The sequence below is a fragment of the Pseudomonas sp. PICF141 genome, assembly GCF_002286815.1.
GTDB lineage: Bacteria > Pseudomonadota > Gammaproteobacteria > Pseudomonadales > Pseudomonadaceae > Aquipseudomonas.
This window is the reverse complement of sequence record NZ_MUNM01000017.1, coordinates 1-56,561: the sequence shown is the minus strand read 5'-3', so window position 1 is coordinate 56,561 and position 56,561 is coordinate 1. Positions and strand designations below refer to the sequence as shown.

Sequence of the window (56,561 nt, the reverse complement as noted above, 5' to 3'; positions counted from 1 at the left end):
AATTCCATTCCCTTCGATTCAACCTGCGGCATCCCCTGCAAACCGATCCGCCAGAAACGGCGTGATGTCCAGCGGCAACGGCTCGTTGTTCACCAGTTTGTCCAGCAACACGCCGGTAATCGCCGACGTCAGAATACCGGTGCGGAAATGTCCGCAGGCATTCAGATAACCCTCTACCCCTCGCATCGGCCCAAGAATCGGCAGCTCGTCCGGCGAGCCCGGACGCAACCCGGCCCAGCAGCGTTTCAGGCTGATATCGGCCAGCGCCGGAATACACCGCAGCGCGCCTTGCACCAGGCCGCTGATTTCCGGGTAGGTGGTGGTCACGTCGAAACCCTTGTTTTCCGTGGTGCTGCCGATCAGGATTTCGCCGTTGTCTTTCTGCGCCACGTAACAGTCGCTGGTGGTCAGGCAACCGTGCAGGATCTTCGGCATGCGCTCGGTCAGCAGGATCTGGCCTTTCACCGGGTTTACCGGAATGCGAATACCGGTGGCCTGTTCGCTGAGGTCGGCGGCCCAGGCACCGGCGGCGTTGATCAGCGTATCGCAACGGAATACGCCGGCCTCATCAGTCAGCACGCCGTTGACCCGCGAGCCGTGCTTCAACACACCGGTGACATTGGTGTTGAAATACAGGTCCACACCGTTCTGCCGTGCGCCTTCGGTGTAGGCATCGGCCAGGCGGAACGGGTTGACCTGATGGTCGCAAAGAAACTCCAGCGCGCCCCTTGCCTCATGACTGACGCTCGGCTCGGCTTCGCGCAAGGCCGCTTGATCGAGCCATCGCAGTTGATCCGCCAGGTGCGGAATACAAGCGACAATGTGCTCGGCATAGAGCCGGTCTTCATCGTCATAGATCACGAATTTCAGTCCGGTTTTCTCGAACTTGAAATCCATCCCGTGATGTTCCTGCAACTCCCGGTGCAGGTCCGGGTACATCGCGTTGGACTGCAAGGCGAAATCGAAGAATGCCTGCGGCAGGATGTGCGGCGTGCTGGAGTCCACCGCCACGGCGGCGCCATGGGCTTGGCGCTTGCGATTGGCCGACATCATGCGAAAAAAGATCACCCCGCATCCCAGCCCCACCGATTCGCCGATCGCCCACAAGCCACCGGCCGAAGCGCGGGTCGCATTGCCAGGACGCTTGGCGTCGATCAACGCGACTTTCAGGTGTTTGCGCTTGGACAATTGATAGGCGCAGGACGCCCCGATCACACCCCCGCCGGCGATGACCACGTCGTAAAACTTACTCATGGCTTGCGGCCTCCGTGCCCACAGGCTGAAACGCTGAAAAAGGAATCGGGTCGACGGGGAAACGCGGTCGCAGCCAACCCACATCCTGCCGGCCGGTGGCTTCGCGCAAACGGTCGGTGCAATACCCCACGCACATGCGGCCCTGACAATCGCCCATGCTCACACGGGTGCGCATTTTCAGGCCGGCCAGGTCTTGCACGCCCTGCTCCAGCGCCCGATCAATGTCGGCGCGGGTCACGTGTTCACAGCGGCAGATCACCGTGTCGGCGGCGGGCAGTGCGGTCTGCCCGGCGCCGCGCTCGGTGTAGCGGTCGACGGCAGCGCGAAAGCGCACGATGGATTTGAGTTTCGACAGGCAACGGTCGCGCCGCACAAGCGCCAGTTCCAGGTCCAGCACATTGCGTTGCAGAAGGATCGATACCGCCGCGATCCGTCCCGCGAGCATGGCCGCTTCGCCACCGCGAATCCCGCCCATGTCACCGGCCAGGTGCACGTGAGGCTCGCTGCTTTGCTGCCAGACATTGGCGCTGGCCCGCAGATAGCCGTCGGCGCTGAAACAATGACTCAGGCCCATTTGCTGGCTGAGTTGCGTGCGTGGAATGAAGCCGTAGCCGACCGCCAGGGTTTGCGCGGCAACGTGCTCGGCACCACTGAGGTCTGGAACCCACGTGCTGGAGTACGGCGCGACGGTCACCGATTTCAATTCGCCCTCGCCCTGTGCCTCAACCACGCCCCAGCCATAATGCATGGGAATGCCGTGCAATTTCAGGTACGCAAGCATGCTCAAACCGTCGAGAAACAGCTGTGGCTTGTTCAACAGCGCGAGGCTTTCCCGAGCGATCTTGCCAAACGCGCACGCCTCAAAGACCCCGGCAACACTCACCCCGCAGGTATGCAGCTGGCAGGCCACCAGCGGCAACAACGGACCACTGCCCGCGATCACCACCGGGCCTTGCGGTTTTACGACGCCGCTCTTGATTTGCAGTTGCAGACCACCCAGCAGGATCACGCCAGGCAAGGTCCAGCCGGGAAATGGCACGCTGCGTTCATGGCAACCGGCAGCCAACAGCAACTGCGAATACTCGATTTCCTGCAGGCGCTCATCGGCGTCCAGCAGCACCAATGCGCGAGTGCCTTCAGCACCCACCACGCGATGGTTCAGGCGCACATCGATCAGGCCCGACTGCTCCCGGAAATCGCCATGCAGTTTGGCCAGCGCTTCTGAATAGCGCGGCCCCAGATAGTCCAGTTGAACGTTATCGCGCAACGGGCCTCGATAGACCACCCCACCCAGGCGCGAGGCTTCCTCCAGCAAAGTACACCGCACGCCATGCCGGGCCAGTTCAATGGCCGCCGCCATACCCGCCGGCCCGCCGCCGACGATCACCGGATGCAGGCTCATGGCGCTTGCCATCCGGTGATGCGGTTGGCCCGGGTTTCGACGTCCATGCCCTCTCGCACGATCGTCTGGCAGGCGCGACGTTTATGTCGGCCATTGATTCTCACCAGGCAGCATTGGCACACGCCCATGCCGCAATAGGCACCGCTGACTTGATCATGATCGTTGCGGGCCACTTGGCGTATACCCAGTGATTGAATGACCGTCAGGACGGTTTCGCCGATGGCGGCGTTAACGGTTTGACCATTGATGCGCACAGTCATGTCCGCCCGCACCAGCGGCTGGATATCGAAGGTTCTGTCTTGGCGTTGCATTGTGGCGTTCATCCTTGAAAGGTTCAGGTAAGGGTTGCCAGCTCCATGCTGCACTTACACTTGCGATGGCCCGATGAGATAAAAAAACGAGGGGCCTGCTCGGGTACTGGTCGATGCCGCAACAAGGGCCTGGATTGTTCACGGTAAGGCATGCCCTCGAACGAAACATTGATCCAGGCCAGTAAAAGCTGCCGCGCTTTTCACCGGGCATCCGAAAAGCAAAACGCCGCTTCTACCTGAAGCAGAAGCGGCGCTGGCAAGTGCCTCAAAGGGGTCACGTGAGCAAGGCAATCAGAATGATGATCGGGATCGGTACACCGAGAAAGAACAGCAATATAGAGCGCATGAAGGTTCTCCTGGGTTAGCGAACAGGTGGCAGCGTCGTGGTTGTGGTGGTGGTCACGTAGGCATCGATTTCCAGGTACTCCACGGCATCCCGACGACGACCGCCGAAGATCGCGGCGAGGCTGGCAAAAAATGCACCGGCCAGTAGCGCGACAAACATCCACAACGCGGTCAAGGCTGCGACTTTAGCTGCGGTGTCAGCCGCTTGTTGCGCCGTCAGTTTGGCGTCGGCGACGGCTTTTTGAGTACGGGCATAGACTTCATCGACACGGCGCTCGGCGTCCGCTTGAGTGAGGTTGGTCCGCTGGGCGACCAGTTGCGCCAGGTAGGCCCGATCCTCGGGCGCCAATTGACCCTCATTGCGCAAGCTGCGCGCAAAGATCCGGGTGACGGTGCCATTGACCGCGTCTTCGCTGACGGCGACGGGCCTATCATCGCGAAACAGGCTGTCGATGAAGTAACCGTAAGGGTCATTGTCGGTGTTAGCGACCGCGCTGCCGGCAGCCTGGGTCATGGCGCTGGCGGCACCGCCGGCGACCTTGGCCCCGGCCTGCACACCGCCGCTGACGATGTTGCTGACCGAGCCGACCACCAGGGTCGCGGTCACCAGCGTCGCGATACACCAGGCCAGGAAGCCATGGGCCGTATCACGGAAGTAAACTTCATCGCCATGCAAGTAGGCCCATCTCACCCGCAGGCGACCGGCGATGTAGCCACCGAGCCCGGACGCCACGATCTGGGTAAAGGCCAGCCACACAATCGTCGAGATACCCAGGCTTTTGGCGCTGAGGCCTTCATGGGCCCACGGCGAAACCGCCGAAAAACCCAGGCCAAACCCCAGCAGCACGAGGATCAGCGACAACGCCGCAGCCGCCGCGGCCCCGGCGAAGATAGCGGCCCAGGACACGCCCGAGTGCGTGCTGAACTCATCTGCGGCAGGATAAAAACCATCAGAGGATCTGTTCATTGTTGTAGTGCTCCAGGCAGGTATTACAACTCGTCAAACGAGCAATTGCAGTCACCGTGCCAGTCGCGCCACCTGGAAAAATATTTCTATTTCAATGAGTTGAAAACAATGAACTTCTCAGGACCATGCAGATTGCAAGAATACGGCCCTGACGGCGGGTTTTATGCATTGGTCAAAACGGGCCTGCATGAAGTTTTATTTAGAAAACCATCGATCATTTCTTGGCAAAATGCCGCGCAACGTCTTGAACATTCTAATCAGGCAAAGCCCTATGACCCGCATCTTGACCATCGAAGACGACGCTGTCACCGCCCGGGAAATCGTCGCCGAACTGAGCAGCCACGGCCTCGACGTGGATTGGGTGGACAATGGCCGTGAAGGCCTGGAACGCGCGGTCAGCGGTGACTACGATCTGATCACCCTCGACCGCATGCTGCCGGAGCTCGATGGCCTGGCGATTGTCACCACCCTGCGCACCTTGGGCGTGGCCACGCCGATCCTGATGATCAGCGCCCTCTCCGATGTCGATGAACGAGTGCGTGGCCTGCGCGCCGGCGGTGACGATTACCTGACCAAACCGTTCGCCACCGATGAAATGGCCGCCCGGGTCGAAGTCCTGTTGCGTCGACAGAACACCATGACCGCCCAGGCCACCACCTTGCGCGTGGCCGATCTGGAGTTGAACCTGATCAGCCACGAGGCCAGTCGCGACAGCCGGTTGCTGACGCTGTTGCCCACCGAATACAAGTTGCTGGAATTTCTGATGCGCAACACCGGGCAGATTCTGTCTCGGATGATGATTTTCGAAGAAGTCTGGGGTTATCACTTCGACCCCGGCACCAACCTGATTGACGTGCACATCGGCCGCTTGCGCAAAAAGATCGACCCGCCAGGCAAAGCCCCACTGATCCGGACGGTGCGAGGCTCGGGTTATGTCATTGCTGAACCCCTCTAAAGGCTGGCGCTCCTCCAGCAGCCGCTTGCTGGCCCTTTACAGTTCGCTGTTCGTGGCCTGGAGCGGGATTCTGATGGGCGTCATGTATTACGAGGTGTCCAATTACCTGGACACCCTGGCCAAGCATTCGTTGATGCAACGTCAGCATCTGTTTTCTCGCTTTCAGGGCGCACAACTGGAGGATGCCCTCGCCGCCAGCGTGACCTTCGATGTGCGTGGCATTGATGCCTATGGCTTGTTCGATGACCAGCGGCGTCACCTCAGCGGGCCCTTGCGCCAGATTCCCCAAGGCCTGCCGCTGGACGGCAAGATTCATATTCTCAGCGACTGCGTCGATGCCGATGACCCGACCCTGCCCGCCGACAGTTGCGATGCCTCGGCGACCCGGACCCTGGACGGGCGCTGGCTGGTACTGATGCGGGACAACGGTTCGTTGTTTGCGGTGACCCGGATCATTCTGCATGCGCTGCTGTGGGGCGTGTCGCTGACCATTCTGCCCGGCATCGCCGGCTGGCACTTATTGCGAAGGCGCCCGCTGCGGCGGATCCGGGCGATCCAGGCCAGCGCCGAAGCCATCGTCGCCGGCGATTTAACCCGACGCCTGCCGTTGTCCAACCGTCGTGACGAGCTGGATATGCTCGCCGCCATCGTCAATGCGATGCTCGAACGCATCGAGCGCTTGATGAACGAGGTCAAGGGCGTATGCGACAACATCGCCCATGACCTGCGCACACCGCTGACGCGCCTGCGGGCGCAGCTGTACCGGATTCAGCAACAGGCCGATGAGGGTTCGACGCTGGCCGTGCAACTGGATTGCGTGCTCGGCGAGGCCGATACGTTGATGGCACGTTTTCGCGGCTTGTTGCGGATTTCCGAGCTGGAAGATCGCCAGCGCCGTTCGGGTTTCGTGCAACTGGACCCGGTGCCGTTGCTGCAAGAGTTGCATGACTTTTATCTGCCGCTGGCCGAAGAAGGCCAATTGACTTTTGAACTGCAACTGCCCGAGCCCTTGCCCTGGCTCAACGGCGACCGGGCGCTGCTGTTCGAAGCCCTGGCGAATTTGCTGAGCAACTCGATCAAGTTCACGCCGCCCGGTGGCGAGGTGATTTTGCGTGGGGTAAATGCTGCAGGCCATACGCGGATCGAAGTACTCGATTCCGGTCCCGGCATTGCGCTGGCCGAGCGTGAGGCGGTGTTTCAGCGCTTCTATCGCGCCGAAGGTGGTACCCCGCAAAGCGGATTCGGTCTGGGGCTGTCGATCGTCGCGGCGATTGTCAGCCTGCATGGGTTTACGCTGGAAGTGGGCAGCAACGAACCGGGAGGCGCGTTGTTGGTACTCGATTGCCGGCAGAGCCTGATTGCTCAGGCCTGATCCAAATCTCCTGAACTGACACGTAACCTGTGGGAGCGGGCTTGCCCGCGATGGCGGCCTGACAGAGAAAGCTATGTCGCCTGACACTCCGCTATCGCGGGCAAGCCCGCTCCCACAGGAGATTCGTTTGGGTCGGGAACTGCAGGGTTTGACTCAATACCCCGGAACCTCGCGCAGAAACACCGGCAGGTCGGTGATTGGCGGCATGGCCGGTATCTCGCAGTACATCTGGACCACCCAGCCTCGGTGAAAGCTGGCGTTGTTGACCACGTGCAACAGTATCGCGCCGGCACTCATGACCCCGTTTTCGCCCGAAACCGAGGTGAATTCGATGGGTTTGTCCAGCGAGTCTTCGGTCTGGGCCGAGCTCCATCCACAAAACCATTGATCGATCTCCTGTTGCACCAGTCGCAGCTCGGTGAGTTCAGGATGAAGCAGCCCATGGGAGGTTTTGAAGCCGTGACCGCGCCCTTCCAGATGCGCCTGCCAGATGCAGTCGACCACGTAGACATGGTTCAAGGTGCCGATAATGTTGTTGAACACCGACACCCGTTTGCGGTTGAGCTCTTCCGGTGGCAGGGCCATAAGGCTGTCGAAGAGTCGCTGATCGGCCCAGCGCCTGTAATCGGCGAGCATGCGGGCAGTGCGTACGTTGATCATCAGAGGTCTCCCATATCGATGGGCGCATTGCCAAGAATAGCCCGCTCGGTGGATGCCATTACAGACACTGATAACCGGCAGCGTTCGCGGCAACCTGTGTAGCAGCTGGCGAAGCCTGCGTGCGGCTGCGCAGCAGTCGTAAAACCTGCCCATGCGGTTTACCTGATAGACCGCAGGGCGTGAATTCACGACTGCTGCGCAGGCGCACGCAGGCTTCGCCAGCTCCACAGGAATGCACTATCGAATCGGTAGGGAACTACTGGGCACTGTCAGGCATCCTAAATTATGTGTTACTTCCTTTCCGCTTCGGAGGACGCCCTCATGCGCCGTCTATTGCTCATATCTTCACTAGTGCTTTGTTTGCCAGCTGGTTCGGCCATGGCCGATGTAGAGGCAAAAGATGTCGCCACCTCGGCCGGTATCTCCGCATCGCTGTACTCGACATTCAAAGATGACAAAATCGTGATTCCCGCCCGGGATGACGCCTCAAGCTTCGTGGCAAGTGGCGGTACGATTCGCGGCGCTTATCTGGAGTCAGTGTTGAAGCAGATTCGACAAGATCACCCTGACCTCCAGGCCAGCGATGAAGACTTGGCCAAAGCGATCCTCGCTCAATAAGATCCGCTCTCTGAAACCTCTAAACAGTCAGCCGTGGGCTCGTGACACCGGGAGAGTGCTCGGGCCCTAGGTTGCTTGCGCTCCAGCGGACAGCCGCGCCCAGTTGGCGACCAATTGCGCGCTGATGCTGACGCCCCCGCACACCACAATCACCACATCATGAGCCTCGGCGATCGCCGGATGGTCCAGGTACGCCACCGCCAATGAAACGCCGCACGCCGGCTCGACCAACTGACGCAAATCGTTGGCGTAACGAACCACGCCCATGATCGCCTCCTCATCGCTGAGCACCACGCATTCATGCGCAAAATCGAGAATGTGCTGCACCGGCCAGGCCGCCACTTGCGCCGCGCCAAGTGAGGTGGCGACGGTATCGATGCGCGGCAATCTGACCGGGTGGCCGGCACGGATAGCGGCCGCGAAAGACGCCGCGCCCCAGGTTTCGCAAGCAACGATTCGACAATCCATGCGCTGATGACGAATCAGTCCGGTGAGCAGGCCCGCCAGCAACCCTCCACCGCCCACCGACGTCACCAACACATCGACCTGAGGACAGTCCTCGAGAATTTCATCGACCATGGTGCTATGCCCTTCCCACAGCACCGGATGATCGAAGGCTGGTACGTATTCGGTGTCCGCGCCCTTTGCGAGTTCTTTCGCCCGTTGATTGGCTTCATCCCAGACTTTGCACGATCACCTCGGCACCGGTTTTCGTGATTCTGGCGCGGGTGGTTTGCGGGGTGGTGTTCGGCACCACGATGCAGGCTTTCAGCCCAAGGCTGGCGGCGGCCACAGCGGTGGCCAACCCGGCATTTCCCCCGGAAGGACAGACCACTTTGCGCTTGCCCTGCTGCGCGGCCTGACTGCACAGCAGGCCCATGCCGCGCAGTTTGAATGAGCCGCTGGGTTGCAGGTTTTCCAGCTTGAGCCAGATTCGCCGGGTGGAGGTCGACAGGCCTGGGTGCAGAATCAGGGGCGTTCTGATGTGAAGCATCGCGTGCTCCTTTTGACGCTCCCGGCCCAGCGGGATGTTCAACGCGCCGGGAGTGAATAGATGGAACCATCCTTATCCAAGCTTAGTTCACCCAGCTCCGCAGCTGTCGTTGTGGCGATAACGCGCTGCCCCGCGCAGGCGCTGCCGAAGGCTGCGATCTTTTGATTTTTTGAGCGATATTGATAGGGTTAAAGTCAGAAGATCGCAGCCTGCGGCAGCGCCTACATGTCCTTTGCGAAATCAGTCATGAACATCTCGGCCAAACTCGCCTTTTTCACCCTCGTCAGCACCCTGGCCTACCTCGCTCTGGCGGTATTCGGGCTGGGTGGGTTGGCAGCTTTTTTCTCGCACCTGCCGTTGGTGGTCATTGCGCTTGCAACCCTGGTGATGGCGATCGTGTCTTTGTTCAGCGAGGGTAACCTGAGCTCCGGCGAGCGCGAAGACCGCGCCAATCGCTGGGTGCTGCCGGTTTTCGGGGTACTCGGGTTATTGAGTGGGTATTTGCCAGCCTATACCGACCGGATCGACTTCTGGACCTTCGGTGGCGAGGGCGTGCGTTGGCTGGGCGCGCTACTGTTCATCGGCGGCGGCGCGCTGCGAATGTGGCCGGTGTTTGTGCTGGGCAAGCGCTTCAGCGGCCTGGTGGCGATTCAGCCGGGGCACCGCCTGGTCACCGACGGGATTTATCGGACCTTGCGCAACCCCAGCTATTTGGGGCTGCTGATTAATGGCGTGGGCTGGGCGCTGGCCTTTCGATCGGGGGTCGGGTTGCTGCTGGTGGCGCTGATGTTGATCCCGCTGATCGCCCGCATTCGCTCCGAAGAAGCGCTGTTACGCACGCAATTCGGCAGTGAATATGAGGCTTACTGCGCCCGTAGCTGGCGATTGATTCCGGGGATTTACTAACACATAACGCCAACCCCACCGTCGCCTTCGCGGGCAAGCCTGGGGGGTAGCGGTGATTCCTGTGGGAGCGAGGCTTGCCCGCGAAGGCGGTGGCACATTCAGCATTGATGTGACTGAAAGCCCTCACACATCAGAGTGCGTACAGGCTGATCTGGCTGTTGAGATCCACTCGCGCCGCGACCGAGTCGTAACCCGCCAGGGTGGCGTGCGAGGTCTGGAGCGGATGAACATGGGTCGCGGTGATGACCATGACATGGCCGCCCGCCGCTTCACCTGCGCGAATCCCCACGGCGGCGTCTTCGAAGATCAGGCACTCGGTGGGTTCGACCCCTAACCGACTGGCGGCCAACCGATAACCCGCTGGGTCGGGCTTGCCGGCGCTGACGTCTTCGGCAGTGACCATCACCAAAGGCTCGGGAATGCCTGCCGCCACCATTCGGCGCAAGGCCAGCGCCCGTGGCGCCGAGGTGACGATGGCCCATTGATTGGCGGGCAGCGATCTGAGGAAACTCGCCGCGCCGGCTACCTCGACAATCCCTTCCACATCGCCGATTTCCGCCTCGGTGATCCACGCGGCTTCAGCTTCAGCATCTACACCGGGCAAGGCCAGACGGCTGATGGTGTCTATGGCGCGAGCACCGTGGATGGTCGGCAGGAAGGTGTCGACATCGACACCGTGACGCCGGGCCCAGGTGGTCCAGATCCGCTCGGCGGCGGCGATGGAATTGAGGACAGTTCCGTCCATATCGAACAGAAAGGCGCGGTACGAGGTGTTGAACACAGAGGCTTGAATGGACAAAGGGCGAGTTCCAGAACCGGCGAAAGTTGTCAGGCAATGTACATCACCCACGCAGGAGCTGGTGCAGGCGGCGATCTTTTGATTTTGCTTTTAGAACGAAGATCAAAAGATCGCAGCCTTCGGCAGCTCCTACGCGGTCCGGTTCGAATGCAGGGCGTTTTGTACACAATCGAGCAACTGTCCCACCGCCCAGGGTTTCTTGATGAACGCAACCGGATGCTTGACCCCGGAGCTTTTCGGGGTTTCGAAGCCGGACATGATCATGATCGGTTTGTCTGGCCAACGGTCGCCGAACTGATTGGCCAGGTCCGCGCCATTGAGTTTGCCCGGCATGGTGATGTCCGTCAGCAACAGTCCGACCTCCGGCGCATGCTGCTCCAGAAACTGCGACGCGGCGTCCGCGCTGATCTTTGCTTCAACCGCAAAGCCTTCCTCCTGAAGAATTTCGCAAAGAAACTCCAGAATCAACGGGTCGTCTTCCACCACAAGAATCAATCCGTCAGACAAGTGCGCGCCCGCCGTTGATACTGGACCCATGACTGTGCCACTCCCTGATTACATAAATGATTTGCGCGAGCTCAAATCCGCCACTTACAGGTATGAGCAGCGGACTTCGTGGAAATTCATTTTTGATACAACCGGACGACGAAATCAGGTGAAGCGCATTCTTGTAGCAGCTGGCGAAGCCTGCGTTCGGCTGCAAAGCAGTCGTCAGACCGGCTGATGCGGTCCTCTGGTTTGACGACTGCTGCGCAGCCGAACGCAGCCTTCGCCAGACAGAATGAGCGCTTTTGATGCCGGTTTCATCGCGTCTGGCTCATGTTCTCGCATCAGACTTGAACGTCGCGCAGCAACATGACAGCATTCGCAATTGCAACAATTTCCCATTTGCGAATTATCTTCGTTCGAGGTTTCGTCGTGCCGGGTCAGTCCGCTTCGTCCCTTTCCGAGCTTTACCGTGGCCATCACGGCTGGTTGTTCGGCTGGCTGCGCAAAAAGCTCGGCTGCCCCGACAATGCCGCTGATCTGGCCCATGACACCTTCGTCAAATTGCTGGGCCTGGACACTTTGCCGACATTGCAGGAACCACGGGCTTATCTGCTGGTGGCAGCCAATCGTCTGTTGATCAATCAGTATCATCGTCGCCGGGTCGAGGAAGAAACCCTGCGCAGCATGGTCGTTCTTCTCGATCAGCAGACCCAACAGGGCCCGGAACAGATCATTGCCGTGCGCCAATTGCTCGGCAAAGTGCTGTTGCTATTGCTCGAAGAGCTGGACGAGAAACCGCGCAAGGCTTTTTTGATGGCGCGTGTCGATGGCTGTTCCTATGCCGAGATTGCCAGGCACCTTCAAGTTTCCGAAAGCAGCGTCAAGCAGTACCTGGCCAAGTCGCTCGCACACTGCCATGCCCGTTTGTTCGACACGCTGCCCGAGGGGTTGAGCGATGACTGAAAGCCTCACCCAGAATCAGATCCGCGAGCAGGCGGCCGATTGGCTGGTGCGTCTGGACGAGGCGCCCTCACCTGAAGTTCTGGCCGAATTCAACGCCTGGCACGCTGCCGATGTGCGCCATGCGCAACTGTTCGAACAACTTCAGCAGCTGTGGCAATCCTTCTCGCCGCCAGCCAAAACCCGGCCTCGTCGCGCCCGCCTGATAGGCGCAGCCTTGGTGTTGCCGGCGGCGATCGCCGTCGGCCAATGGCTGCCCGTGCAGAGCTGGATGGCGCCCGCCACGCAGGCAACCGCTTCGCTCCCCGTCCGACTGGTTTTCCACGACAGGCCGTTGCCCGAAGTACTGGCCGAAATTGATCGGCATCGTCGGGGGGTTATCTGGGCGTCGGGTGCGCAATTGCAAACTCTGCGCTTCACCGGCGTGCTGCCCGCACAAGACAGCGATGCCGCACTGGCGTTGTTGCAGGCGGCCTTGCCGATTCGTATCGAGACCTACAGCAAATACCTGGTGCAGGTGCGGCAGCGCTAAGCCCTGAGCCCGATCGGCTTTTGTAGGGGCGCGGGGGGGGCGCCCGATCAAACGGCGCTCAAAAAAATCTTCAAGACAACTGCCCGATTTCATTTCAGCCCGGTCATTGGAGGTAATACAGTCGATTTCACGAGCAACAACAATGACCCATCAGACTTTTTCCTTCTTTCGCCTGAGCGCTCTGGCACTTGCCTTGGGCTGCGCCGTTCCGGCCTTCGCCGACTCCGCGACAGACACTTATCATTTCGAACTGGCCAGCCAGCCGCTGGACTCGGCACTGACGACACTGGCCTCGCAGACCGGGCTGTCGATCGGCGTCGATGCGGCGCTGTTGCGTGGCAAGATGGCGCCGTCGCTCAAGGGCGATTACAGCACCGAACAGGCACTCAATAGCCTGTTGCGCGACAGTGGCCTGCAATGGCGCTTGAGCGGAAAAAACAGCGTCACGCTACAACCGGCTCCGGTGCCGCTGGAACTGGGCAGCGGCTCGCTGTCATTGGCCGACACCGTAGTGTCCGCCACACGCAGCGAGGCCAGCATCGCCTCGATTCCCGGCACCGTGCAGTTGATTCAGGCAAAGGAGATCGCGCAACAATCCGCTGCCGGGCGCAAGGTGGCCGATATTCTCGGCACGCTGGTGCCCGGTCTGGCGCCCTCCTCCGGCACCATGAGCAACTACGGCCAGACCATCCGCGGACGTAACGTGCTGGTGTTGATCGACGGTGTTTCGCAGAACGCCAGTCGCGACGTTTCACGCCAGCTCAACAGCATCGCGCCGTCGAGTATCGAACGCATCGAGGTGGTCTCCGGTGCCAGCAGCCTCTACGGCGCGGGCGCCTCGGGCGGCATCATCAACGTCATCACCAAGCGTAACGAGGGGCAATCCCTGGCGATGAACAGCCGCGTAGGCCTCAGCACCGCCGACAACCTCAACCGCAAAGGTTTTGCCTACGAAGTGTTCCAGAGCGTGACCGGGCGCCAGAACGCCTTCGACTGGTACGTGTCCGCCGACCTGTTGCAACGCAACGACCAGTTCGACGGCAACGGCAACCGCATCGCCCAGGAAGCGTTTCAGGGCAGCAATATGGACACCGAGAGCCATGACCTGCACGCCAAATTCGGCTTCGATCTGGATGACGATCGGCGCCTGAGCCTGTCCCTGCAGGAGTACGAGGACAAACAAGACACCGGCTATGTGGCCGGCTCTCGCAATGGCGAGTCGGTGGCGATCAAAGGCTTGCAGTTGAGCGACCAGCCGTTCACCCATAACCAGGCCGTGAATTTCAATTACAGCGATCGCGATCTGTTCGGCCAGCACTTGATGGTGGAAAGCTACTGGCGCAAACAGCAGGCGCGGTTCTTCCCCTACAACTGGGGTGCCAACGCCGGGGTCGTAGCCTCCGAGAGCGAAGCCGAGGTCTATGGCCTGCGCACCGCCGTGGAAAGCACCCTGCCCTCGATTGGCAGCGCTACCGGCAACCTGGTCTGGGGCGCCGATTTCGAGAACGAGCAAATCAGCCAGCAGGGCGACCGTTATCGCGTCGACGGCTTGGCCTACACGCCGACAGGCGAGCGCTACGCCTTCGGCCCGGACATTGAGACCAACACCACGGCACTTTTTGCTCAATCGAGTTGGGACATCGGCGACTGGACCCTGCGCGGCGGTGCGCGGCATGAATGGATTCACAGCGATGTGGCCGACAGCATCGCCTTTGGCGGCATTTGGCAAGCGGGCGTGTCCGAAGTGCTGCCCGGCGGCACGCTGAAGTACGAAGACACTCTTTACAACCTCGGTGCGGTTTACCACATCAGCAGCGAGCAGGATGTATTCGTCAACTTCAGCCAGGGCTTCTCGCTGCCCGATGTGCAGCGCTTCCTGCGTGATGTGCGCGGCAGTTACAACATCCAGGACCTCAACGCTCAGGCGATCAAGGTCGACAGTTACGAACTCGGCTGGCGCGGTGACTGGGAGTCGTTGCAGGCCAACGTCACGCTGTTCGAGAACCGCTCGGACGTGACGCAGTACTACGATTCCGTCACCCGTGCGCAACGGCTGATCGATCAGAAAGAACGCGTGCGCGGTGTCGAGACCAGCCTGACTTATCACCTCGATCAAGCCTGGTCGCTGGGCGGAACCTACGCGTGGACCAAAGGCGAAACCCGCCAGAACGGCGAATGGCTCGATTTGCCGGCCACGCGCATCTCTCCAGCCAAGACCACCGCCTTCGTCGCCTATGAACAGGACGACTACAACCTGCGGTTGCAGGCAATGCGCCTGGACAGCTACGACGCCGGTTTCAAGGATGGCAACGGGCGTAAAATCGAAGGCTATACCACGGTCGATCTGCTGGCCGGCGTGGAGTTGCCGGTCGGCAAACTGGACATGGGCGTCTATAACTTGAGCGATCGCAACTATGAAACGCTCTACATGCAGGCCAATGCGGCCGCGCCTTACCCTCATGCCGAAGGGCGTCGATTGGCGGTCAGCTATTCGGTGGATTGGTAAACGCGCGCTGGTCGTTCGTGGGGGCGAATTGTGGTTAAAATGCCGCCCCCTTTGCATGGCCGACCTTGCCCGATGAACCCAGATGCCCTCTCCGTCCTCCACGACCATTTGCTGACTGCGCTTGCGGCTGCACCCGCCGAAACCCGTCGGCTGTTCCACGGCCGTGGCCGCTGCTGGCCAGGGCTGGAGCAATTGACCGTCGACTGGCTGCAAGGCGTGGTGCTGGTCTGCGTGTTCAAGGAACCGCAAGCGTCGCAACTGGAGGATTTGAAGCAGCGGCTGATGGCGATCACACGGTCGCCTGCCTGGGCGACCTCCGGCGCGCATACCTTGCTGCTGCAGCATCGATACCTGCCGGAAAGCACCACCGAGTGGCTGCTCGGGGAGCCGATCGACGAGATGACGATCACCGAGGGCGGTCTGCATTATCGTGTGGACCTGGGCCGCAAACAGAACACCGGCCTGTTCCTCGACATGCGCTACGGCCGCGACTGGGTGCGGGCCAATGCTGATGGCAAGCGGGTGTTGAACCTGTTCGCGTATACCTGCGGGTTTTCCGTGGCCGCGATTGCGGGTGGCGCCACGCATGTGGTCAATCTGGACATGGCTCGCTCGGCCCTGAGCCGTGGCCGCGACAATCATCGGCTCAACGGGCATGACTTGAGCAAGGTGAGTTTTCTCGGCCATGACCTGTTCAAGTCCTGGGGCAAGGTCATCAGCAAGGGTCCTTACGATCTGGTGATCATTGACCCGCCGTCCTTTCAGAAAGGCAGTTTTCTGCTGACCAAGGATTACCAGCGCGTGCTGCGTCGCCTGCCGGAACTGCTCAGCCCTCAAGGCACGGTACTGGCCTGCATGAACGATCCGGCTTTCGGTGCGGACTTCCTCATCGATGGCGTTACCCGCGAAGCGCCGAGCCTGCGGTTTGAGCAGCGGCTGGAAAATCCGCCGGAGTTTCCGGATGCCGATGTTGAATGCGGGTTGAAGGCGTTGGTGTTCACGCTGAAAAACTGAGTCACCGCCCGCTCCCACAAGGTATCAACGCGGCTGCAACACCAGCGCAAACAGCTCGCCATGCCCACCGACATTGAGCTTGTGATAGAGATTGCGCCGATGCACCTTCACCGTTTCCGGGGAAATACCCAGTTGCTGGGCGATGGCTTTGCTGGAGAAGCCCTGGAGGATCAGCCGCGCCGTTTCGATTTCGCGCATCGACAAACGCGCATCGAAGCGATCCAGCAGGGTCGCCAAGTCGCCAGCCACGGCCTCGGCGGTAGGCCCTTCCGGGGGCATCAGTTGCAGGTGATGGCGCATGGCCGCCAGCACCCAGTCGCGCACGCACAGCAGACGGCCCTGCTCTTCAAGAGTGAACGCCGTCGAGCGGCCCAACGATAAACCGAGCACCGCGCCGTCGACGTTGACCATGAACTGCAACTCGTCGCTACCCACCACCGAGTGGAAATAGCTCAGGTAATACTCGCTCTGCTGAAACTGGTCGGGAGCCACGGCGGCCAGGCTGTGCAAGCCATCGGCAATACCGGCACAAGCGGCCTGGTAGAACGGATCGAGCAGATACATGCCGGCGCAGTAGTCCGCCAGTTCTTCATGCTCGTCGGCGCCGCTCTTAGCGTCGAAATCAATCAGCAGCCGTGGCACTCGCCCCGATCGCATTACCGCGACCAGCGCGTTATCCATCGGCACCAATAGCCGTAGCGTGTCCACCAGCGCACGCCAGAATCCGTCCTGACCCAACGCCGCAAAGACCCGCGCCAACCCTTGGTGCACCGGCAATTCCTTGAGCAACGCGTCCACGCCCTACCCCTTTCGAGTAACCCATGATGGGAATGGGTGAGTCCCCCGCCTGCCGATACGCTGCAAGCACCTGATCATCACCGGCCTGCAGCAGGCCAGGAGTGCCGCATCATGAGTGGTCATCGCTCGCATATCAACCTGGGACTGGGCGCCTGTTTGTGCGCTTCGCTTTCGGCGATCGCCGCCGACGCCCCCACCGTGAACGTCTACAACTGGTACGACTACATCGGCCCCAACACCTTGCAGGATTTCAAGCGCGACACAGGGATCCAGCCGGTTTACGACACCTTCGACAGCGCCGAAGTCCTGGAAGGCAAACTGCTGACCAGCCGCAGCGGCTACGACGTGGTGGTGGCCAGCAATTTCAGCCTGCCGACGCTGATCAAGGCCGGGGCGCTTGCACCACTGCCTCGGGCGCAAATGCCTGACTACAAAAACATGGATACCGCGCTGCTGGCGAAACTGGCCAACAACGATCCGGGTAACCAGTACGCTGTGCCGTATCTGTGGGGCACCAACGGCATCGGCTACAACGTCGACAGGGTCCGGGCCGCACTGGGCGACAAGGCGCCGGTGGATTCCTGGGAGCTGGTGTTCAACGAAGCGAACCTGGCCAAGCTCGGCGAGTGCGGCGTGGCGATGCTCGACTCGCCTTCGGAGATGCTGCCGGTCGCGCTGCATTACCTGGGCCTGCCGCCCAACAGCACCAACCCCGAGGACTACAAGAAAGTCCAGGCGCTTTTGCTCAAGCTGCGCCCGCATATTACCTACTTCAACTCTTCAAAATTCATCAGCGACCTGGCCAACGGCAACATCTGCGTGGCGGTGGGTTGGTCCGGCGCGATGCTGGAAGCCAAGACCAACGCCGAACAAGCGGGCAATGGTGTGAAGATCGCCTACAGCCTGCCGAAGGAAGGGGCGCCGGTGTGGTTCGACACCTTGGTGCTGCTCAAGGACGCGCCACATCCGCAGCAAGGCCTGGCGTTCATCGACTATTTGATGCGCCCCGAAGTCATCGCCCCGGTCACGGACCATCTGTCCTACCCCAACGGCAACCGCAACGCGACCAGCCTGGTGGCCGAGGCGACTCGCAACAACCCTGCCATTTACCCGCCGGCCGAGGCCTTGGCCAAGCTGTTTACCCTTGAACCTCTGCCCAAGGCGACCGAGCGCGTGCGCACTCGCGTCTGGAGCGCCGTGAAAAACGGTCAGTGATTCCCGATGCCTCTCAGCCAAACGCAATCCCATGTAGGAGCGAGCCTGCTCGCGATGACGGTGGGTCAGTCGATATCCGTGTTGAATGATAAACCGCTATCGCGAGCAGGCTCGCTCCCACAGGTTCCGCACCTGACTGGCATTTGTCAGTAAGTCCCCCCTTTTCTGCCACGAACTGAAGATGAGAGAAACGATGAAACCACGAGCCCGCGATCTGAACATTCAGTTCGGCCAACTGCAACCCGGCCCCCTCAACGCGATCACCGATGTGCCCGGCGTACGGGTCGGCCACAGCAATGTGCGAGGACGAACCGCCAGCGACCGCGACATCCATACCGGCGTCACGCTGATCGAGCCACGCGCCGGTTCCGCCAATCAACAGCCATGCTTCGCCGGCGTCCATGTGCTCAACGGTAATGGCGACGCCACGGGGCTTGAGTGGATTCGCGAGGCCGGTCTGCTGACCAGCCCGATTGCCTTCACCAATACCCACAGCCTGGGCATCGTGCGCGATGCACTGATCGATTTGGATCGTCAGGAGCAACCCGACGATGGGCGCCTTTACTGGAACATGCCGGTAGTGCTGGAAACGTTCGACGGCTTGCTCAACGACATCAATGGTTTTCATGTACGTCCTGAACATGTGGCCGAAGCGCTGCGCACAGCCGTCGGCGGCCCGGTCATCGAAGGCGCGGTGGGCGGGGGCAGCGGGATGATCTGTCATGAATTCAAGGGCGGGATCGGCACCGCATCGCGCCGGTTGAATAGCGCTCAAGGAGGCTGGACCGTCGGCGCAATCGTCCAGGCCAACCACGGCATTCGTCACGAATTGCGCGTCGACGGTTACCCGGTGGGGCGTTACATGGAGCAGGTCGACTCGCCCTTCCTCAAAGCCTCCCTGCCCCATCCGGGCATGGGCTCCATCGTCGTCTGCCTGGCCACCGACGCGCCTCTTTTGCCACACCAATGCACCCGCCTCGCGCAACGTGCCAGCCTCGGCCTGGCCCGCACCGGTGGCGGCAATGAAGACCACAGCGGCGACATTTTCGTGGCCTTCGCCACCGGCAATCAGCACGTACCGCCGGCCGCCTATGAAGGCAAAGGCGCGCCTACTTGCGATCACCTGAGGATGGTCAACAACGACCACATCAGCGAACTGTTCCTGGCCGCCACCGAAGCTGTGGAGGAAGCCATCATCAACGCCCTGTTGGCCTCGAATACCGCCGAAGGTAACGGCCATACGGTGCCGGGCCTGGATGCCAACACCTTGCTCAAAGCGTTGCGCCAGGCCGGTTGGCCGGGGGGATTAGACTAATGGTACTTGAGTGCCAGCCCCCACCTTCTTACGATGTTGATACGTAGCGGTTGGAGGTTTAAAGCCGTTGCGTAGGTGGTGAGTGAACTGAACCCCAATAAGCTCACCACTTGTTTCATGCGCATCTTGAGCCTCTGGCTCTACTTCCTCCCCATCAAAGAGCTTCGAGGCTCTTTTTTTGTCTGTCGAAAAGCATTGGCGCTGGCCGGTTGGCAAAGATGAACATCCTGGGCCGCGTCGCTGCGTCTGGATGCACCGAAAAGATCACGACCGATCACCCACGCAGCCTCCAGATGAACCGTCGGCTCCTGGATTTCCGATTCGAATAGCAGCTCGGACGTCACAACGCTGGCACCGCAATAATCGAAGATCCCATGGTCGATCTGCGTTTTCATGGCATCGGCATAACCATGGCGCGCATAGGTTCCCGCGTCGGCGCCACCAACGCCCACAAGGTGAACCCGCAGATGGCGAAGCTTCTTCTCCAACTTGGCATCGGCACTGAAATCGAATGCCCAGCCATTGGCGAACACCCGATCGATCCAGCCTTTGAGCAGCGCCGGCATCGACCACCAATAAACCGGATACACCAGCACCAGCGCATCGGCGCCATCGATTCGCGCCTGCTCGGCGGCCACATCGGCAGGGGGTGGGGCTTCCCGGTGATGGACGGCGAGATCGGCCGCGCCGAACCTCGGATCGAATCCTTGCGCCCAAAGGTCCGCGATCTCGAAAGAGTGGTCGGAATCAGCTGCGCATACACCTTCGCCGATCTGCCTGGCGAGGCTATGGGTGAGCGATTGTAGATCATGGTGAGCGACAACAATGAGTGCGTGCATGTCGAAAACTCCTGCTACGGAATGAGTGATTGAGGGCTGGAGACGAGCCTTATATACTCTTGGTAAGTTACGATCAGTAAGCTACTTTTGGTACATAAGCATGTCAAGCACCGAAACACCTGAGCAGGATTCCCCCCAACCACGTCGCCGAATGTCGCGCGAAGAGCGCCAGCGCCAGTTGCTGGATGTCGCCTGGCAGCTGGTTCGAGAGGAAGGGACGGAAGCGTTGACCCTTGGTCGGCTCGCCGAACAGGCGGGGGTGACCAAGCCGGTGGTGTATGACCATTTCACCACCCGCCCCGGATTGCTGGCGGCGCTTTATCAGGAGTTCGACGCACGTCAGACCTCGCTCATGGACGCCGCGCTTCAAACCAGTGAACCGACGCTGGCCAGCAAGGCAACGGTCATCGCGTCTTCATATGTTGATTGCGTCCTTCTCCAGGGCCGCGAGATACCCGGCGTGATCGCGGCGCTGACCAGCTCGCCCGAGCTGGAAAAGATCAAGCGTGAGTACGAAGCGATCTTCATGGACAAGTGCCGCAGCGCCCTCCTTCCCTTCACCGGCACGGGTGAAATTGCGCCAGCGAGCCTTCGGGCGATGCTCGGTGCAGCCGAGGCGCTGTCCCATGCCGCCGCGATTGGCGAGATCACGCCAGTGCAGGCACAAGACGAACTTTTCGCAACGATCGTAGGGATGGTCGAAAGAAGCGCATGCATTGGCGTCGGCCTCGAAACCTGAGCGGCCCTTTCTAACCCGATGCTATCAACCCTCATGGCGGCAGTGCCGGTGTGCTCCCTGGACCGCCGCTCACATCCGGCCGAAACTTGCGCATAGCAACAGTAGGCTAAGCTTTGAGCAGCTCATTGCTCACGATGCTCGATTCTGCAGGGTTTGGTTTTTTCTGGAGAGCGTCTGCAACAGCTATCTCAGACAGGCCCAAACCTTTCACGCAGGATTGACGTGATGACCGAGCCCCTCCTCAGCTTTGATGCACTCAAGCGCGCCGCGGCGTCTGGCGAAATCGATACCGTGTTGGTCTGCATGGTCGACATGCAAGGACGACTGGTCGGCAAGCGATTCCAGGTCGAGTTTTTCATCGACAGCGGCCATGAAGAAACCCATTGCTGCAATTACCTGCTGGCTGACGACATCGACATGGAACCGGTGCCGGGTTACGCCGCGGCCAGCTGGAGCAAAGGTTATGGCGACTTTGTCCTGAAACCCGACATGGCCACCTTGCGTCGCGTGCCTTGGCTGGAATGCACGGCGCTGGTGCTCTGTGATGTGCTCGATCATCACCACCGGCGCGACCTGCCGCACAGCCCGCGGGCGATCCTTAAAAAGCAGATCGAGCGCCTGCGCGAACGCGGCTATACCGGCATGTTTGCCTCGGAGCTGGAGTTCTATCTGTTCGACGAGAGTTATGAGGCGATCCACAAACGCAACTATCACAAGCCCAAAACCGCCGGCCATTACATTGAGGATTACAACATCCTGCAGACCACCCGCGAGGAGCCGGTATTGCGGGCGATTCGCAAGCATCTGCAGGCATCCGGCATTCCCGTGGAAAACTCCAAGGGTGAATGGGGGCCGGGACAGGAAGAAATCAACATCCGGTATGCCGATGCCCTGACCATGGCCGACCATCACGTGATCATCAAACACGCCTGCAAAGAGATCGCCCAACTGCAGGGCAAGGCAATCACGTTCATGGCCAAGTGGCGCTATGACGCCGCCGGTTCCAGCAGCCACGTGCACAACTCGTTGTGGGACAAGAACGGCAAAAAACCGCTGTTCTTCGACCCCAAGGCCGAATTCGGCATGTCGAAGCTGATGCGTTCCTGGGTGGCCGGTCAGCTCAAATACGCTAACGACATCACCTGTTTTCTTGCGCCCTATATCAATTCGTACAAGCGCTTTCAGGCCGGCACTTTCGCGCCGACGCGGGCCGTATGGAGCCGGGACAATCGCACCGCAGGTTTTCGTTTATGCGCCGAAGGCAGCAAGGCCATCCGCATCGAATGCCGCATCGGTGGCGCCGACCTCAACCCTTATCTGGCCTTCGCGGCGTTGATCGCCGCGGGGCTGGCCGGTATCGACGAGAAACTCAACCTGGCGCCGCCCTTCGAAGGCGATGCCTACGTCGACGAGCACTTGCCTGAAGTGTCGAAAACCCTGCGCGAGGCCTGCGCCGCGCTCAAGGCCTCGAGCATGTTGCGCGAGGCGTTCGGCGATGAAGTGATCGACCACTACGTGCACACCGCCGAGTGGGAACAGAAAGAGTACGACCGGCGCATCACCGACTGGGAACTGCAGCGCGGCTTCGAGCGCTATTGAGCACACACCATGACTGAGATCGTTCAACTCATCTCTCCGGTCGATGGCCGGGTCTACGCCGAACGCCGCCGTGCCGATGCGGCGCAGCTCGAGCAGGCTCTGGCGGAGGCCACAGTGGCCCAGGCGCAATGGCAACGCCGGCCACTGAGCGAGCGCGCAGCCTTATGCAGCGCCGCCGTGGACGCGATGCTGGCGATGAAGGCCGAGATCGTGCCGGAACTGGCCTGGCAAATGGGCCGCCCGATCCGCTTCGGCGCTGGCGAGCTGCGTGGTTTCGAGGAGCGTGCGCGACACATGATCGCCATTGCGCCTGAAGCGTTGGCGGCGATTGAACCTGTCCCTGTCGCCGGTTTTCGGCGTTGGATCAAACGCGAGCCGTTGGGTACGGTGCTGGTTATCGCGCCGTGGAATTACCCGTATCTGACGGCAGTCAATACGATCATCCCGGCGCTGATGGCGGGCAACAGCGTGATCCTCAAACACGCTTCGCAAACCTTGCTGGTGGGCGAGCGTTTCGCCGAGGCGTTTCGCCGTGCTCATCTGCCCGAAGGCCTGTTCCACAACGTGCTGCTCGATCATCAGCAGACCGCCACGATCATCGCTTCAGGACGTGTGCAGCAGGTGAACTTCACCGGCTCGGTGGGGGCCGGCAAAGCCATGGAAGCCGCTGCCATGGGCCGCTTCCTCGGCATGGGTCTGGAGCTCGGCGGCAAAGACCCCGCCTACGTCAGGGCAGACGCCAACCTTGAGCATGCGGTGGAAAACCTGGTGGATGGCAGTTTCTTCAACTCCGGGCAAAGCTGCTGCGCCGTCGAACGTATCTATGTCGATGAGAATATCTACCCGGCCTTTGTCGAGCGCTTCGTCGACTTGACCCGCCAATACGTACTGGGCAACCCGCTTTACGAAGCCACCACCCTCGGCCCGCTGGTGGCGCCGAGCGCCGCTGAATTCGTTCGCAGGCAGATCGCCGATGCACTGACACAAGGGGCCAGGGCGTTGATCGATCCACAGGATTTTCCCGCCGATGCACCCGGCAGCGCCTATCTAGCGCCGCAGGTACTGGTGGACGTCACCCATCAAATGTCGGTGATGCGCGAGGAAAGCTTTGGCCCGGTGGTCGGCATCATGCCGGTGGCCAGCGACGACGAAGCCATCGCGTTGATGAACGACAGTGAGTTCGGGCTCAGCGCGTCCATCTGGACCCAGGATCTCGCTTCCGCCGAACGCATCGGCGACGAGATCGCCACCGGCACCGTATTCATGAACCGCTGCGATTATCTGGACCCCGCCCTGGCCTGGACCGGGATGAAAAACAGCGGGCGCGGCGTCACGCTGTCACGCCTGGGCTATGAACACCTGACCCGCGCGAAATCCTTCCATCTGCGCCACGAGATCTGAGCCATGAGCCTGACCGCGAACTGGAACTACCCCACGAGCATCCGCTTTGGCATCGGCCGCATCGCCGAATTGGCCGAGGTCTGCCGCAGCCAAGGGATCCAGCGACCGTTGCTGGTCACCGACAGCGGCCTGGCGCGTGCCCCGATCACCACGGCGGCGGTGGAATCCTTGCGCGCTGCCGGCCTCGGTGTAGCGCTGTTTTGCGACCTCAAGCCGAATCCGATTGAAGCCAATCTGGCGGGAGGGCTCGATGCCTGGCGCGCCGGCAACCACGATGGCGTGGTCGCCTTCGGCGGTGGCAGTGGCCTGGACATGGGCAAGCTCATCGCGTTCATGAGCGGCCAGACCCGACCGGTCTGGGATTTCGAAGACATCGGCGATTACTGGACACGCGCCGACGAAAGCAGCATCGCCCCGGTCATTGCGGTGCCGACCACAGCGGGGACCGGCTCCGAAGTCGGCCGTGCGGCGGTGATCATCGACGAGCGTACGCACACCAAACGCATCATCTTTCACCCGAAAATGATGCCGCGGGTAGTCATCAGCGACCCGGCCCTCACCGTCGGCATGCCGGCAAAAGTCACTGCCGGCACCGGCATGGATGCGTTTGCCCATTGCCTGGAATCGTACTGCGCTCCCGGTTTTCATCCGATGGCCGAAGGCATTGCGGTGGAAGGCATGCGCCTGGTGGCCAATGCGCTGGTACGCGCCGTACACACCCCCTCCGACCTCGATGCGCGCGCGCAGATGCTGGCGGCTGCGGCAATGGGCGCCACCGCTTTCCAGAAAGGCCTGGGTGGCATGCACGCACTCGCCCATCCGGTGGGCGCCCTGTACGACACCCACCACGGCATGACCAATGCCACGTTCATGCCCTATGTGCTGAAGTTCAACCGCCCGGCTATCGAGGAACGCATCACTCGCCTGGCGGCTTATTTGCGTCTGCCCTCCCCAGGCTTCGACAGCTTTCTGGCCTTCGTCCTCAAGCTGCGCAAAGACATCGGCGTGCCCCATACGCTGTTTGAACTGGGGGTGGATGACAAGCAGGCCGATCTGATCGCCGACATGGCGATTGTCGACCCCTGCGCCGGCGGCAACCCGCTGCCGTTGACACGAACTGGCGCGGCAGAAATTTTCGACGCGGCGTTTCACGGCCGTCTCTAGAGCAATCGTCTGTTCATGACTTGGGGGCTTCTGTGGCTAGAGAATTTCTGTGGCTGGATTCCTGTGGCTAGAGGCTTCTGTGGCGAGGGGGCTTGCCCCCGTTCGGCTGCGCAGCAGTCGCAAAGCTGATGCATGCGGTGTGTCTGTCAGAACGAGTAGTGTTTTTGGGACTGCTTCGCAGTCCAACGGGGGCAAGCCCCCTCGCCACAGAAGCGCCCTAGCCCCAGGAGCCCCCTATCCACAGAAGCCCCTAGCCGCAGGGTCTAGTGTCTGACACTGACCTTATCAACCAACAGGAAGCACGCAAATGGACCGTCTCACGGCGAAAGATTTTCCCCCGGAACTGCTCGAACTCTACGACTGCTACGCCCACGGTAAAATCAGCCGTCGAGCGTTTCTTGATCGTGCGGCGCTGTTCACCTTTGGCGGATTGACGGCAACGGCCCTCCTCGCCACTTTGAGCCCGAATTATGCGCTGGCCGAACAGGTGCAATTTACCGACCCGGATATCATTGCCGAATACATCACCTACCCCTCGCCCAAGGGTCACGGGAAGGTTCGTGGCTATTGGGTGCGCCCTGCCAAAGCCACCGGCAAGGTACCGGCGGTGGTGGTCGTGCATGAAAACCGTGGGCTTAATCCTTACATCGAGGATGTCGCCCGGCGCCTCGCCAAAGCGGGGTTCATCGCACTCGCCCCTGACGGCCTGACGTCGGTGGGCGGCTATCCCGGCAACGATGATAAAGGCCGGGAACTGCAGCAGACCGTCGACCCGGAAAAGCTCATGAATGATTTTTTCGCCGCCATCGAGTGGCTGATGAAGCATGACGCCACCGGCGGTAAAGTCGGCATCACCGGCTTCTGTTATGGCGGTGGAGTCGCCAATGCCGCAGCCGTGGCCTATCCGGAGCTAGGGGCCGCCGTACCCTTTTATGGCCGTCAGCCAAAGGCTGAAGATGTCCCCAGAATCAAAGCCCCACTGTTGCTTCACTATGGCGAACTGGATACACGGATCAATGAAGGGTGGCCCGCCTACGAACAGGCGTTGAAAGCGGCCGGCAAGACCTATGAAGCCTATATCTATCCGGGCGTGAACCATGGCTTTCACAACGACTCCACCCCTCGATACGATGATGCCGCCGCCAGGCTTGCCTGGGACCGGACACTGGCCTGGTTTCGGCGTTACTTGGCTTGATTAAGCAAATATACATAATGGCGATACGGAATAACACTTATGAAGAAGTCACTGAACCTATCGTTCTTCATCGCCATTCTTAATATTGAACCTACCGCCTGCTAACCCACCGCGATTATAAAATAATATTAAAAATTACGTTCCTCTTATCCATTGCATATTTATCCGCGCCTGCTTAACTGCAAAAACTGCTGATGACAGCAGTGCCCGTAAACACCACGGAAGGAACCGTTATGAGCAATTCAACTCGCCATAGCATGCCCCCCTATGGGGTGGCCATCCAAAGCGCGATCAAGGCAGGCGACCTGCCGCAAATGAAGACGCTGTTGAAACAACGCGATGCATCCACACCAGAAAACAAAGAGCTAACTACCGCTTACGAGCAATTGGCAAAGGAAGTCGCACGCCTGGAAAAGCACTAACAGCTATTTCCGCTCCCCTTATTGCAATGGAGGCAATAACCATGTCTGGTTTTACTCAACAATCTGTCGGTTTGTTTCCACTCGCCTACCGAATTGGTACTTCGGCAGCGGGTGCACAAAGTCTGGCACTTAATCTTTTGGTCTTTACCCCTGACGAGACTGTAAACGGCACCGCTGCAATCACTCAGGCGACCAACCCGCCGCTGGATGTGCACGCCGATGTCTGGGGCGAGTACACCTACCTGACAGTCATGTCACCCGGCGTCAGCAAAATCCTGATCACCGCCCAGGGCAATCATGGCGGCCCTGGCTCCAATTCCATCGTGAATTTCAAGTTGCAACTGGTGGTGGGCACCGACTGGAAAGAAGGCGTCGCCAACTATTCGTACTTGAATGGTCAGCAGCAGTGGGTCGAGGTCAACAATGCGCCCGCCCACCTCATTGAGGCGGTGCCGTCCCGCGTCTCCCCGCTGCCGTTGGAACCCGGTCCGGTCATTCCGCCGGAATCATCGTATCCGCCCATCATGCCGCTGTACGCCGCGCCGATTCAAAGTGCAATGGCCAGTGGTGACCTGGCCCAGATGAAAAACCTGTCGCGCCTGGCCCAGCAGCAACTGGATCAGCAACCCCAACTGCAGAGTGCGCTTGAAACGGCCAAGGACGAAATCAGCCGCCAGGAACGCCGCTGACTCGACCACGAAAGATGCCCGACTTGTTTTCAATACAAATAAGGGAGTAGCACCATGTCAATCGGACTTTTTCATACCCGCCTCAACGTCAGCAATCACCTGCTGGGCGCACCGGTTTTAACCCTGGATCTGCTGGTGGATACCGCAAAGAAAAAGGTCAGCGGGATTGCCAGTATTTTCCAAAGCACCTACCCGACCCTCAACTTCCGTGCCCGCGTATGGGGTGAGTACTCCGAGGCCAAGCTGACGCCGACGGCGGAGAATCACATCATCCTCACCTTGGCCGGCAGCCCGAGCGGCCCTCTCAGCCAGATCGCCCAGACCTTCGGTTTGAAGGGCATCCTGGGCGGCGATTGGGCCAGCGGTTATGTCGACTACAAATATCAGGAACAGGGTCACTGGCATTACGTGAAACACGCAGCGGTCAGCCAGGCTCCCGCAATTGTGCGCCCAGAGCATCCGCACCATGCGGTGCCGCTCTACGCCGTCGCGGTACAGCAAGCACAAGCCAGCGGTGACCTGGCGCAACTGAAGGCCGTGGTCAGCCAGGGTGAACAGCAACTGGCCCACAGCGGTGCGCTGCGCAATGCACTGGACCAGTTGAACGTTGAAATCGCCCGGCTGGAGGCTCGCTAACCACGTCCCCCGTAGCAGCTGCCGAGCCTGCGAGGCTGCGTTCGGCTGCGCAGCAGTCGTAAAACCTGCCCATGCGGTTTACCTGATAGACCGCAGTGCCTGAATTCACGACTGCTTCGCCGCCGAACGCAGCCTTCGGCAGCTGCTACAGATTGCATTACGGCTTATCTGACGGGGATTGGCCAATGCTCGGGCTCAACAATAAAAGGTAAATCCGGTCGCGCCACTGACCCAAGGAAGGCGCGAACACTTCGATGGATTCGTGCCGCGCACGCGTTGTGCGCAAGGATTTTCCATGTCAGACACTCGACCTGCCCGCTACCTCAGTGAAACCGACCTCAAACGCTACGTGCCGGTGCATGTGGTCTGGGAGATCACCCTGGCCTGCGACCTCAAATGCCTGCATTGCGGCTCACGCGCCGGCCACAGACGCCCCGATGAATTGAACACCCGGGAATGCCTGGACGTCATCGATTCCCTGGCCGCCCTCGGCACCCGCGAGATCACCCTGATCGGTGGTGAAGCTTATTTGCGCAAGGACTGGACGCAACTGATCCAGGCCATCCACGATCACGGCATGTACTGCGCCATACAAACCGGCGGACGCAACCTGACGCCCGCGAAAATGCAGGCAGCGGTAGATGCCGGGCTCAATGGCGTCGGTGTTTCACTGGATGGATTGGCCCCGCTGCATGACGCGGTGCGCAATGTGCCGGGTTCATTCGACAAGGCGGTTGATACCCTGCGACGGGCCAAACAGTCCGGCCTTGCGGTGAGCGTCAACACGCAAATCGGCGCAGCCACGTTGCCCGACTTGCCCGAGTTGATGGACCTGATCATCGGCCTGGGCGCCACTCACTGGCAGATCCAGCTGACGGTCGCGATGGGCAATGCCGTCGATCACCCGGAGCTGTTGTTGCAGCCTTATCAACTGCTGGAAGTGATGCCGTTGCTGGCGCGTCTGTATCGCGAAGGGGTCGACCGCGGCCTGCTGATGAACGTGGGCAACAACATTGGTTACTACGGCCCTTACGAACACATGTGGCGTGGTTTCGGCGACGAGCGCGTGCACTGGAGCGGCTGCGCCGCTGGCCAGACTGTGCTGGCGCTGGAAGCCGACGGCACGGTAAAGGGATGTCCGTCATTGGCAACCGTGGGATTTTCCGGCGGCAACGTGCGCAACATGAGCCTGCACGATATCTGGCACTACAGCGAAGGCATGCACTTTGGCCGCTTGCGCGGCGTCGAAGACCTGTGGGGTTACTGCCGAAGCTGTTACTACAACGACGTCTGCCGTGGCGGCTGCACCTGGACGTCGCATTCCCTGCTCGGCAAACCCGGCAACAACCCCTACTGCCATTACCGCGCGCTGGACCTGCAAAAACGCGGGCTGCGCGAGCGCATCGTCAAACTCGAAGACGCGGCGAAGACCTCCTTCGCCGTCGGACGTTTTGACCTGATCACCGAACGCATCGACACCGGCGAAACGGTCAGCAGCGTCAGCGACAGCGGCCAGGTGATCAAACTGGCCTGGGCAAACCAGGGCCAGAAATCGCCGGACGAAGGACGTATTCCACCGCAACTGGCGCTGTGTCGGGGTTGCTTGCAGTACATCCATGCGCACGAAGTGACCTGCCCTCACTGTGACGCCGATGTGGCCGCTGCAGAAGCGGTGCACCAGACAGACCGTGCGCGGCAACAAGCGATTATCAACACCCTGACCGGCCTGCTGGGGATGCCGCGAAATACCTTGATGTGACTTCGTCATGCCCATAAAAACGCCCATGTAGGAGCCAGGCTTGCCGACGAAGGCGTCCTAAAGAGCGCCTTCGCCGGCAAGCCTGGCGCCTACGAAAAGCCAAGGCGGCCCTTGCGCAAAACTTGCCTCCAGCCACTCCTTGAATGCCATGAGCGTTGCCGGCGTGAACGCCGCTGACGCTCGCACCAGATAAATCCCGCCCTGGGCATCCAGGTCCCACTCCGGCAGAACGCGAACCATCTGGCCGCTGGCGATCTCCCGGCTCATCAGCCACTCGCCGGCGCCCAAAATACCGACGCCGGCCTTGGCCGCGGCGAGCAACGCCTCGCCGTCGTTCGAGGTCAAGGTGCCCCTGGTGATGACCCTCTCCTGCCGATCACCCTTCGACAAGCGCCATTCAGGGAATGCCGCCAGACCGGTGAAGCCAAGGCAATTATGATCAGTGAGTTCCTTCGGACTGGTCGGTAAGCCGTGCTGTTCTATGTAACCCGGTGAAGCGCAGAGAATGCGCCGATGATCGCTGAGCTTCTTAGCGACCAGGCGGTTGTCGTTCAATTCGCCAATACGAATCGCCGCATCGAATCCCTCACCAATGATGTCGACCACGCGATCGCTGTAATCCACCTCGACGGAGACCAGCGGATGAGCCGCCAGAAATTCCGGCAACATCGACGCCAGCCACAAACGCCCCATCGCCGCAGGAAAAGCCAGGCGCAAGACGCCACGAACCTGCGCCGCGCCCAGTGACGCTTCCTGCTCGGCTTCGATGATCAATCCCGTGGCGGAGCGCAGACGTTCGACGAGACGGTTGCCGGCATCGGTCAACCGCACTTGACGCGTCGTGCGCTCCATCAGCCGCACGCCCAAGCGCTTTTCCATGGCCGCCAGGCGCTTTGAAATCACCGTCGGATGGCGTTGCAGCAACCGTCCGGCAGCCACGAACGAATGCGCCGAGGCGACCGCAAGAAGCGCTGCAATTTCATCGATGTGGCGGCTGTCCAGTGGGTTCACAAAACACTCTTTTGTTCAGGTAAAAACAATCACGGCTTGAGGACGATCGCTCCGCGAGATTGGCCGCCTTCCAGATCGGCATGGGCCTTGGCCACGTCGGCCAATGCATAGCGGCCCCAAATGCCGGGCTTGATTATGCCCGCCTCGACCGCGGCCAGTACATCATCGGCCCGTTGCCGGTATTCGGCGATGTCCGTGGTGTGCGCGGCGAGTGAAGGACGGGTCAGGAACAGCGAGCCTTTGGCATTGAGCGTGGCCACTTCGACCGCCGTCGGCGCTCCGGAGGATGCCCCGAAAGACACCATCAACCCGCGCGGTCGCAAGCAGTCGAGCGACGCTTCGAACGACACCCGCCCGATGGGATCGTAGACCACATCGGCTTTCTTGCCGTGGGTGATCTGCGCCACATCCGTGGCCAGTGTCTGGGCATTGAACACCAGCACCGCATCGCAACCCAGCGCCTTGGCTGTCTCGACACTCTCGGTCCGAGACACAATGCCGATGACAAAAGCCCCCAGGTGTTTAGCCCATGTCGCCATGATTTGCCCGAGGCCGCCCGCTACGCCATACAGAACCAAGGTGGTGCCGGGGCCGACCGGATACGTCGTCTTCAGCAGGTATTGCGCGGTAATGCCTTTGAACAACACTGCGGCGGCCTCTTCAGCCGTCAATGCGTCTGGAATCGGCACCAGCCGCTCGGCCGGAAACAGCCGCGCACTGGCGTAGGCGCCAACAGGCCCGGTTGCGTACGCCACCCGATCACCCACCTTGACGTTGTTCACCCCCGCGCCGATGGCGGCAACCCGGCCCGCCCCTTCAAGGCCCAGACCCGACGGTAATGGCAGCGGTACGGCGCCCTTGCGCTGACTCACATCAAGGAAGTTGACGCCAATCGCCTCCTGCTCCAGCCAGACTTCACCCGGCCCCGGCTCACGCGCCGTCACCTGCTCGATGGTCATCACCTCAGGTGCGCCGGTGTGTGCGATACGAACGACAGAAACCATTGCCTGACTCCTTCACTTCAGCGCAGCCCATCTGCGCTGTGTGGGGGAAGTATCGGCATTCGATTTCATGCGAACAATACAGCCTCACTGCAGTTCATTACTGCATGCAGTGCAGCAGTGTGAAACTCGCAGCGTCAAAGCGACAGCGAGGGCCAGGACGATCAATAGCATGGCGACGGCAAACGTTACCTGCATACCACTGGCGATGGCGACGGGAGATGCCGTGGTGATGTCTGCCGTCGCCGAGGCAAAGGCAAACACCGCGCCCATGACCGAGGCGCCGGTGATCAGCCCGAGATTGCGCGACAGGCTGAGCAGGCCGGAAATTACGCCGCGCTGATCCGGTCGGACGTCGGCCATGATCGCGGTGTTGTTGGCCGCCTGAAATAACGCATAACTGGCCGTGATCACCGCGATAGGCGCGAGATAACCGAGGATGCCGAAATCCGCCGGCATCGTCGATAAAGCACCCGTGCCGAGTGCCATTGCGACAAGCCCGGCGACGGTCATGCGCCGAGTGCCAAAACGATCCACCAGGCGACCGGCCGGTATACCGGTCAGCGCCGCCACCAACGGCCCTGCCGACAAGGCGAAACCGACAAGTGCCGTGCCGAGCCCAAGCGCCCCCGTAAGATAAAACGGCCCGACCACCAACGTCGCCATCATCACCGTCGAAACCAGCGTGTTCATGGCCAGGCTCGCGCTCAATCCTGGCTCGCGGAACAGCGCCAATTTGATCAATGGCGAGGCAACCCTGGCCTCAACGAATATGAAAATCCCGGCGCCGACAACAGCCGTCAGCAGCAGCGCGATATTGAGCGGCCCAAAATCACCGTGCCCGATTGTCATGGCGAGCGCATACGCCGCTAGCGTCAACCCCAGCAGCAACGTGCCAGCCTTGTCGAATCCTGCCCGCCGCGTTTTCGTCTGCGGCTCATCCGTCGGCAAATAGCGATACGCGAGCCAGATATTCAGAACACCCAGCGGTATGTTGAGCAGAAAAATCGCCTGCCAACCTGCGCCTGCGATCAGCATCCCACCAAGCGACGGCCCCAGCGTGGTGCCGACCGCCGACATCGTGCCAAGCAATCCCATAACGCTGCCGGTCTGTGCTTTCGGCACCGTCTCACCCACAAATGCCACGGTCAGCGCCAGCATGATCGCCGCCCCGCCCCCCTGCACCGCCCGGGCGCCGACCAGCCACCCAAGCGACGGCGCGACCCCACACGCCAGGGACGACAAGGTAAAAATACCGATGCCCGCCAGTAGCAAACGTCGACGGCCGACCAGGTCACCGATTCGTCCGACGCTGACAATCAGCGTGGTGATCGCCAACAGATACGCCAGAACGATCCACTGCACTTGCGCAAAGGAAGCCTCGAACGCCTCGGCCAGTGTCGGCAATCCCGCGTTGGCAATGCTGGTGTCGAGCGAAGGCATCAACATCGACAGCGAAAGGCTGGCGAGCGCCCAGCGAACCGAGCCCGATTGGGTGATGAGTTTCATGGTTTGGCCACATCTGAAAGGTAGATCAGCAGCGTATTCCCGAGCGTGATAGGGCGGAAGACGCACCACTTGCACTTAATAGTTGCGTTTGACGCCATGTCATCTCCACGTCGTGCTAACGTTGCGGGCATGACGACTCCCGACCTGAATTTGCTGATTACCCTGGATGCGCTGCTCGCCGAAGGCAGCGTCGCACGCGCCGCGCAACGACTGCGCCTGAGCCCGTCGGCCATGAGCCGGGCACTGGCGCGATTGCGCGAAACGACGGGCGACCCGCTGCTGGTCCGGGCCGGACGCGGGCTGGTGCCAACGCCTCGGGCGCTCGAATTGCGCGAACAGGTCAGTCGACTGGTGCAAGACGCCGAAGCTGTTTTACGCCCCGCCGAACAGCTCGACCTCAAGCAATTGAGCCGTGTATTCACGCTTCGCACCAGCGACGGTTTCGTCGAAAACTTCGGTCCGGCGCTGATTGCCCGTGTCAGTGAACAAGCACCTGGCGTGCGCTTGCACTTCGTGCAAAAGCTGAACAAGGACAGCGCCGCCCTCCGCGACGGTTCCGTCGACCTGGAAACCGGTGTGGTCGGCGGCACGACGAGCCCGGAAGTGCGTACCCGTGCGTTGTTCGAAGATCGCTTCATCGGCGTCGTGCGCACGGGGCATCCGCTGAGCAAAGGCGAAGTCACCGCCTCCCGTTATGCCGCTGGCAGGCACATCCTGGTCTCGCGACGCGGGCTCGATAAGGGGCCGATGGATGAAGCCCTTGAAGCGCTGGGGCTGGGGCGGGAAATCGTCACCCTCGTCAGCGGTTTCTCCGCCGCGCTGGCGCTGGCTCGCGCCTCGGACCTGATCGCCACCGTGCCTGCACAACACACCGCAAACCTGCGTGCCGGCCTGCACAGTTTTGATCTTCCGCTTAACCTGCCGCCGATCACCCTTTCGATGCTCTGGCACCCACGCATGGATGCCGACTCAGCGCATCGGTGGCTGCGTGAATGTGTGCGCAAAGTTTGTGCGCAGCCCGGTTAAGCGACACGCTTTTGTAGCAGCTGCCTGAGGCTGCGTTCGGCGGCGCAGCAGTCGTGAGTCCTGTTAACGCGTTCTACCAGACGTGGCGCACTCTCTGATTTTACGACTGCTACGCAGCCGAACGCAGGCTGCGCCAGCTGCTACGGATCGCATTGCGGCCTGGTATAAACCTCAGCCCTTCCTTTTCTGAAGCCCCTTTAACCGCACATTCGCGCGCTGCACCGCCGCCATTTTTTCCGGACGCTTCATGCGTTTCCATTTTCTGATGTCGTCTTTGGTGCGGCCACAACTGACACACAGTTCACCGCTCAGCTGGCAAACGGACACACACGGGTTTTCGATATCCTTGGCCACGTTTCAACCCCGCGTCGAACGCTTGTGTGCCAGGCGCTGCTGCCAGTTGCCGGCATGGGTGCGCTGACATTGTTCTTCAGAATCGAACTGCACGTGGGCCGCTACCGGACTGACGAGAACATCCGCTTCACTTAACGCCACGGCCGTCAGTTCGACCATGCGCGCACCCTGCCCGCTCGCCAGCGCTTGATCCTTGTTGGCCTGTGTATCGAAGACCCAGATCACCTGCAGGCTGGAAGGAAAGACCGCGTAATCGACTTCATGGGTCAGCCAACAGAACCCGATTATTTCCGCTTTGGCGGTTTCACACGCCTCGGTCAGGGTGGCGACCAGGCGACGTTCGATATGGGCCTGATCGCGTTTGCTTAAAGACATCGATGGGTCCTTGGATGATCGTCAACGTAAAAGGCCCATCATACCTTCGGTCACTCGTTTCCTCTCTGCGTCATTGCCCGCCCACAGTGACCAATAGCGTGGCAGACCTTGAAGCTTATGCTCATGAAGAGGACCGAACAGACAGCACAAAACCCATTCAGAGAAGCCCGTGGCTCCCGGTCTTTCTCATTTGTATGAGCGCTACACGGCGCCCATCCGGCGACGCTCGCTCCTCAACCCCAAATGGCACAAATCCAAGCTGCGGATACAGCAGCAGCCCCGCCGTATTCTCGTTGAAGCACGAAATCTGCACCTCGCTTGCCCGATGACGCTCAAACGCCAGCTTCACCATCGTCTCCACCAGAAACTTGGCGACACCTTTCCCCCGCGCCCCGGGTGACACGATCACATTGCCGATTGCGCAAACGCCATCGCGCTCAAACGCATAAAAGTTCGCAAAGCCAACAACCGAACCGTCCCCTTCAACCACCGTCGAGTCGGAACGTAGAGCAATCGATGTACGCAGTTGATCTTCCGTCAGCGGGTAGTGCGCCTTGGGAAACATGTAAAACAGTTCTTGGGCGTTTTGCGGAAAATCGCAAACAGTCAACACATCATCAGCATCGACGGGACGGTGGGTCAGCAGCATTGATTGGGTTCCATCCAAAGGGCGGTGCGATAGATTACGTGAAAAGAGATCCGTAATAGCGGTTCCATCTCGACAGATCAGGTAAGAGATTCTGCCTATCAAGCGTGAATACCCCACCTATTAGCTGACTGCATTATAGGCGTCTAACCTTAATGCAGCGTCGGCGTGACGCCGGCCGGTTGAGACTTGATAAAGATACGAATGAATCAGAAGCGTACTAGGCTTGCCGTGGGCCACCGTATAGGCAACTCGATTTGCCGCTATTCAGATTCCCCTGTGACCACGATGAACGGTTGATCGAACGGCTGCAGCCTATGTCATTGATTTCGCTCGTCGCTATTGCGTGCCCACCCCGGGCCCGATAGCCGGATGATTACGACCAAAGGTAACGCACACATGGCAAATGAATCGAAATGCCCGTTCAATCACGCCGCCGCGGGCGGTGGCACGACGAACCGCGATTGGTGGCCGAACCAACTGAATCTGAAGATCCTGCACCAGCACTCGCCCCTGTCCAACCCCATGGACAAGGATTTCAACTATACCGAAGCCTTCAAGAGCCTCGACTTTCAGGCGCTCAAGCAAGACCTGAACGCCCTGATGACCGATTCGCAAGACTGGTGGCCGGCAGACTTCGGTCATTATGGGCCGTTGTTTATTCGCATGGCCTGGCACAGCGCCGGCACCTATCGCGTTGGTGATGGTCGTGGCGGTGCCGGCTCCGGTCAGCAGCGTTTTGCACCGCTCAACAGCTGGCCAGACAACGTCAGCCTCGACAAGGCGCGGCGGCTGCTCTGGCCGATCAAACAAAAATACGGTCGCAACATCTCCTGGGCCGACCTGATCGTCCTCACCGGCAACGTCGCGCTCGAATCCATGGGCTTCAAGACCTTCGGTTTTTCCGGTGGCCGGCCAGACGTCTGGGAACCGGATGAAGCTGTCTACTGGGGCTCGGAAAGCAAGTGGCTGGCAGGTGACACTCGCTACGAGAAAGACAAAAAGGAACCCATGCAAGAACCCGGCGAAGGCCCCCTCGTTGCAGAGCCTGGGGAAAATGAGGACAGCCGTACCGACAAAGGACGTAACCTGGAAAATCCGCTCGCCGCGGTACAAATGGGCCTGATTTACGTCAACCCGGAAGGCCCGGAAGGCAATCCCGATCCTCTCGCTGCGGCAAAGGACATCCGCGAGACCTTCGGCCGCATGGCAATGAATGACGAAGAAACCGTCGCGCTGATCGCTGGCGGCCACGCCTTCGGCAAGACCCACGGCGCCGGACCAGCCGATAACGTTGGTGCCGAGCCCGAAGCTGCAGGCCTCGAACAACAGGGCCTGGGCTGGAAAAGCACCTTCGGCAGCGGCAAGGGTGGCGATACCATCACCAGCGGCCTGGAAGTGACCTGGACCACCACACCCACAAAATGGAGCAACAACTACCTGGAAAACCTGTTCGGCTTCGAGTGGGAACTGACCAAGAGCCCCGCCGGTGCAAGCCAGTGGACAGCCAAAGATGGCGCCGGCGCCGGCATCATCCCGGACGCTCACGACCCCTCGAAGCGGCGTAATCCGACCATGCTGACCACGGACCTGGCCCTGCGATTCGACCCGATCTATGAGCCGATTTCGCGGCGCTTCCTTGAGAACCCCGATCAGTTGACCGACGCCTTCGCCCGCGCCTGGTTCAAGCTGATCCACCGCGACATGGGGCCGCTTTCGCGCTACCTCGGCCCGGAAATGCCCGACGAAGAACTGCTGTGGCAAGACCCGATCCCGGCGGTCGACCATGCCTTGGTCACCGACAGTGACGTGGCCGCACTCAAGGGCAAACTCCAGTCGTGCGGCCTGTCGGTCTCGCAACTGGTATCGACCGCGTGGGCAGCGGCCTCCACCTTCCGCGGCTCCGACAAACGCGGCGGCGCCAACGGTGGACGCCTGCGCCTGGCTCCGCAGAAATTCTGGCAAGCCAACCAGCCTGAGCAACTGGCGAGTGTATTGGCGAAACTCGAGAGCATCCAGAACGAGTTCAACAGCGGCGGCAAGAAGATCTCGCTGGCCGACCTGATCGTGCTGGCTGGCTGCGCCGGTGTCGAACAAGCGGCAAAAAATGCCGGCCACACCGTCACGGTGCCTTTCACGCCGGGACGAATGGACGCCTCGCAAGAACAAACGGATGTTGAATCCTTTGGATACCTGGAACCTGCCGCCGATGGATTCCGCAATTTCCTCAAGAGCAGATACCGCGTTCCGGCCGAGGCCTTACTGATCGACAAGGCGCAACTGCTGACACTCACCGCGCCGGAAATGACCGTGCTCCTTGGTGGGATGCGCGTGCTCAATACCAACGTCGGGCAAACCCAGCATGGCGTCTTCACGAAACAACCGGAAGCGTTGACCAACGACTTCTTCACAAACCTGCTGGACATGAGCGTGGAATGGAAACCGGTCTCGGACGACAACGAGGAGTTCGAAGGGCGCGACCGGAAAACCGGCGACCTTAAATGGACGGGTACCCGGGTCGATCTGGTGTTTGGTTCGAATGCGCAGTTGCGGGCCTTGGCTGAGGTCTATGCCAGCGACGATGCGAAGGAGAAGTTTGTGAATGACTTCGTTGCCGCCTGGGACAAGGTGATGAATCTGGACCGGTTTGATCTGAGATGATCTGAGCAATATTGCTGAAACCCGCAACGCCTCCCTGTGTGGAGGCGTTGTGGTTTTTGCTGATCTATCGGCCAGGATAGATTGCCAATGTTCGTAACGACCCCTTGGATAAATGACTGCCGAAAGTTTCCGACGACAGCATTGTTACAGGGGGCAAGCGCGCTCTTCCCGGCCTTGAGCAGCAGTCCGAATCCAAACCACATCAGATAGGCTGCCCCCAGAACTTTTACGATCAGCGCCGCCCAAGGGAACGCAGCAAATACAACACCCGATACCTGCGATTGCACAGGTGGCCCAGAATAAATTGACCAATACGATGCCTGCTACCAAGGCCAAAGCTTCTGACCGCGTAGCCGCCACCGCTTTGTGAACTACTGCAACGAAATTTGGCTCTGGAATAACGCCACCGGCCAGTCTTTTGATCTTCAGCATCCGCGGCTTTACATGCCGGTAGAGAACTCTGACCGATATTCGATTGCAGGTCGTAGGGTGCGAAAAGCTGCATCGTATTGACAAAGTATCTGCAGAGCCCAGTCGGCACGTGCCCGAATGCGAATATCACTTTCATCTGAAGGTTCTGCGCTGTTTAACATCGACTCTACGTTTCTGATGATGAGTTGTTCAGGCAAATACATGATCCGGCTATTTTTGTAGCTCGATGCACGTAACTCTGCAATTGGATATGCCCCGCCAAGTCCTGCCGAAACGCCCACCAACAGCGCAGGCTTATGTCCAAGTTCGCCGAAACCTGCGTACAAAAAGAAGTTTTTCAGGGCTGGGCAAGCCATGCCATTCCACTCTGGGCTGATCACGACCAGTGCCGTTGCTCTTTTGAGGATGGATTGCTGGGCATTCCAGACTTTGTCGGTGTCTTCTTCTGGCCAAAGCGGTAGCCGACTGGAAGCCAGGTCTATCAGTTCGCTTGAGTCACACAGCTGAAGTTTCTCTAATCGATCGCGCAGATACCTGGCGACTTTGACTGATTGACTGTTTGATCTGTTCGATCCGGACAGCAGAACGATATGACGACTCATCGCACCACCTTCTGGTTAGCATTTACCTTGGGTGCGGTACGACGTGAACGCACGATTGGCCAGAACAATTCTTCTTTCCAGCTTATCGGTGACAAGTGTTCGATTCCGTAGGCTGGCGGGCGCCGACGGGTAATTTTTGCGGTTCCGAACAGTACGTCCCAAAAAAACAACAGGTTGCCAAAATTGCCTTTGTAATGGGTAACGCCATCCTCGGCAGTCAACCCGTGATGCGCAGAGTGAGTGGAGGGTGTGGAGAAGGTTCGCTCCAAAATCCAGACAACCGGGCGTAATGCGCGAATGCGATAAAGTTTATCGTCCCACGCCACGCTGCTGTGTGCAGCGAAAATCACGGTCATTTTCAGAATCAGATAACCATAATAAACGGGTGCAAGCCCAAGGTAGATCAGCACCCCGGATAACCAGATGCCGGGCATCAGAAGATAGTAGAAACTGTTGTTGCGATAGACGATGCGCACACTCATATAGGGTGCGGAATGATGCGCACGGTGCAATGCATAAAGTGCGGGAACCCGGTGAGTCAGGCGATGCCACCAATATTGGGTCATGTCATCGAACAATAAAAACAAGACAAATCCTGCAATCCATGGGATTCCAGCCAATGCATCCTTCATCTCCGGTACAACATGACTTGCTATCTTGCCGCTTAGCCACATGACTAAAGGGAACGTGATCGCCACCAGGATGCCGGAACCGACGACTTCAATGAGTACGTCACGTTTACCGCCTGATGACTGACGAAACGAGGAACAGGCAAGTTCCAGCAAAATGAAGGCAAGGAAAATCCCGGCCACTATTACAGCAGGGTTATTGGCGAGCATAGTTATATTCATGGCACTCTCGATTCAGGCCCTTGCGGGCAATGCCATGTCATTAGAAACCCAGGAGCCAACCCTCCCAATGCGCGAAATGGACAGAATCGAGCTAGAACCGGCCAATCGCCCGCCCCAGCGCTTTCATCGAGGCCGGCTGGGCCAAGTCCTGGAGCGCTTTCTTGACAGCCAGGTTCCCCGAAAAAGCACGGATTACAGCCTGATCGAACTGGATCAACTTTGGCGCGAAGCGGCGCGCATTGATCCGGCTATCGGGTTAAAGCTGTTCGCGCTGTTCACGCCTCAGGACTGGCACGTCCTGGCTTATCTTTGCCTTTATAGCCCCGACGTTTTGTCGTCCATGCACCTTTGGGCGCGGTACGCACCGCTTGCATCGGACACCGACAATGTGAGGTTGGTGAATGACGAAAACGGCGTCGGGATCGAGCTGTGCGTCGATGCGCCAGGCGAGTTGGCGCGGTACGTCATCGAACACTACGGCGTGATGTCCATCGCGCAATTGCGACGTGGAACGGGGCAGAATGTGCAGCCGATTCTGGCAAAATTCAGGCATTCGCGTCCGTCGTATTACAAGCAATACACCCAATGGTTTGGAGACCGTATCGAGTTTGACTGCCCGGTTAACCGCTTCTATTTCCATGCGCAAAGCTTGAGTCTACCGATGCAGACTCGTCATCACGGGATGCTGGAGTTATTGACTCAGGAACTGGATCGACGGATTGCCGCGCATCGCAATTTCAGCGGTTGGTCAGCCAAGGTCGCCGAAGGTGCGCGACGCTCTCTGGCCAGAGGTGAAACGCCAAATCTTGACGATCTGGCAAAGGCGCTGCACCAGACGCCCAGAACATTACGCAGACGCCTGGAAGAACAAGGCACGACCTTCAGGCAATTACTCGATCAGGTTCGTGCAGAACTGGAATTGCATCTTGAATTGCAAGGCGAGTCGTTAACGGAGATTGCAGCCCAATTGGGCTACAGCGATTTGACGGCTTATCTCCATGCTCGAAGTCGGTGGCGTGACAGGAAATAAGGTGGCGGCCAGATTATTCGGGCCCTGCCTTTTGTTTTCTCAATCTTGCACTCAAGTCAGCTCCTACGCCGACCACATGAAGCACGCCATCGCCGTAGGAGCCTCGGCCCGCTCGATGCTCTCTAAAGCAGATCGCCCAAGGTGTCGTACTTGTAATACTGGCTGTAATTCAGGACATCTCGAGGTGTCACCTTTTCCGGGAAAGGGCTGTACATCGGGTCATCTATCCGATGGAACTTAAGCGTATCCGGGGCATTTCCCGCAGGTACATAAGCGGCGGTGGGATGCTTCGCCTGCCATGCCGCCCAGAGCCGATCGACATTGCAATGATGTAGAAAGAACACTGGATCGTTCGGCGAGGACGACAATCCCATGTCACCACCGACCCACACATGGACGTTGTTATGAATGCGTTCTTCGCCCGCCCATCCCTCGATGCTGTTGCGCGCACCACCGGTGGACTGCGCCGCGTTGTAGGGTGCTGTGTCGTACACCGGGTTTTCATGGATGACTTTGCGCACATTGGCTCGGCTGGGCAGCGCCCCGTCTCTTCCCGGATTACGCACCAAGGGGCGGTTTACCCTGTCCAGTTCCAGGGTGCGGCCATTACCTGTCAATCGCACCCGCCACTGCCCATTCACGAACTGTCCAAGGTACTCATCCGACCAGATGAGTGAAGTCCTCGGGTCCTGAAGTTGCGCATCAGTATTCCAATCCCAGTACGGGACTCGAAAGTGTGGGTCGTTTATCGCTTTGCGAAGCAAGGTTTCCAGGCGCACGAGGAAGTAGCGATGCCACGGCAAGAATGATGGCCCGCCATGCGCGGCGTTCCTGGCCATCTGCCCGGCAGGCGTTGAAATCATCATGGCCCGGTGGTGCCAGGCCACGAAGGAGTCATAAATCGAGAGGTTGGCCTGCCCGGGCCAAGGATTTTGCACGGGATCCTTGAGTCGCTTTACCCCTTCGACGTATTTCTTAAGCGCTGGGAGATCTTTGACCGCATTAGACCTGATCATGATGTGCTCCGTGAGCATGGTGGTCTGGGTGCTCTCCCCCGTCGCCATCGCCCTTGGCAAAGGATTCTGGATAGGCATCGATCACCGCCGTCATCAAATCGAGAGCCGATCCGTAAGTGACGAATGGGGTGGCGTGCGTATGGACTTGGCCCGCATCGTCCACAAACAGATGCGCCTGGACCGGCACTCCATCCACCTCCACCTGGTAGGTGGTCACGATCCGGACAACATGCCCTTTGTGATTAATCTCGCGAACAGTCCTGGCTTCATGCCCTGCATGCGGGTCCACGTACTCAGGAAACTGCTCCTTGATCCACGCGGGGTGCGTCTTGTCAGGATCGGTGATGGATATCTCTGCGAGAGCATTTATGTCAGGCAGGCTCAATAGCACATTGGGTTTTGTGCCCGCCGGTTCGGGGCTGGAGACATTTTTCCGTGTCATGATTCCTCCTGGAGTGTGCCCTCGGACGGTTGCCCAGACTGGCTGGAGAAAGTGTAGTTGGTCGCTGGCAGGTGGGCTGTGTCACGCTACTGTTCGTGAAGAGCGCACTTTCTCGTATCGCGCGAATCCGATCTTGATGCCGACCAGAATGGGGGCAGCGATTACAAAAAGCAGAGCCACGGCGACGAACGCTGTGTCGAAGGCAATCACCGTGGACTGACTTGTCACCAACCGGCCCAGAAGGCTCGTCGCTGCCCGGCCAGCGGCCGCTGCATCCATTCCTTTCACGGCCAGCAGGGCTGTCGTGTTCGTCATCCGTTCGATGAGCGCGGCGCCGCCTGGGGTGACGTTGGCGCCGAGGACCACGGCATTGGTGACGACGTTATGGTCGATCAGTGTCTGGAGCCCTGCGACCCCAATAAGGCCACCCAACTGGCGCCCCGTATTGAAAAGGCCTATTCCGCCAGCGAGGTTTCGGCTGTTGAGGTGGCTGAAGGCGATCAGCGTGATCGATAGAAACAGGAAGCCAAGCCCCAACCCGCGCAACAGGATAGCCGCCATCATGTCGTCCGCGCCGCTTTCGCTGGTCGAACCGGACAGCATCCACATCGCCACCATAATCATCAGGATTCCAAAGGGCACGGTGGCGAACGGCGCAACGCGGTGGGCCTGCATCAGATAAGCAGATATGAGAAGCGCGCCGACAAAAAACGCGCCACTGGGCAACAGCAGCTGACCGGCATCGGTAGGCGTGAACCCGAGGACCGACAGGGCGAACGCCGGAATCAGGAACGCACTGCCGAACAAGGCGGCGCCGGCGACAAAACTGACGATAAAGGCGAAAGAAAAATCGCTCGTTTTGAACAGGGTGAAGTCGAACAGCCCCTGCCCTTTGGCCAACACTTGTTGGCCGAGAAATGCCAGCAGAGCGGCTGCGCCGATCACCGTTAGCCACAGGATGCGCGGCTCCTCGAACCAGTCCCATCGGCTGCCCTGGCTGAGGACGCAGGTGAAACACAACAGGGTGGTAGAGATCAGCGAGAAGCCGATCCAGTCAAACGGACGCTGCCGGGCCTTGGCGGGCATTGGGCCGTCTGCGATCAGCACAAGTCCGGCAGCCGCCAAGGCAATCGGGACAACGCTGAAGAAGATCCATGTCCAAGATTGGCTATCGATCAACCACCCTTGAAGCGCCGGGGCGAGCGTCGCGGGCGCGACAACGGAGCCCATGGCAAACAGCGCTTGAAGGATGGGCTGATAGGACCGCGGAAAAGCGCGAAATATGATCGCCTGGCCCCCGACCAGCAGGGTGCCACCGGCAAAGCCCTGGATAACCCGAAGTGCAACCAGCAGATCCAGCCGAGCGGTGATGGCGGCAATGCCACACGCCAGGCCCATGACCAGGGTTGAGCTGATGATCACATGACGCGCAGCGAAACGGTTCATCAGCCAAGGGGCGGTCATGAACCCGATCAGCTTGAGCGCGATGTAGCCGATTTCCAACAAGGCAAACTCATCAGGCGTTGCATAGGTGTCGCCGATGATGTCGCTGCGTCCGAGCGACAGAATGGTGCTGGCGATCGCTTCCGTTAGCGTGGCGAGCACGATGCCCGCCATGAGCAGGACACCGGTCGTAGCGCTGGCGTTGCTCCGCGTGGCGCTGGCAACCGAATTCATGAGCCGCCCCCTTGCGCAACCTCGACACGCGCGGACAAGCCAGGGACGATGCGGCCCGGCAATGGGTTGTGGGCAAGCCGGATTTTTACCGGAACCCGCTGCACGACACGCACAAAGTTTCCTGTTGCGTTGTCTGTGGGCAGCAAGCTGAACGCCGACCCGCTACCCGGCGCAAAGCTGTCGACCACGCCTTCAAGTGCCCCGTCGGGATAGCCGTCGACCGTGATGCGCACGCGCTGACCAGGGCGGATATGTTCGAGTTGGGTTTCCTTGAAGTTCGCCACGACCCACACATCATTGACCGGCACGATATCGAGCAACGAAACACCCGGCGTAACGAACCGGCCGACCCGGACCTGACGGTTACCGATAACGCCATCAACAGGCGCGTGTACCACGGTGCTGTCGAGATCGATCTGGGCCAGATCGCGCGCGGCCTGTGCCTGCGCCACAGCAGCAACGGCAGCTTCTCGCTGGGCCACAAGGACGGTGATGCGTTGCTGTTGAGCCTCGACCGTTGCCGAAGCTGCCGACACCGTCGCCTCGGCTCTGGAGCGTGCCGTGCCGGTTTCATCGACCAGAGCCTGGCTGACCGCGTGGCTGACAATCAATTTTTGGCTGCGATCATGAGTCTTGGTCGCCAGATTCATCTCGGCGGCGGCCGAGCGTCGCTGGGCTTCGGCCTGTCGAATCAGGGCACGCTGAAGCTGGGTTTCGGCATTGACATGGGTCAGGCGAGCCTCGGCAGCGCTGACATTGGCCACTGCCTGTGCAAGCCGTGCGCGATAGTCCCGATCGTCAATCCGAAACAGGACGTCACCCGCCCGGACGGTCTGGTTGTCCTCGACCTCTACCGCCGTGACATAGCCGGCAACCTTGGCCGCGAGCGAGGTGAGGTCGCCGCGCACATAAGCGTTATCGGTGGAGGTTGAACCGCTCGAAAACGCCATGGCCCATCCGCCGGCCACGACCACCACGGCGCCGATGCACAGCAGGATGCCAATCATCTTTCTCTTGCTTTGCCGCGCCACCACGACAGGGATCTCGGCGCTTGCGCCGGTGGCAATGGCGGCCTTCTCCTGAAGCGAGTTCATGTTCTTGTTTCCTGTTCAATGCCAAGGACCTGCAACAACCGCGGGACGGCAGTGACCTGCCGCCCGGCTGTCGAGCGTCGATGAGCGCGTTGATCGGCTCACTTTTTGATGGGCGTGACGAGCTCCTTTTCGTTGCTGTCGAGGACAAACACGGCCAGCAGGCGTGCAGGCTTCGTGTCGCTGGCGTTGGCGCTGACTTCGTGCACGGAGCCCGGTTCCTCTACGAAGTTTTCGCCGACGTTGTAGATCTTTTCCGGTTCGCCTTTGATTTTGATGCGAAACGAGCCCTCCAGGACCGTGGCATAAATGAACGCCGTTTTCGGATGGGTGTGGGACGGCGACGCGGCGCCCGGCCCATACTCGACGAGCACGCCCTTCATGCTCTTGCCAGAGAGGTTGGGAATGGGCCGATCGAATACGACCGACACCTTGCCTGCGGGCGGCTCGGCGGCCGACGCTGCGCTGATCGACAGTGCCGCGACGGCAGCGGCCAAGAGATTTCGGGTAACCATGGCGATGCTCCTTGATGCGTAGGTGGTGTGAGCGTGCGGCCCGTTACTGAGCCGTCGACTGACCGAGCCAGTCCTCGAAGCGGATCGCGCCCAGGCGTGGGTTCTGGCCGGGGGTCAGCGATTGATCGTCGAGCACCGAACCGAAGTAGCGCGCATGCACATCCGGCACGACTTTGCGCGCGTCCTGAGTGGCCCGCAGGAAGCGCCTGACCAGTTCGTCGAGCGGCATGGCCTCGGGGCCGGCGACTTCGACCGTGCCATTGACCGGCGTTGCCAGCGTGACTTCGGTGAGCGCCGCCACCACGTCGTCGGACGCCAGCGGCTGGATCAGCGCCGGTGACAGGCCAATCTCCTCACCGACGGTGGCCGCCTGCGCAATGCCGCCGACAAACTCGAAGAACTGTGTGGCCCGCAGAATGGTGTAAGGAATGCCGGACGCCTTGATCAGGTTTTCCTGCGCGACCTTGGCCCGGAAATAGCCGTTCTCGGGAAGCCGTTCACAGCCCACGATCGACAGGGCTACGTGATGGCGAACCCCAGCAGCCGCCTCGGCAGCCAGCAGGTTACGGCTCGACGTTTCGAAGAAATCGAGAACGGCCTGGTCTTCCCACGAAGGCGCGTTCGCTACGTCGACGACGATATCGGCGCCATCCATCGCCTGGGCCAGGCCCTCGCGGGTGATGCTGTTCACGCCCGTGCTGGGGGCGGCTGCGAGCGCGTCATGGCCGCGCTCGCGGAGGATATTCACAAGTTTCGATCCGATGAGGCCGGTGCCTCCAATGACGACGATCTTCATGGGTTCTCTCCGCTACTCTCGACTGCAACCATTGCTGTCGGTGTAGATCGAGAATGCCAGCGTGCGTCAGGGACGTCCTTGTACCGGTCTTGGGTTTGCCTTCAAGGAAGCTTGGTTTTTCGTCCAGAAAACAGTTTTCGACGGGTATCTCTTGCCGCGGGCGCTGCCGTATTATCGATACCACTTACCAATAGCCAGCCCGGACACGGAGTCGAGGGGCGCTGGACCAGGGGACTCTTCACCTTGCCATTCGTGTTTGAAGACTACGTGCTCGATCAGGAGCGCCGGGAACTGACCTTGCGCGGGCAAGTGGTGGCTGTCGGGCCGCAGGTCTTCGATCTATTGCTGCAGCTTGTCAGCAACCGCGATCGCGTCGTCAGCAAGGATGACCTGCTCAAGGCGGTGTGGAGCGGTCGGATCGTCTCGGAGTCGACGATCACCAGCCACATCAATGCGGTGCGCAAGGCCATCGGCGATACCGGCGAAGAGCAGCGCCTGGTGCGTACGGTCGCTCGTAAGGGATACCGCTTCGTCGGCGAAATCAAAGTGGATGAGATCGGGGAAACTCGACAGCCTGGCATCGAAGAACCCACGCCTGTGGACTTGAAGCAAACGCCTGCTCCCCCGCTCGTCCTGCCGGATAAACCCTCCATTACCGTCTTGCCCTTCCACAACCTGAGCGGCGATCCCGAGCAGGAGTATTTCGCCGACGGCATGGTGGAAGACATCATCACCGCCCTGTCGCGTATCCGCTGGCTGTTCGTCATCGCACGCAATTCGAGCTTCACCTACAAGGGGCGGACCGTGGACGTTCAGGGCGTCGGCCAGACGCTCGGCGTGCGCTACGTGCTGGAAGGTAGCGTGCGCAAATCCGGGAACAAGATACGCATCACCGGGCAGTTGATCGACGCGACGACCGGAACGCATATCTGGGCGGAGCGCTTCGAAGGAATGCTCGATGACATCTTCGAGTTGCAGGATCAAATCGCTGAAAGCGTTGTCGGCGCCATAGCGCCGCAGTTGGAACGGGCGGAAATCGAGCGCGCCAAGCGCAAACCGACCGAAAGCCTGGACGCTTACGACTATTACCTGCGCGCAATGGCAAAACTGCACAACGGCACCCGCGAAGCCATCGAGCAAGCATTGGCATTGTTCTCCAAGGCCATCGAGCTCGATCCGGAGTTCGCCTCGGCCTATGGCATGGCAGCCTGGTGCCACTTCTGGCGCAAATTGAATGGCTGGATGACCGACCGGCCTCGAGAAATCGCCGAGGGCGTACGACTCGCACGTCTGGCGGTGGAGCTCGGCCGGGATGATGCGGTGGCGCTGACGCGAGGCGGACATGCACTCGGCCATCTCGCCGGCGATATTGATGGCGGCATTGCCCTGCTCGACAGGGCACGCCTGCTCAACCCCAACCTCGCCCCTGCCTGGTTCCTGGGCGGAATCCTGCGCGCGTTGCGCGGTGAAACAGATGCCGCCATTGAAGATTTAACCCATGCCGTTCGCTTGAGTCCGCTGGATCCGGAAATGTTCAGGATGCAGATCGGGATGGCGCTCGCGCACTTCATCGCCGGACGCTTCGGTCCCGCTTCCATCTGGGCGGAAAAAGCGCTGGGGAATCTACCCAGCCTCCTGGTGCCGGCCGCCCTGATGGCGGCCAGCCACGCGCTGAGCGGACGCATGGACAAAGCGCAGCAGGCGATCCAGCGTTTGCACGAGCTGGATCCTTCCTTGCGCGTCTCCAACCTGAAGGACTGGCTGCCAATCCAGCGTCCTGAGGATTTTGCACGGCTTGCCGATGGGTTGCGGCTGGCTGGGTTGCCTGAGTGACCGCGGGCCGGTGAACGGCCAATAGCTTGCTGCCCAAGCGCAGTAAAAAGCCCCGTCCCATTTGGTTGGGACGGGGCTTTTTTATTTTTCAGATCAAACGGTCAAAAGGTTGCAGCCTTCTCCAACACCACCTCCAGCGGATGACGCAGTTGCCTGTTGGCGCGACGCTTTACCTGACTGCGACAGGAGTAACCCGTTGCCAGTGCTTCTCCCGCCTTGTCCAGCTTGCCGGCCCATGACTGCTCGAAAATGGTTCGCGAGGTGTCCTGGTTGCGGGCTTCATGGCCGTAGGTTCCGGACATGCCACAACAGCCCGTCGCCTCCGTCACCAACGTGAGGCCAAGCCGGGCAAACACGGCTTCCCATTGCGAAGTACTGGCCGGCACATTGGTCTTCTCGGTGCAGTGCGCCAGCAAACGGAATGTCTGTGTTGCGGGTTGCGGGTTTTCAGGCAATGCATCGAAGAGCCATTCCTGGGGCAGCAAGACCTTTGGGCAATCATTGAGCCCCGGCACTTTCTGATATTCCTGGCGGTAGACCAGCGTCATCGCCGGATCCAGCCCCACCAACGGTACTTCGCAGTCGGCCAATGCCTTGAGTTGACTGGCATTACGAATTGCCGCTTTGGCGAATGCGCCGAGGAAACCCTGTACATGCAACGGCTTGCCGTTGGCACTATAAGGCGCCAGAAACACGCGATAGCCCAACTGATGCGCCAACTGGATAAAGCTCGCCAGCAACGGTGTTTCGAAGTAACGGGTGAAAGCGTCCTGCACCAACACCACGCTGCGCTGACGTTGCGCGACGGTGAGCTCGCGCAGGGCTGGCACGCTGGCGACGGCCACCTTGCAGCGGGTCAATGTGGCCTGTAAGTCATATCGATTGATCAGCGGGCTGTCGAGCATACCGACGTGTCGCGCAAGCAAACGGCTCATCCATGTTGAGCCCATTACCGCGTTATACAGGCCCGGCGCATAGGCCATATAAGGAATGGTGAACTCCAGCGAGCCGATCAGGTAATCGCGAAGCGGACGTTGGTAACGACCGTGATAGAGCTCCAGAAAACGCGATCGGAATTCCGGGACATTGACCTTGACCGGGCATTGTCCGGCGCAGGATTTACAGGCCAGACAGCCCGCCATCGCGTCGTAGACTTCGTGGGAGAAATCCGCCTCGCCGCGTGAGCGTGCCAGGTTATTGCGCACCCTCGCTGGCAACCCGCGCAACCACGACAACTTGCCCCGCGCCGCTTCCAGTACATCGATATTGGCCGCGCCTTGCAGACGCAACCATTCGCGAATCAATGACGCCCTGCCCTTTGGCGAATGCTGGCGTTCACGGGTGGCTTTCCACGACGGGCACATCGCATCGTCGGGGTCGTAGTTGTAGCAAGCGCCGTTACCGTTGCAGTGCATAGCGGTGCCGAAACTTTGCCAGACACGCTCGTCGATTTGCCGATCCAGCTCACCGCGCAGTGTCACTTCATCAACCTTGAGCAAGCCTTGGGCAGCATCCGGCGGAGCGCAGATTTTGCCGGGGTTGAGCTGATTGTGCGGATCGAACGCGCCCTTGAGCGATTGCAGCGCCGGGTACAGCTCGCCAAAAAACTCAGGGACATATTCGGAGCGCAAACCCTTGCCGTGCTCGCCCCACAACAAACCACCATAGCGCCGGGTCAGCTCGGCCACGGCATCGGAAATCGGTTTGACCAGCGCGGCCTGGGCCGGGTCTTTCATGTCCAGCGCCGGGCGCACATGCAACACCCCCGCATCGACATGCCCGAACATGCCATAGGCCAGGCCATGGCTGTCGAGCAAGGCCCGGAACTCAGCGATGTAGTCGGCCAGTTTTTCCGGCGGCACGGCGGTGTCTTCCACGAACGGCTGCGGGCGAATCTCGCCTTCGACGTTACCCAGCAGCCCGACCGAGCGTTTACGCATGGCGTATACCCGGGTCACTGCTTCGCCACCTTCAGCCAACGTGTGGCCCAGCCGCTCGATCGTCGTGTCGGCCTGCAGATGCGCCACGAAGGACGCCACGCGAGCGTTCACTTGCGCCAGGTCTTCCCCGCTGAACTCCACCAGATTGATACCCAGCGTCGCGCGCTCGGCGTCCGACGGGAAATACTCGGCGACGCTGTGCCAGACAATGTCTTTCATTGCCAGCATCAACACTTTGGAGTCCACGGTTTCGATGGACAGCGGCTTGTGCGCCAACAACGCGTTGGCGTCACGCAGCGCATCCATGAAACTGGCGTAGCGTACGTTCACCAACACCGAGTACTTGGGAATCGGCAGCACGTTGAGCTTGGCTTCGACGATGTAGCCCAACGAACCTTCCGCACCGCACAGCACGCTGTTGAGGTTGAAGCGTCCGTGCTCATCACGCAGGTGCGCCAGGTCGTAACCCGTCAGGCAGCGATTGAGTTTGGGGAACACCGATTCGATCAGCTCGGCCTGGGTTTGCTGAATATGCCGCGCGGTGCGATACACCTCGCCGATGCGGCCGGATTGTGCGCACACCACTTCCAGTTCCGCGTCGGACAAAGGCTGACTGTGCAAGCGCTCACCGCCGAGCAGTACGCTGTGCAGTTCCAGAACATGATCGCGGGTCTTGCCATAGGTGCAGCTGCCCTGGCCGCTGGCGTCGGTGTTGATCATGCCGCCCACGGTGGCGCGGTTGGAGGTCGACAGCTCCGGGGCGAAAAACAATCCATGAGGCTTGAGCGCGGCATTGAGCTGGTCCTTGACCACGCCCGCCTGCACCCGTACCCAACGCTCGGCGACATTGATTTCGAGGACAGCGTTCATGTGCCGTGACAAATCGACCACGATGCCATCGGTCAATGACTGACCGTTGGTCCCGGTGCCGCCACCTCGGGGGGTCAGGTTGATCTGGCGAAAGCGCGGTTCGGCCATCAAGGTCGCGATGCGCACGATGTCGTCCGCGTCCAAGGGGAACACCGCCGCTTGCGGCAGACGCTGGTAAATCGAGTTGTCGGTCGCCAGCACGGTCCGAGTGGCATAGTCGGCACTGAGCTGACCGCGGAAGCCGCTGGCGCGCAAGGCTTGCAGAAATTCGGGGTACTGTGCCGCGGGTTCAACGGTCATCAACGGGGCGATCATCGCTGGATGGTCTCTTGTAGGTCTAATCACGAAAAATCAAAACACTTGTCGCCTGAGCATTAATACGTCAGCCTCAGGTCGTCGGCTGCGCCAATGATCCTGCAGGCTCGGGCACCGGACAAACGGATAATCCTGCCGCTATCGATGACTTTTACGAATGAATTACCGACACCTCACCCCCTCGATGTCGTTGCTGCTGGCCTTTGAAGCCGCCGCCCGACATGAAAGCTACACCCACGCGGCGCTGGAACTCTCGCTGACCCAAAGCGCAGTCAGCCGCCAGGTCCAGGCGCTGGAGCAGCAACTGGGCCTGACGCTGTTTCGCCGTGAAGGCCGTCAAGTGAAGTTGACCGATGTCGGTCGTCTTTATCAGCGGGAAATGAGCGAAGCGCTCGGACGCATCCGCAGCGCCACGTTGCAGGCCATGGCTTATCAATCCGGCAGCGGCACGTTGCGCCTGGCGACATTGCCGACCTTTGGCTCGAAGTGGTTATTGCCGCGCCTTCATGACTTTTATAAAAGCCACCCTGGCATGCTGGTGCACATCAACTCCCGGATCGATGCCATCGACTTTGAAACCAGCGGCATCGATGCCGCGATTGTCGTCGGCAATGCTGATTTACCGGGCCTGATCAGCCATCGGCTGCACACCGAAGAACTGATGGTGATCATTTCTCCGCAAGCGGCCAAGGCCCATGACGCCTGGCCTGCGGAGCGCATTGGCGGGCAGACGCTGCTCAATGTGGCGAGTAATTCCAACGTCTGGGGCGAGTGGTTCAGCCACCACGGCTTGCCCCATCGAATGATGCGCCTGGGGCCGAGTTTCGAACTCACCTCACACTTGATCCAGGCCGTCAGAGCCGGCATCGGAATAGGTCTGGTGCCTCGTATTCTGGTGGCCGACGAATTGGCCAATGCAGAGCTGATCGGCCTGGACCTGCCCTTCGCCAGTCAGCGCAGCTACTACCTGACCTACCCGCCGCGCAACGAAATGCTGCCGTCGCTCGTTGCGTTCCGCACCTGGTTGCTGAAACAGATATAAACGCCCGCCCGGGATCTCAAGGCCAAAGACGCCCTGCCTTACACCGGAGAGATCGTGGCGAGCGCACCAATCAAAATGGTCAACACCAGGAATCCACCCAGGAAAAATGCCATCTTGCCCATTGGGCCTCCTACGTAATGAGTTTGCGGTGCAGCGGCTACCGCCTCTGCTGACCGTGCTGTCATTGTGAGCCGCAGGCTGATCCCATTACAGATGCAGATGGCGAAGGAAAAACCGTATCAGACCCGAACTGAACAATAGGACGACGCATCGTACCCTGCGATCTTTAGCAGCCGAATGCAGGCTCGCAGATTGCAATATACGAATGAAAGCTACACTGAAGTTGCTTGAATCTTGCGTCCCCTCTTTCGGGAGCGCCAAGTGGATCTAACGATTGAGCCAGGCTCAGTGCGGTAGAAGCCTGTTTGACTGGTACGAAACGGCGACTTTAATGCGTTTTTGTTGTTCGTACCCAAATGAGGGGGTGTGACATCAACCCTGTTCCAGCAGCGAAAAAGCAGTCTGTTCGGTGGCATGCGTCACTCGAAGAGGTCATGCAGTGCATTAGCGACCATCTCTTGTTAGCCCGTCACCTCTTGAACGATTCCGTTTTGGTAAGGAGATTCAGATGGTCGATTCCGTCAGCAACATCGACAAAGATGCCCTGCCTCACAAAGATACCCAGATCTCTGCCTCCAGCGATAAGTTGAAGCTTGGAGCATTGATCGCTCTGGTCGTCGGCTCCATGGTGGGCGGCGGGATTTTTTCGCTACCGCAGAACATCGCTAAAAGTGCCAGTGCTGGCGCCACGTTGATCGGCTGGCTGATCACTGGCGTCGGCATGCTGATGCTGGCATTCGTCTTCCAGACACTGGCCAACCGCAAGCCCAAGCTCGATGGCGGGGTTTACGCCTATGCCAAGGCCGGATTTGGCGACTACATGGGCTTCTCTTCGGCGTGGGGTTACTGGATCAGTGCCTGGATCGGCAACGTCAGCTACATGGTGTTGCTGTTCAGTACCCTGGGTTTTTTCTTCCCCATGTTCGGAGAAGGCAACACGCTACCGGCAATCATTTGCGCCTCCGTACTGCTCTGGCTCCTGCATTTTCTGGTGCTGCGCGGAATCAAGGAAGCCGCCTTCATCAACGTGATCACAACCATCGCCAAGATGGTGCCGCTGGCGCTGTTCATTGTTATTGCCGGCGTGGCCTTCAAGATGGATGTTTTTACCAGCGACTTCTGGGGGGCTGGCAACAGTGACCTGGGCACAATAATGAATCAGGTTCGCAACATGATGCTGGTCACCGTCTGGGTGTTTATTGGCATTGAAGGGGCCAGCATCTTTTCCGCCCGCGCTGAAAAGCGCAGCGACGTCGGCAAGGCGACCGTGGTTGGCTTCATTGGCGTGCTGCTGTTACTGGTTCTGGTTAACGTGTTTTCTCAGGGCATCATGGCCCAGGCACAACTGGCCGGCCTGAAAAATCCGTCCATGGCGGGCGTACTGGAACATGTGGTGGGTCACTGGGGGGCAGTGCTGATCAGCGTAGGGCTAATCGTCTCGCTGGTCGGTGCGTTGTTGTCCTGGACGCTTCTGTGCGCGGAAATCCTCTTTGCCAGTGCCCGCGACCACACCATGCCGGCATTCTTGCGCAAGGAGAACACCAACCAGGTCCCCGCCAATGCGCTATGGCTCTCCAACGGGCTTATCCAGCTGTTCCTGATTATCACGCTGTTCAACAGCTCCACCTATCTAAGCCTGTTGTACCTGGCAACCTCGATGATCCTGGTGCCGTACTTCTGGTCCGCCGCTTACGCTCTGCTATTGGCCTGGCGTAACGAAACCTACGAGCAGGCTCCGGGCGAGCGCACCAAGGACCTGGTCATCGGGGCGATCGCTGTGCTCTATGCCGTTTGGCTGGTGTACGCGGCCGGGGCGCAGTACCTGCTGCTGTCTGCATTGCTTTATGCGCCTGGCGCAATCCTGTTCGCCAAGGCCAAGCGCGAACTGGGCCAACCGGTGTTCACCTCCATTGAAAAAGTCATTTTCGTTGTCGTGATGATCGGTGCCCTGCTCGCGGGATACGGCCTCTACAGCGGCTTCCTCAGCCTCTGAAGCAAGGGTTTGCATGGCGGACGGCGCGCTCCGTCTGCCATGCGGCTTCAATGAAAACCGAGGTAATCGGTCGTCCGTCACTTGGCCTGGTTCGATGGATAAAGACCGGCAAACCGAGCGATCACAACACCCACGTAAAAGACACCTGAAAACTCTTCGACCATTACCAGCGAGCGGGCATGATTGGTCAGCGGGATAATATCTCCGTAACCCGTGGTGGTGAGCGTCGTGAGGCTGAAATAGATTAATTTGAAAAAGGTGCCAGGCTGTGCGAAATCGAGGTGGTCAGGACCGAATGAGCCAGCGCTGGATATCTCCACCAGGGCATAAACGAAGGACCAAACGAAAGCCAGCATGATGTAACCCGCCAGCGCGCCATGCAGCTTGCCGGGTGTAATTGGCCCACGCTGGAGAATGTAGAAAAGCACCCCGCTAAACGAGACGGCAAGAGACGCCGTATACGCGATCCCGGCAAGGCTAAGAATGGCGACACTCCCGGCCCATAACGCCGTCCATTGAAGGCCAACGCCAAGCAATGCCAGGCCCAGTTTTAAAATGAACCCCCGCCGAGTCTGCCGAGTGGTGAAAGCCCCCACGAGCAGCACGATCGAAAAAAGAATGCCGAGCAAGGTACGAGCCAATATGCCTTCCTCAAGAAAGGGAAACAGAAGGATCAACCCAAGCAAGAGCAGCAATAGATAGGTGTAGGGACCTTTCCCCATAATCCCCTGAGCTAAATCCTCATCGGCTTTATCTTGCGGATTTGTCATATCGGTTTCCTGGAGGCTGAAGTAACGCTCGATATTCGCCGGTGCACAGTTGAAATCTGGCTTGGCTTTAGAATAGTCGGGGGTGGAATTCTTGGGGGGGCGGATATGGGTTGCGACTTGTCAGGAAGGGCAGCTGTCGGCCAGACGCAGTCACCTGGAAAAATTGATTCCATGGGCGTCAGAAATGACTGTATGGGCCGGCACGTTGGCTGATATCTTCCCGCGCACAAAATCGTGTCCAGTCGACGCTGACCCCATCAAGGAAGATAAAAACAATGAAAATATCATTCATCGTTTCGCTAGGAATTTTATCGTTAATTCAAACATCACTGTCCTTCGCGGATAATGCCAATGGAAAAAACCTCTATTTACAGCGATGCACCATGTGCCACGGAATAGATCTCAAGGCAACTGGACCACTGGCTAATAAAAGCAATCCCCCAACACCTGACCTAACAACATCCGCTTTCAAAAAACGATTGAAAGATTATCCGGGCGTAATTGTATCGTCGATAATACTTCGCCCCAATGGAGACTTGATTCCAAAAACTTTGCGAGAGAACGGTGTAAAGCTATCGCCGCATTCATGGAGCATTAAAGATCTGCGCGATTTAAATCAGTATATGGGTGGTGTGATTTCAAAAAATCGATGATTTTTGAGATGACCTTATTCAGGACGAGACAATCCCCACAAAAAAGCCCACTGACCGTCACCGATCCAGTGGGCTTTCCAATCAAGCTTCTACTTACAAAGCCATATCCGTCGCAGCATTAGCCTTCGGCGCCTT

51 protein-coding genes and 2 pseudogenes are annotated in these 56,561 nt (G+C 59.7%); 26 read left to right on the top strand and 27 right to left on the bottom strand.

All coding sequences use genetic code 11. The features are described from left to right. Window positions 1–18: 18 nt before the first annotated feature. The 4 genes from hcnC to BZL43_RS01720 form a co-directional block, all read right to left on the bottom strand. Window positions 19–1,254, bottom strand: coding sequence for a cyanide-forming glycine dehydrogenase subunit HcnC (hcnC, locus tag BZL43_RS01735; RefSeq protein ID WP_095630704.1), 1,236 nt, complete (start codon window positions 1,252–1,254; stop codon window positions 19–21). Beyond that, window positions 1,247–2,656: a cyanide-forming glycine dehydrogenase subunit HcnB gene (hcnB, locus tag BZL43_RS01730; protein WP_095630703.1), complete on the bottom strand. Its 1,410-nt coding sequence runs from the start codon at window positions 2,654–2,656 to the stop codon at window positions 1,247–1,249. Before hcnB ends, hcnC begins: the two co-directional genes overlap by 8 nt. After that, window positions 2,653–2,967, bottom strand: a complete 315-nt coding sequence (gene hcnA, locus BZL43_RS01725; protein ID WP_095630702.1) for a cyanide-forming glycine dehydrogenase subunit HcnA — start codon at window positions 2,965–2,967, stop codon at window positions 2,653–2,655. Before hcnA ends, hcnB begins: the two co-directional genes overlap by 4 nt. 361 nt (window positions 2,968–3,328) lie before the next feature. Next, window positions 3,329–4,279, bottom strand: coding sequence for a hypothetical protein (locus tag BZL43_RS01720; RefSeq protein ID WP_095630701.1), 951 nt, complete (start codon window positions 4,277–4,279; stop codon window positions 3,329–3,331). Between the two features lie 271 nt (window positions 4,280–4,550). Between BZL43_RS01720 and BZL43_RS01715 the strand changes: the two genes are divergently transcribed. Together BZL43_RS01715 and BZL43_RS01710 are read left to right on the top strand one after the other, a co-directional pair. Further along, window positions 4,551–5,234 (top strand): response regulator transcription factor, encoded by a 684-nt coding sequence (locus BZL43_RS01715; protein WP_095630700.1) that lies wholly within the window; start codon window positions 4,551–4,553, stop codon window positions 5,232–5,234. Continuing rightward, window positions 5,212–6,606 carry a HAMP domain-containing sensor histidine kinase gene (locus BZL43_RS01710; RefSeq protein ID WP_095630699.1) on the top strand — a complete coding sequence of 465 codons (1,395 nt, stop codon included), beginning with the start codon at window positions 5,212–5,214 and terminating at the stop codon, window positions 6,604–6,606. Before BZL43_RS01715 ends, BZL43_RS01710 begins: the two co-directional genes overlap by 23 nt. 153 nt (window positions 6,607–6,759) lie before the next feature. Here the strand turns inward: BZL43_RS01710 and BZL43_RS01705 are convergent, their stop codons facing one another. Then, on the bottom strand, window positions 6,760–7,266 hold the full coding sequence (locus tag BZL43_RS01705; protein WP_095630698.1) for a DinB family protein: 507 nt from the start codon (window positions 7,264–7,266) through the stop codon (window positions 6,760–6,762). A 321-nt stretch (window positions 7,267–7,587) separates the two neighbouring features. Here BZL43_RS01705 and BZL43_RS01700 point away from each other — a divergent pair, with 321 nt between their 5' ends. Continuing rightward, the gene (locus tag BZL43_RS01700) at window positions 7,588–7,884 is read left to right on the top strand and encodes a DUF2388 domain-containing protein (protein ID WP_095630739.1); all 297 of its coding nucleotides are present in this window, start codon (window positions 7,588–7,590) and stop codon (window positions 7,882–7,884) included. Window positions 7,885–7,950: 66 nt separating this feature from the next. On the opposite strand, the pseudogene BZL43_RS01695 reads toward BZL43_RS01700, so the two are convergent. Next, window positions 7,951–8,878, bottom strand: a pseudogene (locus BZL43_RS01695) (pyridoxal-phosphate dependent enzyme). A gap of 246 nt (window positions 8,879–9,124) precedes the next feature. Here BZL43_RS01695 and BZL43_RS01690 point away from each other — a divergent pair. Beyond that, a complete protein-coding gene (locus BZL43_RS01690; protein ID WP_095630697.1) occupies window positions 9,125–9,784 on the top strand; it encodes an isoprenylcysteine carboxylmethyltransferase family protein in 660 nt (219 codons plus the stop codon). Between the two features lie 130 nt (window positions 9,785–9,914). Here the strand turns inward: BZL43_RS01690 and BZL43_RS01685 are convergent, their stop codons facing one another. Next, a complete protein-coding gene (locus BZL43_RS01685) occupies window positions 9,915–10,583 on the bottom strand; it encodes an HAD-IA family hydrolase (protein ID WP_095630696.1) in 669 nt (222 codons plus the stop codon). A 129-nt stretch (window positions 10,584–10,712) separates the two neighbouring features. Beyond that, the gene (locus tag BZL43_RS01680; protein WP_095630695.1) at window positions 10,713–11,120 is read right to left on the bottom strand and encodes a response regulator; all 408 of its coding nucleotides are present in this window, start codon (window positions 11,118–11,120) and stop codon (window positions 10,713–10,715) included. Between the two features lie 318 nt (window positions 11,121–11,438). On the opposite strand from BZL43_RS01680, the gene BZL43_RS01675 reads away from it, so the two are divergent. From BZL43_RS01675 to BZL43_RS01660, 4 genes are all read left to right on the top strand, one after another. Then, window positions 11,439–12,035 carry a sigma-70 family RNA polymerase sigma factor gene (locus tag BZL43_RS01675; protein WP_256582782.1) on the top strand — a complete coding sequence of 199 codons (597 nt, stop codon included), beginning with the start codon at window positions 11,439–11,441 and terminating at the stop codon, window positions 12,033–12,035. Then, window positions 12,028–12,564 carry a DUF4880 domain-containing protein gene (locus BZL43_RS01670; protein WP_095630693.1) on the top strand — a complete coding sequence of 179 codons (537 nt, stop codon included), beginning with the start codon at window positions 12,028–12,030 and terminating at the stop codon, window positions 12,562–12,564. Before BZL43_RS01675 ends, BZL43_RS01670 begins: the two co-directional genes overlap by 8 nt. Window positions 12,565–12,706: 142 nt before the next feature. Further along, the gene (locus tag BZL43_RS01665; protein ID WP_095630692.1) at window positions 12,707–15,070 is read left to right on the top strand and encodes a TonB-dependent receptor; all 2,364 of its coding nucleotides are present in this window, start codon (window positions 12,707–12,709) and stop codon (window positions 15,068–15,070) included. Between the two features lie 72 nt (window positions 15,071–15,142). Further along, window positions 15,143–16,084 (top strand): class I SAM-dependent methyltransferase, encoded by a 942-nt coding sequence (locus BZL43_RS01660; RefSeq protein WP_095630691.1) that lies wholly within the window; start codon window positions 15,143–15,145, stop codon window positions 16,082–16,084. Window positions 16,085–16,108: 24 nt separating this feature from the next. Here BZL43_RS01660 and BZL43_RS01655 read toward each other — a convergent pair whose 3' ends face one another. After that, a complete protein-coding gene (locus BZL43_RS01655; RefSeq protein ID WP_095630690.1) occupies window positions 16,109–16,882 on the bottom strand; it encodes a helix-turn-helix transcriptional regulator in 774 nt (257 codons plus the stop codon). Between the two features lie 111 nt (window positions 16,883–16,993). Here BZL43_RS01655 and BZL43_RS01650 point away from each other — a divergent pair, with 111 nt between their 5' ends. Further along, complete coding sequence (locus tag BZL43_RS01650; RefSeq protein WP_095630689.1) at window positions 16,994–18,097, top strand: polyamine ABC transporter substrate-binding protein; 1,104 nt, start codon at window positions 16,994–16,996, stop codon at window positions 18,095–18,097. Window positions 18,098–18,290: 193 nt separating this feature from the next. Further along, window positions 18,291–19,412 carry a P1 family peptidase gene (locus BZL43_RS01645; protein ID WP_095630688.1) on the top strand — a complete coding sequence of 374 codons (1,122 nt, stop codon included), beginning with the start codon at window positions 18,291–18,293 and terminating at the stop codon, window positions 19,410–19,412. Window positions 19,413–19,552: 140 nt separating this feature from the next. On the opposite strand, the gene BZL43_RS01640 is transcribed toward BZL43_RS01645, so the two are convergent. Then, window positions 19,553–20,251 (bottom strand): NAD(P)H-dependent oxidoreductase, encoded by a 699-nt coding sequence (locus BZL43_RS01640; protein ID WP_095630687.1) that lies wholly within the window; start codon window positions 20,249–20,251, stop codon window positions 19,553–19,555. Between the two features lie 100 nt (window positions 20,252–20,351). On the opposite strand from BZL43_RS01640, the gene BZL43_RS01635 reads away from it, so the two are divergent. The 9 genes from BZL43_RS01635 to BZL43_RS01595 all read left to right on the top strand — a co-directional run bounded on the left by BZL43_RS01635 (window position 20,352) and on the right by BZL43_RS01595 (window position 29,855). After that, on the top strand, window positions 20,352–20,990 hold the full coding sequence (locus BZL43_RS01635; protein ID WP_095630686.1) for a TetR/AcrR family transcriptional regulator: 639 nt from the start codon (window positions 20,352–20,354) through the stop codon (window positions 20,988–20,990). Window positions 20,991–21,215: 225 nt separating this feature from the next. Then, on the top strand, window positions 21,216–22,589 hold the full coding sequence (locus BZL43_RS01630; RefSeq protein WP_095630685.1) for a glutamine synthetase family protein: 1,374 nt from the start codon (window positions 21,216–21,218) through the stop codon (window positions 22,587–22,589). A gap of 9 nt (window positions 22,590–22,598) precedes the next feature. Further along, entirely contained in the window at window positions 22,599–23,990 is a 1,392-nt protein-coding gene (locus BZL43_RS01625) for an aldehyde dehydrogenase family protein (protein ID WP_095630684.1), read from the top strand. A 3-nt stretch (window positions 23,991–23,993) separates the two neighbouring features. After that, window positions 23,994–25,154: an iron-containing alcohol dehydrogenase gene (locus BZL43_RS01620; protein WP_095630683.1), complete on the top strand. Its 1,161-nt coding sequence runs from the start codon at window positions 23,994–23,996 to the stop codon at window positions 25,152–25,154. A gap of 307 nt (window positions 25,155–25,461) precedes the next feature. Continuing rightward, window positions 25,462–26,349, top strand: coding sequence for a YghX family hydrolase (gene yghX / locus BZL43_RS01615; protein WP_095630682.1), 888 nt, complete (start codon window positions 25,462–25,464; stop codon window positions 26,347–26,349). Window positions 26,350–26,582: 233 nt separating this feature from the next. Next, window positions 26,583–26,771 (top strand): DUF1843 domain-containing protein, encoded by a 189-nt coding sequence (locus BZL43_RS01610; protein ID WP_095630681.1) that lies wholly within the window; start codon window positions 26,583–26,585, stop codon window positions 26,769–26,771. A gap of 41 nt (window positions 26,772–26,812) precedes the next feature. Next, window positions 26,813–27,460 carry a DUF1842 domain-containing protein gene (locus BZL43_RS01605; protein ID WP_095630680.1) on the top strand — a complete coding sequence of 216 codons (648 nt, stop codon included), beginning with the start codon at window positions 26,813–26,815 and terminating at the stop codon, window positions 27,458–27,460. A gap of 54 nt (window positions 27,461–27,514) precedes the next feature. Continuing rightward, window positions 27,515–28,096 (top strand): DUF1842 domain-containing protein, encoded by a 582-nt coding sequence (locus BZL43_RS01600; RefSeq protein ID WP_095630679.1) that lies wholly within the window; start codon window positions 27,515–27,517, stop codon window positions 28,094–28,096. Window positions 28,097–28,391: 295 nt separating this feature from the next. Beyond that, on the top strand, window positions 28,392–29,855 hold the full coding sequence (locus BZL43_RS01595; protein WP_095630678.1) for a GDL motif peptide-associated radical SAM/SPASM maturase: 1,464 nt from the start codon (window positions 28,392–28,394) through the stop codon (window positions 29,853–29,855). Window positions 29,856–29,912: 57 nt separating this feature from the next. Here the strand turns inward: BZL43_RS01595 and BZL43_RS01590 are convergent, their stop codons facing one another. The 3 genes from BZL43_RS01590 to BZL43_RS01580 form a co-directional block, all read right to left on the bottom strand. Next, window positions 29,913–30,866 carry a LysR family transcriptional regulator gene (locus BZL43_RS01590; protein WP_095630677.1) on the bottom strand — a complete coding sequence of 318 codons (954 nt, stop codon included), beginning with the start codon at window positions 30,864–30,866 and terminating at the stop codon, window positions 29,913–29,915. Window positions 30,867–30,895: 29 nt separating this feature from the next. Beyond that, entirely contained in the window at window positions 30,896–31,870 is a 975-nt protein-coding gene (locus BZL43_RS01585; RefSeq protein ID WP_095630676.1) for a quinone oxidoreductase, read from the bottom strand. An 84-nt stretch (window positions 31,871–31,954) separates the two neighbouring features. Continuing rightward, window positions 31,955–33,376 (bottom strand): MFS transporter, encoded by a 1,422-nt coding sequence (locus BZL43_RS01580; RefSeq protein WP_095630675.1) that lies wholly within the window; start codon window positions 33,374–33,376, stop codon window positions 31,955–31,957. Between the two features lie 129 nt (window positions 33,377–33,505). On the opposite strand from BZL43_RS01580, the gene BZL43_RS01575 reads away from it, so the two are divergent. Then, window positions 33,506–34,402 (top strand): LysR family transcriptional regulator, encoded by an 897-nt coding sequence (locus BZL43_RS01575; protein WP_095630674.1) that lies wholly within the window; start codon window positions 33,506–33,508, stop codon window positions 34,400–34,402. 171 nt (window positions 34,403–34,573) lie between these two features. Here BZL43_RS01575 and BZL43_RS01570 read toward each other — a convergent pair whose 3' ends face one another. The 3 genes from BZL43_RS01570 to BZL43_RS01560 form a co-directional block, all read right to left on the bottom strand. After that, entirely contained in the window at window positions 34,574–34,756 is a 183-nt protein-coding gene (locus tag BZL43_RS01570; protein WP_095630673.1) for a DUF1289 domain-containing protein, read from the bottom strand. Between the two features lie 3 nt (window positions 34,757–34,759). Next, a complete protein-coding gene (locus BZL43_RS01565; RefSeq protein ID WP_095630672.1) occupies window positions 34,760–35,131 on the bottom strand; it encodes a hypothetical protein in 372 nt (123 codons plus the stop codon). Window positions 35,132–35,288: 157 nt separating this feature from the next. Beyond that, window positions 35,289–35,780, bottom strand: a complete 492-nt coding sequence (locus BZL43_RS01560; protein ID WP_095630671.1) for a GNAT family N-acetyltransferase — start codon at window positions 35,778–35,780, stop codon at window positions 35,289–35,291. Window positions 35,781–36,149: 369 nt separating this feature from the next. Between BZL43_RS01560 and katG the strand changes: the two genes are divergently transcribed. Beyond that, on the top strand, window positions 36,150–38,438 hold the full coding sequence (katG, locus tag BZL43_RS01555; protein WP_095630670.1) for a catalase/peroxidase HPI: 2,289 nt from the start codon (window positions 36,150–36,152) through the stop codon (window positions 38,436–38,438). A gap of 80 nt (window positions 38,439–38,518) precedes the next feature. On the opposite strand, the pseudogene BZL43_RS28740 reads toward katG, so the two are convergent. The 3 genes and pseudogenes from BZL43_RS28740 to BZL43_RS01540 all read right to left on the bottom strand — a co-directional run. Further along, window positions 38,519–38,870: pseudogene (locus tag BZL43_RS28740) on the bottom strand (LysE family translocator); the annotation flags it as partial. Between the two features lie 8 nt (window positions 38,871–38,878). Then, on the bottom strand, window positions 38,879–39,472 hold the full coding sequence (locus BZL43_RS01545; protein WP_095630669.1) for an NADPH-dependent FMN reductase: 594 nt from the start codon (window positions 39,470–39,472) through the stop codon (window positions 38,879–38,881). Next, complete coding sequence (locus BZL43_RS01540) at window positions 39,469–40,323, bottom strand: sterol desaturase family protein (RefSeq protein WP_095630668.1); 855 nt, start codon at window positions 40,321–40,323, stop codon at window positions 39,469–39,471. Before BZL43_RS01540 ends, BZL43_RS01545 begins: the two co-directional genes overlap by 4 nt. A gap of 67 nt (window positions 40,324–40,390) precedes the next feature. Between BZL43_RS01540 and BZL43_RS01535 the strand changes: the two genes are divergently transcribed. Further along, window positions 40,391–41,353 carry an AraC family transcriptional regulator ligand-binding domain-containing protein gene (locus tag BZL43_RS01535; protein ID WP_095630667.1) on the top strand — a complete coding sequence of 321 codons (963 nt, stop codon included), beginning with the start codon at window positions 40,391–40,393 and terminating at the stop codon, window positions 41,351–41,353. Between the two features lie 122 nt (window positions 41,354–41,475). Here the strand turns inward: BZL43_RS01535 and BZL43_RS01530 are convergent, their stop codons facing one another. The 6 genes from BZL43_RS01530 to BZL43_RS01505 form a co-directional block, all read right to left on the bottom strand. Next, the gene (locus BZL43_RS01530; RefSeq protein WP_095630666.1) at window positions 41,476–42,369 is read right to left on the bottom strand and encodes a tyrosinase family protein; all 894 of its coding nucleotides are present in this window, start codon (window positions 42,367–42,369) and stop codon (window positions 41,476–41,478) included. Continuing rightward, the gene (locus BZL43_RS01525; protein ID WP_095630665.1) at window positions 42,356–42,811 is read right to left on the bottom strand and encodes a hypothetical protein; all 456 of its coding nucleotides are present in this window, start codon (window positions 42,809–42,811) and stop codon (window positions 42,356–42,358) included. The genes BZL43_RS01530 and BZL43_RS01525 overlap by 14 nt, the downstream gene beginning before the upstream one ends. 81 nt (window positions 42,812–42,892) lie before the next feature. Further along, on the bottom strand, window positions 42,893–44,488 hold the full coding sequence (locus BZL43_RS01520; protein WP_095630664.1) for a DHA2 family efflux MFS transporter permease subunit: 1,596 nt from the start codon (window positions 44,486–44,488) through the stop codon (window positions 42,893–42,895). Further along, complete coding sequence (locus BZL43_RS01515; RefSeq protein ID WP_095630663.1) at window positions 44,485–45,582, bottom strand: HlyD family secretion protein; 1,098 nt, start codon at window positions 45,580–45,582, stop codon at window positions 44,485–44,487. The genes BZL43_RS01520 and BZL43_RS01515 overlap by 4 nt, the downstream gene beginning before the upstream one ends. A 98-nt stretch (window positions 45,583–45,680) precedes the next feature. Continuing rightward, entirely contained in the window at window positions 45,681–46,094 is a 414-nt protein-coding gene (locus tag BZL43_RS01510) for a cupin domain-containing protein (RefSeq protein ID WP_095630662.1), read from the bottom strand. A gap of 43 nt (window positions 46,095–46,137) precedes the next feature. After that, window positions 46,138–46,890 (bottom strand): SDR family oxidoreductase, encoded by a 753-nt coding sequence (locus BZL43_RS01505; protein WP_095630661.1) that lies wholly within the window; start codon window positions 46,888–46,890, stop codon window positions 46,138–46,140. Between the two features lie 243 nt (window positions 46,891–47,133). Between BZL43_RS01505 and BZL43_RS01500 the strand changes: the two genes are divergently transcribed. Beyond that, complete coding sequence (locus tag BZL43_RS01500; RefSeq protein WP_095630660.1) at window positions 47,134–48,723, top strand: winged helix-turn-helix domain-containing protein; 1,590 nt, start codon at window positions 47,134–47,136, stop codon at window positions 48,721–48,723. Between the two features lie 101 nt (window positions 48,724–48,824). On the opposite strand, the gene BZL43_RS01495 is transcribed toward BZL43_RS01500, so the two are convergent. Then, a complete protein-coding gene (locus BZL43_RS01495) occupies window positions 48,825–51,848 on the bottom strand; it encodes an FAD-binding and (Fe-S)-binding domain-containing protein (RefSeq protein WP_095630659.1) in 3,024 nt (1,007 codons plus the stop codon). Window positions 51,849–52,005: 157 nt separating this feature from the next. Here BZL43_RS01495 and BZL43_RS01490 point away from each other — a divergent pair, with 157 nt between their 5' ends. Further along, entirely contained in the window at window positions 52,006–52,890 is an 885-nt protein-coding gene (locus BZL43_RS01490) for a LysR substrate-binding domain-containing protein (protein ID WP_095630658.1), read from the top strand. Window positions 52,891–53,575: 685 nt separating this feature from the next. Then, window positions 53,576–55,003, top strand: a complete 1,428-nt coding sequence (gene arcD, locus BZL43_RS01485) for an arginine-ornithine antiporter (protein WP_095630738.1) — start codon at window positions 53,576–53,578, stop codon at window positions 55,001–55,003. A 77-nt stretch (window positions 55,004–55,080) separates the two neighbouring features. On the opposite strand, the gene BZL43_RS01480 is transcribed toward arcD, so the two are convergent. Continuing rightward, window positions 55,081–55,773 carry an ion channel gene (locus BZL43_RS01480; RefSeq protein WP_095630657.1) on the bottom strand — a complete coding sequence of 231 codons (693 nt, stop codon included), beginning with the start codon at window positions 55,771–55,773 and terminating at the stop codon, window positions 55,081–55,083. A 275-nt stretch (window positions 55,774–56,048) separates the two neighbouring features. Between BZL43_RS01480 and BZL43_RS01475 the strand changes: the two genes are divergently transcribed. After that, window positions 56,049–56,426 carry a c-type cytochrome gene (locus tag BZL43_RS01475; protein ID WP_095630656.1) on the top strand — a complete coding sequence of 126 codons (378 nt, stop codon included), beginning with the start codon at window positions 56,049–56,051 and terminating at the stop codon, window positions 56,424–56,426. The last annotated feature ends 135 nt before the right edge of the window (window positions 56,427–56,561 follow it).

Excerpts from the sequence above, each read along its gene's own strand:
- hcnC (WP_095630704.1), bottom strand. The coding sequence starts at position 1,254 with ATGAGTAAGTTTTACGACGTGGTCATCGCCGGCGGGGGTGTGATCGGG.
- hcnB (WP_095630703.1), bottom strand. The coding sequence starts at position 2,656 with ATGAGCCTGCATCCGGTGATCGTCGGCGGCGGGCCGGCGGGTATGGCG.
- hcnA (WP_095630702.1), bottom strand. The coding sequence starts at position 2,967 with ATGCAACGCCAAGACAGAACCTTCGATATCCAGCCGCTGGTGCGGGCG.
- BZL43_RS01720 (WP_095630701.1), bottom strand. The coding sequence starts at position 4,279 with ATGAACAGATCCTCTGATGGTTTTTATCCTGCCGCAGATGAGTTCAGC.
- BZL43_RS01715 (WP_095630700.1), top strand. The coding sequence starts at position 4,551 with ATGACCCGCATCTTGACCATCGAAGACGACGCTGTCACCGCCCGGGAA.
- BZL43_RS01710 (WP_095630699.1), top strand. The coding sequence starts at position 5,212 with ATGTCATTGCTGAACCCCTCTAAAGGCTGGCGCTCCTCCAGCAGCCGC.
- BZL43_RS01705 (WP_095630698.1), bottom strand. The coding sequence starts at position 7,266 with ATGATCAACGTACGCACTGCCCGCATGCTCGCCGATTACAGGCGCTGG.
- BZL43_RS01700 (WP_095630739.1), top strand. The coding sequence starts at position 7,588 with ATGCGCCGTCTATTGCTCATATCTTCACTAGTGCTTTGTTTGCCAGCT.
- BZL43_RS01690 (WP_095630697.1), top strand. The coding sequence starts at position 9,125 with ATGAACATCTCGGCCAAACTCGCCTTTTTCACCCTCGTCAGCACCCTG.
- BZL43_RS01680 (WP_095630695.1), bottom strand. The coding sequence starts at position 11,120 with ATGGGTCCAGTATCAACGGCGGGCGCGCACTTGTCTGACGGATTGATT.
- BZL43_RS01675 (WP_256582782.1), top strand. The coding sequence starts at position 11,439 with ATGACAGCATTCGCAATTGCAACAATTTCCCATTTGCGAATTATCTTC.
- BZL43_RS01670 (WP_095630693.1), top strand. The coding sequence starts at position 12,028 with ATGACTGAAAGCCTCACCCAGAATCAGATCCGCGAGCAGGCGGCCGAT.
- BZL43_RS01665 (WP_095630692.1), top strand. The coding sequence starts at position 12,707 with ATGACCCATCAGACTTTTTCCTTCTTTCGCCTGAGCGCTCTGGCACTT.
- BZL43_RS01660 (WP_095630691.1), top strand. The coding sequence starts at position 15,143 with ATGAACCCAGATGCCCTCTCCGTCCTCCACGACCATTTGCTGACTGCG.
- BZL43_RS01650 (WP_095630689.1), top strand. The coding sequence starts at position 16,994 with ATGAGTGGTCATCGCTCGCATATCAACCTGGGACTGGGCGCCTGTTTG.
- BZL43_RS01645 (WP_095630688.1), top strand. The coding sequence starts at position 18,291 with ATGAAACCACGAGCCCGCGATCTGAACATTCAGTTCGGCCAACTGCAA.
- BZL43_RS01640 (WP_095630687.1), bottom strand. The coding sequence starts at position 20,251 with ATGCACGCACTCATTGTTGTCGCTCACCATGATCTACAATCGCTCACC.
- BZL43_RS01635 (WP_095630686.1), top strand. The coding sequence starts at position 20,352 with ATGTCAAGCACCGAAACACCTGAGCAGGATTCCCCCCAACCACGTCGC.
- BZL43_RS01630 (WP_095630685.1), top strand. The coding sequence starts at position 21,216 with ATGACCGAGCCCCTCCTCAGCTTTGATGCACTCAAGCGCGCCGCGGCG.
- BZL43_RS01625 (WP_095630684.1), top strand. The coding sequence starts at position 22,599 with ATGACTGAGATCGTTCAACTCATCTCTCCGGTCGATGGCCGGGTCTAC.
- BZL43_RS01620 (WP_095630683.1), top strand. The coding sequence starts at position 23,994 with ATGAGCCTGACCGCGAACTGGAACTACCCCACGAGCATCCGCTTTGGC.
- yghX (WP_095630682.1), top strand. The coding sequence starts at position 25,462 with ATGGACCGTCTCACGGCGAAAGATTTTCCCCCGGAACTGCTCGAACTC.
- BZL43_RS01610 (WP_095630681.1), top strand. The coding sequence starts at position 26,583 with ATGAGCAATTCAACTCGCCATAGCATGCCCCCCTATGGGGTGGCCATC.
- BZL43_RS01605 (WP_095630680.1), top strand. The coding sequence starts at position 26,813 with ATGTCTGGTTTTACTCAACAATCTGTCGGTTTGTTTCCACTCGCCTAC.
- BZL43_RS01600 (WP_095630679.1), top strand. The coding sequence starts at position 27,515 with ATGTCAATCGGACTTTTTCATACCCGCCTCAACGTCAGCAATCACCTG.
- BZL43_RS01595 (WP_095630678.1), top strand. The coding sequence starts at position 28,392 with ATGTCAGACACTCGACCTGCCCGCTACCTCAGTGAAACCGACCTCAAA.
- BZL43_RS01585 (WP_095630676.1), bottom strand. The coding sequence starts at position 31,870 with ATGGTTTCTGTCGTTCGTATCGCACACACCGGCGCACCTGAGGTGATG.
- BZL43_RS01580 (WP_095630675.1), bottom strand. The coding sequence starts at position 33,376 with ATGAAACTCATCACCCAATCGGGCTCGGTTCGCTGGGCGCTCGCCAGC.
- BZL43_RS01575 (WP_095630674.1), top strand. The coding sequence starts at position 33,506 with ATGACGACTCCCGACCTGAATTTGCTGATTACCCTGGATGCGCTGCTC.
- BZL43_RS01565 (WP_095630672.1), bottom strand. The coding sequence starts at position 35,131 with ATGTCTTTAAGCAAACGCGATCAGGCCCATATCGAACGTCGCCTGGTC.
- BZL43_RS01560 (WP_095630671.1), bottom strand. The coding sequence starts at position 35,780 with ATGCTGCTGACCCACCGTCCCGTCGATGCTGATGATGTGTTGACTGTT.
- katG (WP_095630670.1), top strand. The coding sequence starts at position 36,150 with ATGATTACGACCAAAGGTAACGCACACATGGCAAATGAATCGAAATGC.
- BZL43_RS01545 (WP_095630669.1), bottom strand. The coding sequence starts at position 39,472 with ATGAGTCGTCATATCGTTCTGCTGTCCGGATCGAACAGATCAAACAGT.
- BZL43_RS01540 (WP_095630668.1), bottom strand. The coding sequence starts at position 40,323 with ATGAATATAACTATGCTCGCCAATAACCCTGCTGTAATAGTGGCCGGG.
- BZL43_RS01535 (WP_095630667.1), top strand. The coding sequence starts at position 40,391 with ATGCGCGAAATGGACAGAATCGAGCTAGAACCGGCCAATCGCCCGCCC.
- BZL43_RS01530 (WP_095630666.1), bottom strand. The coding sequence starts at position 42,369 with ATGATCAGGTCTAATGCGGTCAAAGATCTCCCAGCGCTTAAGAAATAC.
- BZL43_RS01525 (WP_095630665.1), bottom strand. The coding sequence starts at position 42,811 with ATGACACGGAAAAATGTCTCCAGCCCCGAACCGGCGGGCACAAAACCC.
- BZL43_RS01520 (WP_095630664.1), bottom strand. The coding sequence starts at position 44,488 with ATGAATTCGGTTGCCAGCGCCACGCGGAGCAACGCCAGCGCTACGACC.
- BZL43_RS01515 (WP_095630663.1), bottom strand. The coding sequence starts at position 45,582 with ATGAACTCGCTTCAGGAGAAGGCCGCCATTGCCACCGGCGCAAGCGCC.
- BZL43_RS01510 (WP_095630662.1), bottom strand. The coding sequence starts at position 46,094 with ATGGTTACCCGAAATCTCTTGGCCGCTGCCGTCGCGGCACTGTCGATC.
- BZL43_RS01505 (WP_095630661.1), bottom strand. The coding sequence starts at position 46,890 with ATGAAGATCGTCGTCATTGGAGGCACCGGCCTCATCGGATCGAAACTT.
- BZL43_RS01495 (WP_095630659.1), bottom strand. The coding sequence starts at position 51,848 with ATGATCGCCCCGTTGATGACCGTTGAACCCGCGGCACAGTACCCCGAA.
- BZL43_RS01490 (WP_095630658.1), top strand. The coding sequence starts at position 52,006 with ATGAATTACCGACACCTCACCCCCTCGATGTCGTTGCTGCTGGCCTTT.
- BZL43_RS01480 (WP_095630657.1), bottom strand. The coding sequence starts at position 55,773 with ATGACAAATCCGCAAGATAAAGCCGATGAGGATTTAGCTCAGGGGATT.
- BZL43_RS01475 (WP_095630656.1), top strand. The coding sequence starts at position 56,049 with ATGAAAATATCATTCATCGTTTCGCTAGGAATTTTATCGTTAATTCAA.